The organism is Mesorhizobium sp. B1-1-7 (assembly GCF_006442705.1).
In the GTDB taxonomy this organism is placed as follows: domain Bacteria; phylum Pseudomonadota; class Alphaproteobacteria; order Rhizobiales; family Rhizobiaceae; genus Mesorhizobium; species Mesorhizobium opportunistum.
In genome coordinates this window covers 115344-171916 of record NZ_VFWQ01000002.1, presented here as the reverse complement: position 1 = coordinate 171916, position 56573 = coordinate 115344, and the positions used below count along the sequence as shown (strand labels likewise).

The window sequence follows — 56573 nt, the reverse complement described above, 5'->3', positions numbered from 1 at the left end:
AATCGCTCGATGACCCGCTGCGCGACGATCCGGTGGCATCGATCGACCAGAACTGTGTCGGCTGCGGCAATTGCGGCGAGGTCGCCGATGCGGCGGTGCTGTGCCCGTCCTTCTACCGTGCCGATGTCGTGCACAATCCGAGCCGTTGGGATCGCTTCCTCGAAGCCAGCCGCCGCGCCACCATCGGCCTGTTGCAGCGCCGCCGCGAAAGCCGGCGGCTGACCTTCGCCGATGCTTGACGCCGTGCCGCCATTCCGCGCCCGCCCGGACGCCCAGGATGACGAGCGCGTCATCAAGCTCGCCGTGCTCGCGGTCGGCGGCCAGGGCGGCGGCGTGCTCGCCGACTGGATCACCGACGTTGCCGAGCGCAATGGCTACGTCGCGCAATCAACCTCGGTCGCCGGCGTCGCCCAGCGCACCGGCGCCACCATCTACTATGTCGAAATGGCGCGTGACACCGGCCGGCTTCCGATCTTCGCGCTGTCGCCGTCGCAAGGCGATGTCGACATATTGATTGCCGCCGAATTGATGGAGGCCGGCCGCGCCATCATCCGTGGCTTCGTCACGCCAGAGCGCACCACGCTGATCGCCTCCTCGCACCGCATCGCCGCCGTGTCGGAAAAGATCGAGCCGGGCGACGGCCGGGCCTCGTCGTCCAAGGTGCACGCCACGGCGGAGGCGGCATCGAAGCGCTTCATCGCCTTCGACATGGAGAAGATCGCCGCCGACAACGGCTCGATGATCTCGGCCAGCCTGCTTGGTGCTTTGGCGGGGTCCGATGCCCTGCCGTTCACGAAGAAAAGTTACGAGCAGGCGATCGGCGCCGGTGGCCGGGGCGTGAAAGCCAGCCTTGCCGCTTTTGGCGCCGCGTTTGACCGCGCGCGTGGCGCGGCGGCGCCTGCGCCAAAGCCGTCGGAGCCGGCGATTGTCGAATCCGCCCTGGGTGCAGGGCGCGTCAGTGGTCCGCAAAGCCTGCTGCAGGGCTGGCAGGCCTTGGCCGCCCGCATTGACCTGATGCCAGTCGCCATGCGCGACATGGCGGTCCGGGGCCTGAAAAAGGTGGTCGACTACCAGGACATCGCCTACGGGCGCGAATATCTCGACCGGCTGGACAAGGCCATCGCGCTGGACGGCGCCGGACATGGCCATGCTTTGTCGATCGCGGCGGCAAAGCATCTCGCCAACGCAATGTGCTACGACGACATGATCCGCGTCGCCGATCTGAAGACGCGCTCGACGCGCGACAAACGTGTGCGCCGCGAGGTCGGCGTCAAGGCCGGCTCGATCCTGCAGGTGACCGAATATTTCCATCCGCGCATCGAGGAGTTCTGCGGCACGCTGCCGGCGGGGCTGGGCAGCTATATCGAGAACCGGCCGAAGCTTGCCGCCTTTCTCGACCGCCGCATCAACCGCGGCCGCCGCATCCGCACCGACAGCTTTGCCGGCTTTGCGGCACTGTGGTTCATCGGCGGCCTGCGCCGCTGGCGCCGTCGCCTGCTGCGCCACCAGGTGGAACTTGCCCATCTGGAACGCTGGTACGCATTGGCGCTCAGTCATATACCGGCCGACTATGCGCTGGCCGTCGAGATCCTCAATTGCCGCCGGCTGATCAAGGGCTACAGCGACACCCACGTCCGCGCCCAGTCGAAATTCGACCGCGTGCTGTCGGCGCTCGACCTGCTCAAGGGCCGGCACGATGCCGCCGACTGGATCCGCCGCCTGCGCGAGGTGGCGCTGAAGGACGAAAAGGGCGACATGCTCGACGGCGCGCTGAAGACGGTGGCGACAATGGGGCCAGATCCGGCAACTGGCACGCCCTGATTCCTGACAGACCCACCGGCCGCCGCTTCCGTTTTCAATGGCGGTGAACGCTGTTCATTTTTCTGCTTGAACAATGTTCAGGGCGTGGTAGAGTGCGATTCTGAACGATGTTCATTTGATGAGCATCAAGCGCAGTTAGGAAGTTAACCCGCTCACGACTATCACTGGGATCGAAACAGCGCCTGCAACCCGCGGGGCCCACCGGCACAGCGTCGCAGGGTTCCGCCAAATGGAAATCGCCATGAACACGCATCTGATGTTGTCCCGGCGCTTTGCGCCTCTGTTCTGGACGCAGTTCCTGTCCGCTTTCAACGACAATTTCCTCAAGAACACATTGGTGTTCCTGATCCTTTTCACGCTGGCCGCCGATCAGGCGGCTTCGCTGGTCACGCTCGCCGGGGCCGTCTTCATGGCCCCCTTCCTGTTGTTGTCAGCGCTTGGCGGCGAGATCGCCGATCGCTTCGACAAGGCGTTGATCGCGCGCCGGCTGAAATTCGCCGAGATCGCGGCGGCGGGAGTCTCCGTCGCCGGCATCGCGCTGTCGTCCATCCCGGTGCTGATGACGGCGCTGCTGATGTTCGGCATCATCTCGGCGCTGTTCGGGCCGATCAAATACGGCATCCTGCCCGACCATCTCGAGCGCAAGGAACTGCCCAAGGCCAACGCCTGGATCGAGTCGGCCACGTTTGCCGCCATCCTCGGCGGCACGATTGCCGGCGGCGTCGTCTCGGCCGATGGCATTGGCGTCATGGTGTTCGGACCGATCATGATGGCCTTGGCCGTCGGTTGCTGGTTCGTCAGCCGCTACATTCCGGCCACGGGTTCGGCTGCGCCCGATCTCGTCATCGACAAGAACATCTTCCGCTCGACCTGGCGTCAGGTCTCGGAACTGCGCACCGACAAGCGGATCTGGCGCGCCGGACTGATGACGTCGTGGTTCTGGCTGATCGGCGCCATCGTGCTTTCGATCCTGCCGACCTTGATCAAGGATTCGCTCGGCGGCAACGAAATCGCCGTCACCGCCTATCTCGCTGTCTTCGCTGTCTCGATCGCCATCGGCTCGGCCATTGCCGCATGGATGTCGCAGGGGCGCATCGTGCTCTTGCCCGCTCCTGTCGGCACGGCGCTGCTGGCGCTGTTCGGCCTGCATTTGGCCTGGACCATCTGGAGCATGCAGCCTTCGCCCAAGGCGGAAACCCTCAGCGCATTCTTCGCCGGTCCGAACACGATCCGCGTCGCGATCGACCTTGCCGGCATGGCCATCGCCAGCGCCTTCCTGGTGGTGCCGACCTTCGCCGCCGTGCAGGCCTGGTCGCCCGAAGCCCGCCGCGCCCGCGTCGTCGCAGCCGTGAGCATCGTCAATGCCGGCTTCATGACGGTGGGCGGTATCGTTGTCGCCCTGATCCAGACGAAAGTCTCCACCGGCGGCATCCTCTTCGGCCTCGCCGCGGCTAACGCCGTCGCCGCCTGGCTGATGCTGAAATATCTGCCGACCAACGCCTTCCGCGACTTCGTCTCCATCCTGTTCCGCGCCTTCCTGCGCCTGGAGATAGAGGGCATGGAAAACCTCAAGGCGGCCGGCAAGGCACCGATCCTGGCACTCAACCATGTCAGCTTCCTCGACGGTCCGCTGGCGCTGACGCTGACCGACGAGGAGCCGGTCTTCGCCATCGACTACACCATTGCCCAGGCCTGGTGGATGAAGCCGTTCATGAAGCTCGCCCGCGCCTTGCCGCTCAACCCGGCCAAGCCGATGTCGACCCGCACGCTGATCAAGATCGTGCAAGGCGGTGATCCGCTGGTCATCTTCCCCGAAGGCCGCATCACCGTCACCGGCGGGCTGATGAAGGTCTATGACGGCGCCGCCATGGTGGCGGACAAGACCGGCTCGATGGTCGTGCCGATCCGCATCGACGGGCTGGAGAAAAGCCCGTTCTCCCGGCTGACGTCGCAACATGTGCGCCGCCGCCTGTTCCCGAAGGTCAAGGTGACCATACTGGAACCGGTCAAGCTGGAAGTGGCGCCGGAGCTGAGGGGCCGCCAGCGGCGTGCCGCGGCGGGCGCTGCCCTCTATCAGGTCATGTCGGATCTCGTCTTCCGCACCCAGGATATCGACAAGACGGTGCTGGAAAAGGTCATCCTGACCGCGAATGAACGCGGCATGAAACGGCTCGCCGTGCAGGATCCGGTCACCGGCTCGCTGAGCTATGGCAAGCTGCTTACGGCCGCCGCCGTGCTTGGCGAGAAATTCGAGACCCTTTATGCCGACCAGCAGACGCTCGGCATCATGCTGCCCAACGCCAACGGCTCGTGCGCCACACTGCTTGGCGTCATGTCGGCCGGCAAGGTGCCGGCGATGATCAACTTCACCGCCGGTGCCGCCAACATCCTCTCCGCCTGCAAGGCGGCCGATGTGCGCACCGTGCTGACCTCGCGTGCCTTTGTCGAACAGGCCAAGCTTGGCGCGGTGGTCGAGGAGATGGGCCGGTCTGTCGACATCGTCTGGCTCGACGACCTGCGCGCAACCATCGGCCTCAAGGACAAGCTGCTTGGCCTGTTGCGCAAGAGCACGCCGCGGGTCGCCCGCAAGGCCACCGACCCGGCGGTGATCCTGTTCACCTCAGGCTCGGAGGGTACGCCGAAGGGCGTCGTGCTCACCCACCGCAACATCCTGGCCAATGCCGCGCAGGCGGCCTCGCGGATCGACTTCCACTCGGGCGACAAGGTGTTCAACGTCTTGCCGATCTTCCATTCCTTCGGCTTGACGGCCGGCACGGTGCTGCCGCTGATTTCGGGTGTGCCGGTCTTTTTCTACCCATCGCCGCTGCACTACCGCATCGTGCCGGAGCTGATTTATGCATCCAACGCAACGATCATCTTCGGCACCGATACGTTCCTCAGCGGCTATGCGCGCTCGGCGCACCCCTACGACTTCCGCTCGATACGTTATTGCTTTGCCGGCGCGGAACCCGTCAAGCCGTCGACCCGCATGACCTATATGGAAAAGTTCGGCGTGCGTATCCTGGAAGGTTATGGCGTCACCGAGACCGCGCCGGTGATCTCCATCAACACGCCGATGTACAACCGTTCCGGCAGCGTCGGCAAAATCATGCCCGGCATGGAGTATCGTCTCGATCCGGTGCCGGGTGTCGACGATGGCGGACGGCTGCATGTGCGCGGCCCCAACGTGATGGCGGGCTATTTGCGCGCCGAGAAGCCGGGCGTGCTCGAACCGCTGCCGGATGGCTGGCATGACACTGGCGACGTCGTCTCGGTGGACGAGGGGTTCATCACCATTCGCGGCCGCGCCAAGCGCTTCGCCAAGATCGGCGGCGAGATGATCTCGCTGGCCGCCGTCGAGGCGCTGGCGGGTGAATTGTGGAAAGGTTCGCTATCGGCCGTTGCGGCTGTGGCGGATGCGCGCAAAGGCGAAAAGCTGATCCTGATCACCGAGGCTCCCGGCGCCACACGCGCGGATCTCCTGGCCTTCGCCAAGGCGAACGGTGCCATGGATCTGATGGTGCCCGCCGAAGTACGCATCGTCCCGAAAGTGCCGGTGCTCGGTTCCGGCAAGCTCGACTTCGCCGGCGTCACCAGGCTTGTGCAGGGAGAGCCGGTCGCCAAGGTCGAGGCCGCCTGATCAAGGCGGCACGCTCGACGCTGCGCCGAAGACGGTCTAGCGAGCTTCAGCGGATTGGAGCGGCACAAGCGCATGCAGTGGCGCGGCCTGCGGGAAAAGGTGCAGCAGGCCTGAATCGACGCGCCGCCGCAGATGCGCATCCACCGCCGCCCGATCGCTGCAGCTATGGAAGCTGCCGCCGCAATGGTCGCGCAGGCGCACCAGATCGGCCATGACGGGCGACATCGGCAGGCCGGCGGCATCGAGCAGGCTGGCGCCGAGGAAGCCGACATCGAGCGGTGCCATCCCGGGCATCGGATGCTTGAGCGGATGGTTGAAGGTGGTGAGCGTGTAGAAGGTGCGGTAGGCAATCGAATCCGGCCTGGCCAGTGCGTCGCCGCCAGCGATCGCGTCGACGAACGGCTTGGTCGCCGACGACTGGTGATCGCCGAATTCGAGCACCACGGCGCCACGCTCCCCGACATCCGCCTCGCGGCCGGCGAGGAAGTCCTGGAAATCGCCGCGCGCCACCGCCATCCGGCGCAGATATTCGCTGACCTGGACATCGTCCGAGAAAGGTTCTCCGGCAACCTTCAGCTCGGGCTCCAGTCGCCCCTCATAGGGCGAGTGCGGAAACATGGTCTGGATTTCGAGGAACAGCGGCCGCCCGTCCTCCTTGCGGTGGCGGGCGATGAACGCCTCGGCCGCGTGGTAGTAGAAGTTGTCGCGCAGGTGATAGAAGGGCGCCGCGATGGCTTTGATGTCGAGGACGGTTTCGAAACCGATCGATTTCAGGAACGGCCCTTCATTGACGAAAGTGAAGTCCATCGGCGTCATCACGGCGGTTCGATAGCCGCAGCGCGCCAGCACTTCCGGCAAGGCGCCGGCAACCTTGTCCTGCAGCGTGATCGTCAAATAGGGGCTTCGCCAGCCGAAATCGGTGGCTGAAAGGCCGGTCATCAGCGACAGATTGGTGATCCAGGTGCCGCCGCCAAAGGTCTCGACCTGCATTGGATGTGGCGTGCCGGCTCCGGGGGCGAACCTCTGCAGGAATCCCGCACCATTGCCGACCTGCGGAAAGTTGCCGGGATCGGACTGGCTTTCGCTGAGCACGAAAAAGACATCGGGAAGATGAGCCCGGTCGCCGCAGTCGACCGTGTCGGCGAAAGGCGTTTGCGGCGCAACCGCCTGCAGCCGCTTCTCGAAGGCCGGCTCGGCGACCAGATTGCGCAGGTCGAGCAGCGAGACAAAGAAGGCCGACATGTGCCGGCCCTGCATATAGTAGAAATAGCGGTCCTTCGAGGCTTCGGCCGGAAAGGTCAGCGGCACCAGGACGACGAGCGCCGCCATGATCAGCACGCGCACCGATACCGGCCAGCCAATTTTCCGGTCGAACCGGAACAGCACGATCGCCGCCGCGATGCCGAGCGCCAGCGCAATGACGACCGGCACGATGAGATGGAGGTAGGAGCCGAGCAGGAAGCGATACACTTCCGCATCCCTCGACACGAAGACCGCGTCGTAGAAGTGCAGCGAAAATCCCTTCATGCGGAATTTGATCGCCGAAACCGCGGTGATGAAGGCAACGCTCATCCAGGCGAGATAGACGGAGAAGGCAAGACGCCCGCAAGCCAGCAACAGAAGCCCGGCAAGGGCCGCCACCAGCGCCAGCGAGAACGGTACCGACAGCCATTCATGCTCGGCCCGGCCGGCGGCGAAAATCCCGGCAAGGCTGACCAGGACCAGGGCCAGCGGGTGGCAGAATAGCCGAACAAGTCGTTGAAGCTGAACCACAGATTTTCCCATCGATATGCCTCAGCATGGTTTGGGAAACTCTTCGAATATTTGCGCGGGAAGAACAAATGTATAGTGAATTTAACCTTAATCCTGGGTGGCAGGGTTTCGGGAGCGGCACCCGCTTCAGGCGATGAGATCCCGCATCGGCTTCACCGCGGCGGACTCCGGAAACACCTTGTCGCCAAGTATCGCGGCGGAAAGGCCGAACTGGTCGGCGAGCAGGCCCTTCAGCACCGCCCTGACGTCGCTGGTCGGCGCCAGGTCGCGTTGCTCGAAGAGCTGAGCCGGCTTCAATCCGGGCCAGTCGGCGATGACGCGGCCGCCCTTGATCGCGCCTCCGGCCAACAGCACCACGGTGCCGGTGCCGTGGTCGGTGCCGACCGTGCCGTTGATCTGCGCCGTGCGCCCGAACTCGGTGATGGCGACGATCGCGGTGTCCTTCCAGCGTTCGCCGAGGCCCTTTTCGAATTCCTCGAAGGCGCCGTCGAGGCCACCGAGCAAAGTGGCGAGCCGGCCGGTCGCGCCGCCCTCGTTGACATGCGTGTCCCAGCCGTCGAAGGCCAGTGCCGCGACGCGCGGCCCGTCATCGGCCGCGATCAGCCTGGCGGAGCCTTGTGCCGCCTGCCGCATGCCGGCGGCGCTGTCGAGGCCGCCTTTAGGCTTCATCGCCTTCGCTCCCATCTGGTCGTCGAGCGCCATCTTGTCAGTGTCGAGCCCATTTCGCAGCGCCACCGCCAGCACCGGGTCGCGATGCTGATAGAGATCGAGAACCCGTGCCGCGAGGTCGCCGGCCGGCGCCGGCAGCGATTGCGGCGCCCAGCCGAGCACAGGGGCTGCGCCGCGGATCACCAACGGTGTCGACGGGCCGACGGCCAGACCGCCAAGCGTCGCCACACGATCGCCCGCCGGCAGGCTCTCGAGCGCCCGGTTGAGCCAGCCGGTGGCGACATGGCCGGGGCCAGCAAAGCCGCTTTCCAGCACATCCTGGCCATCGAAATGCGAGCGCTCGCGATAGCCTGTCGCTGCCGCATGCACCACCGCTGCCTGGCCGTCCTTGAACAGCCTGGCGAATACCGGCATCGCCGGATTGACCGCGAAGAAACCGTCGAGCGGCAGCGCCGCGTGCGGGCCGGCGAGCGATAAGGCGATGTCACCGTGCAGGCCGGCATAGTCCGGATCGCCCACAGGACCGACCGCCGAGAGGCCGTCGAGTGCGCCTCGCAGGACGATGACGATCAGGCGCGGGTCGCGATTGTCGGCGGCACGCGCGAAGCGGGGCAGGTAGGCCCAGGCAAACAGCGCGCCGCCGGTCATCAGCATGGCGCGGCGCGAAGGGTTGGGGACCTCACACAGCAGGCTCATGGCATCATCTCCATGGGAATTGTCCGCACCAAAACGATCTTCGCTCGCGCTATCGTCGCTGGAATTCCGACGCCATCATGAGCAGCGCCAGGCCTTGTTGCTTGGACTCGGCGCGGGCCACCGCTTGCCGCGTCTCCGGTGACGCGGAGGGACCGATGACGGCGTCGAGCATGTCGCTGGGATTGCCGATATCTCTGGCCTGCCGGGCCGCCTGCCAGGCGATATCGAGGCGGACCTTCATGCCTTCCGCCGACGCCCAGCTGGCGGTCAGGTCGGAAAACCCATTCGGTCCCGGCGGCTGCCAGAGCGGCTCGCCCAGCGCGTTGAGCCAGGCGAGCGACTGGCCGGGATCGTTCGGACCCGGGCCGGCCGCTCTTCGGATGGCGGCGACATAGTCGACTGGCGAGCGCATCTTGGCCAATGGCGTCGACCAGGCCTCCGGCATGTCGATGAGCGCCGCCGCCAACGCCCTGAGATTGCCGTCGCTCTTGGCGAAAACCTTGGCGAGGCGCGCGACCGCCGCCGCTGGCGGGTCGTCCGATATGAAATGGCGGGCGAACTTCGTGGCGATGTGCCGTGCCGTCGCCGGATGGCGGGCGATATCGTCGAGCGCGGCCTCGGCCTGGCCCATGCCGCCGGCCGGATAGGTCTTGCCGAGCAGCACCGCGTCGCCCGGCTCATGCGCATTGGCATTGAAGACGGAACTGCCGGGTTCGCCCAGCCGTCCTTCCCGTCCGGCCATCGTCCAGCCGGTCAGGATGCGGGCGAAGCTGGTGACGTCGGCTTGGGTATAGCCGCTGCCGACGCCGAGCGTATGCAGTTCCAGGGTTTCACGGGCGAGGTTCTCGTTGAGGCCGCGCTTTCGGTTCTTGCCGGCACGGGAGTCCGGGCCGATCGATTGCTGGTTGTCGAGATAGAACAGCATCGCCGGATGCCGCTCCACCGCCATCAGCATGTCGGCGAAGCGGCCGAGCACGAAGGGCCTGATCGCTTCCCGTTCGAAGGCACCGGCGCTCGCCCGCACGATGTTGTCTTTCGCCACGGAGACACAGAAATGGTTCGACCAGAAATAGACCAGGCGTTCGACAAAGCCGCCTTGCGCCCGCAGCGCCTTGTCGAAGCGCGCCTGTGCTTCGGCCCGAAACAGCGTGGCCTCGACCGGCGGTACGGGTTTGGTCGGAGCTGCGGGAGGCGGTACGGGTGGGGCAGGCATAATCGGAGCCGGCGTGGTCTGGGCGCGCATGTTCTGGGCCGGCATGTTTTGGGCGTTCGCCGTCGCCGGTTGCCCCACGGCGGCAGCCATACGCTCGCGGTCGAGCTTGCGCTGGAAATTTGCCGCCATGCTGGCCTGGATGGCTGACGTGCTGCCCGGCAGGTTCGGATAGGCTGGATCGTCAAGTGAAATCATGGCGATGTCGGGCTGCCGCAGTTCCGCCTTCAGGTAGCCGCGCGGGTCGCCGGCAATCCTGTCGCGGTCGCCGGGCCTTGCCCCTAGCCCGAAACGGTTGAACACGACGAGGACTGGATCTGGGACTGGATCTGGCGGGGAATTGGAGGCCGGGATAGCCAAGTCAGCTCTCCATTGCTTGGGTTCGCGCGCGAGGCGCGAGAGCCCGTTCGAGCCGTTTCATGCTGTTCAACTAGGGGCCGACGCGGCTGGCCGGCCCCGAGGCTCCTACCAGCGATGCCAGCGGTGCCAGTGGCGGTGCGGATGCCAGCCGTAGTAGGCCGGTCCATGCCAGTAGCGATAGCGCGGGTAGACCACCACGCGATTGGGGACGCAGCGACCCCAGGGATTGGGATGCCAGCCGGGTCCGCAACCCCAGGCGACGTGCTCGACCAGCGCGGCTGGCTGGGCAAGCGACACAATTGGCATTGCCGAGGATGCCGCAACCGTCGCGACCGTTCCGGTCACGGCAAGGGCGGCGGTGATGGCGTATTTTCTCAGTTGGTTCATGATCGTACTCCGAATGGTCCCAAAGTTGAGAATCTGCCCGCACCACGCGGGGTCGGCAGATCCCGCCCTTCGCTTCGTTAAACGGCGGCTTCGGCATTTTCCGTCGGTCGTTACGGCGATTTTTTTGGCGTGGCGGATGGTTGCTGCCCGGCGCGTCTTGTCAGCCCTTCGGCCAGCACGCTGCGCTCATCGGCGGAGCCTGCCGCCGCGAATTCGATGATGCGCTGCTCCAGCCGCGTGCGCACGGTGATGTCGGCATTGCGGGCGCGCTCCAGTGCTGCCGACAAAGCCGCGGTGTCGAGGACGGGCTGCCGCAACAGGTCCGCCGCCTCGCGCCTCGCCTGCTGGCCGTCGAGGATGATGTCGCGCGACTCGCGGCGGACTTCACGCAGTGCCTTGCGGAACAGCATGCGCTCCTGATCGGGAAGCCGGCCGCCGGCCGCTTCCAGCGAATAGCCCTGGGCCGGCTTGCCGCTTCTTATCCAGACGGCTCCGCCGGCAAGCGCGCCGGCCAGGAAGACATTCAGCACCACCGACGCGATGAGGAAATTGCGGCCTGTGCTCATAGGTCTTCCTCGATCGTGTCGTCGGGCCCGGCATCGCCGAACGCCGTCGCGTTGGCATCGAGTACATAGTGGTCGGGCTGAACCTCCGGCGTGACGACGGTCACCAGGGCCAGCCCCGCGACGGCGCCGGCAAGACCGATGCCCGCAAGTCCCATCCCCACCCACCAAAACCGCTGGCGCCGACGCCGGGTGAGATGTTGGCCGGCAGTCCGCAGGATGGCGTCGTGCAGTGCCTTGCCTGGGTGCGGGACGCTGTAGCGGTCGAGCAGGGCATCGAGCCTGCCGGCGTGCCCCGAAATAGCCTGGCCCGCCTCGCTTGAAGCGAATGCGGTCGCCGCCTCGCGTTCGGTTTGCGGCCATCGGCGCAAGTCGCTGCCATAGGCCGCGGCCAGTGCCGCGAAGCGTTTGGCGTCCATCGCCCGACTGTTCTCTTCGGTCATCTATTTTCCCCTTGCCCAAAGGTGCCGCGTGCCCCGATGGAAACCGGTGCCCGCCCGGCAAGCTGCGACAGAAGCCGCGCGTTCGTGGTCGTGCGTGTCTTGGTTATGCCTTTCTCAGTCATGCCCTTCTCAGTCATGGACACCATCCCTGGCCAGGATCATCTGCAAAGCCCGCCGGCCGCGCGAAAGCAGGCTTTCCAAGGCATCGACGCTGATCTCCAGGGTCGCGGCCGCCTCCATGTTCGACATCTCCTGATAGTAGACCAGGACGATCGCCTCGCGCTGGCGCGGCGCGATCGCCTGCAGGGCCTGCTCGACGCGAAACGCGTCTTCCCGCGGATGGGCGTCGGGAAGCGGCGCCGGGTCGGCCACGTCCGGCACATCGTCGGTCACCCATTCGCGGCGCCGGCGCAGCCGGTCGTAGCACAGGTTGAGCGTCACCCGGTGGATCCAGGTGTCGAAGCGTGCATTGCCGCGCCGCCAGCTCGATGCGTGGCGCCAGATGCGCACGAAGGTTTCCTGCGCGACATCCTCGGCCTCCGCCGCGTCGCCCAGCATGCGCGCGGCCAGCGACAGTATGCGCGGCAGCTTGCGCGCGACGAGCGTCTGCACCGCCGCGGGATCGCCAGCACCGACCCGACGAACCAACTCCTCGTCCGGATCGGCGCTCATCGGCTGGCGCGCTCCCGATATTCATCACGCTTCATGGCCTCTTGGTCATTGCTCCGGCTTGGGAGCGGATTTGTGACCTGGCCTCTCGTCGGCCGTCAGAACGCCATCGCCATTCTTGTCCAGCTTGGCGAAGCGCTTGGCGAAGAAGGCATCGAGTTCGGCGCGATCGATGAAGCCGTCATGGTTCGAATCGATGCGCGCGAAGGATTTGGCGGGATCGCCCTTGCCGTTGTGCTTGGCCTGAAAGGCTCCCCACTCTGGCTGGCTGATCTTGCCGTCGCCGTCCGTGTCGGCGGCCATGATCGCCTTCTCCCGCCGCTTCTGGAACTTGGCCAGGGTGAGGTCGGGCTTGGCCTTCGGCGCGGCGGGGGCGGCAGCCGGCGGCGTGGCGGCAGGCGGCGTGGTGGTTGGGGGCGCGTCGGCTGGGGGCTGCGTCGCCGTCTGGGCGAAGGCGGCCACGGTCAGCAGGCTCAAGGCAGCGACAAGGATCGAACTGCGTATCATGGTCGGCATCTCCGGTTGGCGCGTTGGCCACGGCCTGTGCCGAGGTCACGCTTCAACCGTTAAACGCCGCGACGGCGGAAATCCGTCGGTCGCTCTGCGCCGATCATGCCGATTGTCCGCGACATCGCGACAGCGCTGGTTCCGAGAGCCGTGGGAATGCCCCTGATCCGGCCCCTGGACAGGAATTATGTCGATTGGTCGGCGGCCACCAACTGGTCCGATTTGAAACCCGCATGTTGGGGTGTCCAGACGTCGCCTTCCTTGTTGAACCAATGGCACAGATACACGCCGGAAGCGGCACCGTCGCTGACTGTCATCTTCGGGCCTCCCGACTTCAGCTTGACGACGTCTCCGGTCTTGAAAGTGTTGGGCATTTTCGACCTCCCATGCTGACGTCTGGGAGTTTCCCACCAAACCCGAGTCGCGACAATGGCGGATGTGGGTTGCCGGCGTCTCGATCCACTGCACAGGCAGTGACGAAGGCGCTGGTTACGGCACGTGGCAGGACGACATGAGCGGAGCGTAACTGGTGCCGCTTGCGTGACTCGAACACGCGACCCCCGCATTACGAATGCGGTGCTCTACCAACTGAGCTAAAGCGGCCCGGGAGGCCGAAGCCATCCAAGATGGGCTGGGTGATAGACGCAACCGGCCGCGAATTCAAGATGCGACTTGGCAAATCATTGAGGAGCGTCCATTGCGATGAAAACCGGGTTCACGCGTCCCCAAGCGTGAAAATCGCCGCGATATTCCGATTTTGTTTGCCGGAATATCGCGAAGATGGACTTTCGACAGCCCGTCGAGGCAGAATGCGGCTGCCCGCCCGTTGATTGATTGGTCGCCTGCGGCTAACCATCACGCCAGGTTAGGCGATTTGCAGAGGGATTTCGCTTGGACGCGATCGAAAAAGCGATCCGGAACGCCTTGGAAAAGGGCAATGCCGAGGACCGCGCGTTCCGCGAGCGGGTCTACCGGTCGGCCTTTGCCGCGCTTGACCGTGCGCTCCAGGCCAATCCCGGCGTGACCGTGGAAATGGCCATCAAGCGCCGCAAGTCGATCCAGGCGACAATCACCGAAATCGAATCCGAGTTCCTGCCGGCGGTGCCGGATGTTGGCCTGGAGGTCGACGCACCGGCGGCCGAGCCCGCGCCCGGTGCGGCGCCCGCGATCGAGATCGGCGACAAGTCGCCATCGCCCGCTGCCGCCGTCGACAGCCCTGCGCAGCCCGCGTCCGACGCGCCGCGCTCGCGCGTGCTGCCGGTCGTTCCCGACATCATGCCGGACGCGACGCTCCCCGGTGCGCCGGCTATCGACATGTCCGCCCCCGCCACGTCCGGTGCCGCGACGGAAGTGGCGCCCGACCGCGACGAGCGGCGCATTCGCGGACGCCGCCTGCCGCTGACCGCCATCTTCCTCACCGTGACCGTGCTTGCGGCCGTAGGCATCGGCTTGTTTTTCGCCATGCAGACCGGCGTGTTCAAGACGGCGGCGCAGCTCGATACGGCGCCACCTGAAGCGCCGCCAACGGTCGAGGACGATGATTTCACCCCGGCCGATGGCGCCAACGCACCCGCAAAGCCGGGGTCCGCGGACCAGTCGCGCGACTGGATCAATGTTTTCTCGCCGACCGACCCGACGCATGTCGCCGCTCCCTCGGACGCCAAGGCCGAGGTGATGAAGGACGACAGCGGGCCGTTCCTGCGCATCCAGTCCGGCGCCTCCGGTTCGGCGGTTGCCTTCGACGTCGGGCAAGGCGTGCTGGAGAAACTCGCCGGCAAGCACGCCGTGTTCGACATCCTCGCCCGCGCCGAGGACGGCAAGGACACGCAGATCTCCGTCGACTGCAATTTCGGCGAGCTTGGCGACTGCGGCCGCAAGCGCTACGCGGTCGGCCAGCAGCGCAACGAATATCTGTTCGACGTGAAATTCCCCGACAAGCGTCCAGGCTCGGCCGGAACCATCGCCATCAATTCCGATTTCGACAAGCAGGGCAAGGCGGTCGATATCTACGAGATCCGCGTGTCGATCGAGCCCTGAACGGAGGCTTCTGCCGTAAAGTGATCTATCGGTCGAGCAGTGCCTGCAGCGTCTCGATTCGGTCGGCCTCGTTGGCCGGCTTGTCCCAGCGCAGCCGCGAAATGCGGGGAAAGCGCATGGCGACGCCGGATTTGTGCCGGGTCGAGCGGTTGAGCCCTTCGAAGGCGACTTCCAGCACCAGCCCATTGTCGCGGTCGGCCCGCACCGAACGCACCGGCCCGAAACGCTCGACCGTGTTGTCGCGGACATATTTGTCGATCTGCCTCAGCTCCTCGTCGGTAAAGCCGAAATAGGCCTTGCCGACCGGCACCAGTTCCTCCTCGCCCTCGGTTCCGGACCAGACGCCGAACGTGTAGTCCGAGTAGAAGCTCGACCGCTTGCCATGGCCGCGCTGGGCATACATCAGCACCGCGTCCACCGTGTGCGGGTCGCGCTTCCATTTGAACCATGGGCCTTTCGGCCGGCCGGCGACATAGGCCGAATCCCAGCGCTTGAGCATCACCCCTTCGATGATCGGGTGCGGCGGCGCCCGGCGCAGGTTCTCCAGCGCCTGCCAGTCGGTGAAGTCGACGAAGGGCGACAGATCGAAGCGGCTCGGGTCGAGCGTTCCCATGAAGGCTTCGAGGCGGGTGCGCCGTTCGCGGAAAGACAATCCGCGCAGATCCTCGCCGCCGATCTGCAGCAGGTCGTAGCAGCGCATGAAGGCCGGGTATTGCTGCTGCATCTTCGGGGTCACCGTCTTGCGGTTCAGCCGCTGCTGCAGGTCCGAAAAGGTTCCTGTCGCCTCTCTGGGATCGCCGACCAGCAGCTCGCCGTCGAGTGTCGCCGAAAAATTCATGGCGTCGGCAAGGTCGGGAAAGGCGCCGGAGACATCGTCGCCGGTGCGCGAATAGAGCCGGCGGACGCCGCCTTCGGCCACCGCCTGGACGCGGATGCCGTCCCATTTCCATTCGGCCGCATAGTCAGCCGGATCAAGCTTTTCGAGATCGCCGTCGCCGATCGGGTTCGACAGCATCACCGGGCGGAACAGCGCCAACGCGGTGTTGCGCGGTTTGTCGGCCTTGCCCTCCAGCCAGGCGAACAGCGCCGTGTAAGGCGGCGACAATCCGTGCCAGAGCTCCTCGATCTCGGCGATATCGACCTTGCCGAAATCCGCCAGCGCCTGTTTGGCGAGCCGCGCCGACACACCGATGCGCAGGCCGCCGGTGACCAGCTTGATGATGGCGAAGCGCGCCGAGATGCCGGCGCTGTCGAGCAGCCCCGCCAGTATCTTCGGGCCGTCGGAGCGGCTCGCCGCCTGCAGTTTCGCCACGACCTCGCCAAGCGTCGGCTCGCGGTTCGGGATGTGCCCCGGTGTCTGCGGCCAGACCAGCGACACCGTTTCGGCGAGATCGCCGACATAGTCATAGGAATAGCCGAACAGCACGGGGTCCATGCGTTCCGTGACCAGGGTGCGCAGCATTGCCGGCTTGATCGCCGCTATGTTGAGGTCGCCGGTGATGGCGGCCAGCGCCAGGCCGCGGTCCGGGTCCTCGACGCTGCGGAAATAGTCGGTCAGCAAGGTCAGCTTGCCATTGCGCGACGGCGTCAGCACCAGGCGGTCGAGAAGCTCGGCGAAGCGGTTCATGGTGACACTGGGCGAGCATGGCGCTTCGGCACACCCCCCTCTGTCCTGCCGGACATCTCCCCCGCAAGGGAGGAGATTGGCAGCTTCGATGCCGGCACTTTCCTTGCGCCGTTGGCGATTGGCGAAAGCGGTGGTGACATCCGATCTCCCCCCTTGCGGGGGAGATGGCCGGCAGGCCAGAGGGGGGTGTGAAGGATCGCGACGCCGGCGATTAGTTGATCAGCAACTAACATCAATCGCCCTCGTCCTCATACCCCACCAGATGCAGCGGTCTCGCGGCGATGCCTTCCAGCTCGCACCAGCGCACCAGCGCTTCCTCGCGGCCATGGGTGACCCAGATTTCCTCGGCGCCGGTCTCCTTGATGGTGGCGGTGAGCTCGTCCCAGTCGGCATGGTCCGAGATGATCAGCGGCAGCTCGACGCCACCTTGCTTGGCGCGCTGGCGGATGCGCATCCAGCCTGACGCGAAGCATGAGATCGGATCGGGAAAACGCCGCGCCCAGCGGTCGGCGAAAGCCGCCGGCGGGCCGACCACGATGGCGCCGGCAAAATCCCCCTTGCCGTCTTCCACCGTCGCCGGTTCGAGTATCCCCAGCTCGATGCCCTGGCTCTGATAATAGTCGCTGAGCTTGGCCAGCGCGCCATGGATGTAGAGCGGCTTGTCGTAGCCGGCGTCGCGCAGCAGCCGCATCACCCGCTGCGCCTTGCCCAGCGCATAGGCGCCGACCAGATGCGTGCGCTCCGGGAATTGCGCGGCCGATTTCAGCAGGCGGGCGATCTCCTCCGTATCGGGCGGATGGCGAAACACCGGCAGGCCGAAAGTCGCCTCGGTGATGAACACGTCGCAGCGGATCGGCTCGAACGGCGCGCAGGTCGCATCCTTCTGCCGCTTGTAGTCGCCGGAGGCGACGATGCGCGTGCCCTGGTGGTCTACGCATATCTGCGCCGAACCCAGCACATGGCCGGCCGGATGGAAGCTGACGTCGACGCCATTGAGGACGATCGTCTCGCCAAACCGCGCCGCTTGCGTCGTTCCGGCAAAATCCTCGCCATAGCGCAGGCCCATGATGTCGAGCGTCTGCTGCGTCGCCAGCACCGAGCGGTGGCCGGAGCGTGCATGGTCGGAATGGCCGTGCGTGATCAGTGCCCGGTTCACCGGCCGCACCGGATCGATGAAGAAATCGCCCGGCGGGCAGTAAAGGCCCTCGGGCCGGGGTTGAAGCAGGTCGCTGGCGCGCATCGCCCCAAGATATGATATAATTCCGCCACGGGAAGCCTGTTGCCGGAGACTGCTGACTCCCCGTCAAAACATGACTGGCCAGTTCAATTCGGCTCTTGTTTGCTCTACAGAGGCGATGGCTGGCGGTTCTGCCGGCGGAACCCATCATCATGAAGCCGCTTCAGACCTCGTCGGGCGATTTGAACGCTGATCGCCGTGCCGATTATGCCGAAATGCTCTTTGCCTCCGGCGATCACGCCCAGGCGGCCGAACTGCTGCTCGGCGCGCTGGAACTGGCACCGCGATGGGCGATGGGCTGGTTTCGCCTCGGTGAGATGCAGCAGACCTCCGGCCGGGCCGACCTGGCCGCGCAGGCATGGGCGACGTCGCTGAAGCTCGATCCGGCGGACCGGCAGGGCGCATCCCTCAAGCTGCAGCTGATCGGCAAGCGTCCTGCGGCCCCGGCGCCGCCGAGTGCCTTTGTCGAAACGCTGTTCGACCATTATGCCGAAACCTTCGACACGGCACTGGTCGACAAGCTCGGCTACCGGCTGCCCGAGTTTCTTGACCGACAGATTCGCAAGGCAAGGCCGGGTCGCTTCCGCCTGGCGCTCGATCTCGGCTGCGGCACCGGGCTGATGGGCGAGCGGCTGAGGCCGATCGTCGACCGGCTGGAAGGGTTCGACATTTCCGCCGCGATGCTGAGGAAGGCGCGGGCAAAAGGCATCTATGACGCGCTGGTGAAGGCGGATCTGCAGGCATTTTCCTATTCAGGTGACAAGGCCGATCTGGTGACGTCGGCCGATGTGCTCATCTATGTCGGTCGGCTCGAAGCTCTGGTGGAGACGGTCGCGGGCCTGCTTGCCGGCGGCGGCCTGTTTGCCTTCTCCGTCGAAACCATGGCGGAGGCCGGCGACTTCGCGCTGCAGCCGTCGCGGCGCTACGCCCATTCGCAAGCCTATGTCAGGCGCACGCTCGAGGCCAACGGGCTTTCGGTCCTGGCGCTGGAGTCGACGACCATCCGGCTGGACCGCCATGAGCCTGTCAAAGGGCTGGCCGTTGTGGCAGGGAAGGCTTACGCCGCCTGAGCTGCACAATCTTGGTGTGGTGATCCTGCTCTCGTGTGTGCGGCTGCGAAAAAGTCTGATTTGCGTGCGCGACTGATATTTGCGATCTGGTCGCATCAGGCGGGATATCAGGAGGAGCATTTCAGATGCGCTGGAACATGATGATCTTGGCGTCTTGCCTGGCAACGGCCGGCTGCGTGGGCAATTCGATGTCCGAGCGGCAGGACGCCAACATAGAGTCCTCCCTGCAGTATGACAGCGTGCCGTGCGATCAATTGCTGGCGCGGCGCAATGGCTTGGCGCAGCAATACAACCTTCCCACGACGGCAAAACCGACCTTTTACAACCCCGCAATGGGCTTCGGCCCGTTCACGCCCGACATGCGTTCCAAAGCCAAGCGCGACAGCGACAAGGCATCCGGCGAGATCGATGCCATGAACCGGTCGATCGAGCGCCGCGACTGCGGCAAGCCGGACAAGCAGAAGAAGTTCGCCCTGCCCAGCTAATCGCAAGCAGTAGGCCGCGGCTTCGCAAGGGTGTCATCGGATGAAACTCTCGGACCTTGGAGACCGCATATGCGTCCTGGGACCGTCCAACAGCGGCAAGTCGACCCTGGCCGACGCGATTGCCCGCAAGCGTGGCCTGGAGCCCGTTCATCTTGACCTGCTTCATCATCTGCCCGACACCGACTGGGAACCGCGTCCAAAGGCCGAATTCATCGCCTTGCATGACGCCGCGATTGCCGGCGAACGCTGGGTGATGGACGGAAATTACTCGATCTGCATGCCGCAACGCTTTCAGCGGGCGACGGGACTGATCCTGCTGGATATCTCCACGCCGGCAAGCCTGCTGCGTTATTTCAGGCGAACACTGTTCGAGAAGGAGAGGCGCGGTGCCCTGCAGGGCGGGCGCGACAGCGTCAAATGGGACATGATCCGCCATATCGCCGTGACCACGCCGAAAAACCGCGAACGCTACCAGGCGTTGTTCGAACAGACAGACCTGCCAAAGTTGCAGTTGTCTTCCATCAAGGCGATCAAGCAATGCTTCCGCAAGTGGGATCTGGCCAGATGAGGACGGTCCCCGCCTAATACCCCGCCTTGCGGTCCACCAGGTTATCGAGCTTTTCGCCGCGCTCGAAGGCGTCCATCTGGCGCAGCATGATCGGCGCCAGGTGGACCGGGTCCGAGGTTGCCGCGGCGTGCGGTGTCACGAACACCTTTGGGTGTTTCCACAGCGGACTGGTTTTCGGCAGCGGTTCGACCTCGAACACGTCGAGGCTCGCTTCCTTCAGCGTGCCGTCGTCCAGCGCCCGCGCGATGTCGGCGTCCTTCTGCAGGCGGCCGCGTCCGGCATTGATCAGCACCGAGCCGCCGAGACCGTTGCGTTTCCGCAGTTCCTTCAGCACGCCGTAGTTGATGATGCCTTGCGTGTCCGGCGTCAGCGGCAACAGCACCACCAGTATATCGGTCGCCTTGAGGAAGGGGATCAATCCGGCCTCGCCGCAATAGGTCGCCACGCCCGCCATCGGCCGGTCGGTGCGCGACCAGCCATTGACCGCGAAACCGAGCGACAAGAGCACCGAGGCCGCGGCGCGGCCGAGATTGCCGAGCCCCATGATGCCGACGGAAATGTCGCTAGCCGCCCTCTGCTGCGGCTCGTGCCAGATCTTCTTCTGCTGCTGCGAACGGTAGAGCATGCCCTGGCGATGATGATCGAGCACCCGCCAGACGACATATTCGGTCATGTGCTGGGTAAGGTTGTCGGCGACGACCCTGACGACAGGCACGTCGGGCAGGCCGGGGTCGGCGAAGACATGGTCGACGCCGGCGCCGATCGAGAAGATGGCGCGCAGATTGGGCAGCGACGACAACAGGTTGGGCCTCTGCTTCCACACCACCGCATAGGTGATCGATGGATCCTTGGCGCCGTCCGGCTCCAGCACCACCTCGCGCTCGGCCGACAACAGGTCGCGCCAGCGCTGTGGATGAAAGCCGGTAACGGCAAGCAGGATGCGGCCTTTTTCCATCGCGGTCTTTCAGTCTCTCTCTATGCAGTCACTGGCTGACAATCCCGACCGGAGCGGTCTCTATCTTGAAGGCCGCCGCGATCAGCGCCCGAGTATAGTCGGTTTGCGGATTTCCAAAAATCTGTTCGGAAGGGCCGGCTTCGACGATCTGGCCGTTGCGCATGACGATGACGTCGTTGGCCAGCGCCCGGATGACCTTGAGGTCGTGGCTGATGAAGAGATAGGCGAGGTCGTGCTTGGCCTGCAGGCTGCGCAGCAGGTCGACGACCTGCGCCTGCACGCTCATGTCGAGCGCCGATGTCGGCTCGTCCAGCATGACGAAGCGCGGGTTGAGCACCATGGCGCGCGCGATGGCGACGCGCTGGCGCTGGCCGCCGGAGAATTCGTGCGGATAGCGGTTGCGGGTCGCCGGATCGAGCCCGACCTCCTTCAGCACGGCGGCCACCTTGTCGTCACGCTCGTCGGGCGACAGCTTCGGCTCGTGGATCTTCAGGCCTTCCTCGATGATCTCGGCGATCGACATGCGCGGGCTGAGGGAACCGAACGGATCCTGGAAGACGATCTGCAATTCGCGCCTGAGCGGCCGCATGGCGTTGAAGGTGAGCTGATTGATGTCGCGCCCGTTGAACTGGATGGTTCCCGTCGACGAGATCATGCGCGCCAGCGCCAGGCCGAGCGTCGTCTTGCCGGAGCCGGATTCACCGACCACGCCCAACGTCTGGCCGGCGCGCACGGTGACATCGATGCCGTCGACCGCCTTCACATGGTCGACGGTGCGCCGGAAGAAGCCTTGCTTGATCGGGAACCAGACCTTGATGTCCTTGCCGGTCATGACCGGCTTGGCGTCGGCATTGGCGGCCGGCGGCTTGCCCTTCGGCTCGGCGGCCAGAAGGTGACGCGTATAGGGGTGCTGCGGGTTGGCGAAGATGTCCTTGGTCGGTCCGGTCTCGACGATCTTGCCCTTGGTCATCACGCAGACCCGGTCGGCGATCTTGCGCACGATGCCGAGATCATGGGTGATGAACAGCATCGACATGCCCTTGCGGCTCTTCAGGCCGGCGAGCAGTTCGAGGATCTGCGCCTGCACGGTGACGTCGAGCGCCGTCGTCGGCTCGTCGGCGATCAGCAGTTCCGGCTCGTTGGCCAGCGCCATGGCGATCATGACGCGCTGGCGCTGGCCGCCCGACAGCTGGTGCGGGTAGGCGTCGAGCCGCTTCTGCGGATCGCGGATGCCGACCTCGTTGAGCAGGGCCAGCGTGCGCGCCTTGGCCGGACGGTCGGCCATGCCCTGGTGCAGCTTCAGGATCTCGACGATCTGCTGCTCGATCGTGTGCAGCGGATTGAGCGAGGTCATCGGCTCCTGGAAGATCATGGTGATCTTGTTGCCGCGCACCTGGCGCAACTGTTTCTCGTTCATGGCCAGGAGGTCGGTGCCCTGGAACAGGATCTTTCCCGAGGGATGGCTGGCGCTGGGATAGGGCAGCAGCTTCAGCACCGACAGCGCCGACACCGACTTGCCGGAGCCGGATTCGCCTACCAGCGCCACCGTCTCGCCCTTGGCGATGTCGAACGAGATGTGGTCGACCGCCATCGACTGGCCGCCGCCCTGGCCGAAGGCGACGCTGAGGTCCTGGACGCGGAGCAAGGGGGCTTCGCTCATCTGAACGTCTTGCGCGGATCGAAGGCGTCGCGCGTCGCCTCGCCGACGAAGACCAGCAGCGACAGCATCAGCGAGATGACGACGAAGCCGGAAATGCCGAGCCACGGCGCATTGAGGTTGCGCTGCGCCTGCTTGAGCAGTTCGCCCAGCGACGCCGAGCCCGGCGGCAGGCCGAAGCCGAGGTAGTCGAGCGAGGTCAGCGTCGAGATCGAGCCTGAGAGCAGGAACGGCAGGAAGGTCAGTGTCGCCACCATGGCGTTGGGCAGCAAATGCCGGAACATGATGGTGCGGTTGGGCACGCCGAGCGCGCGAGCCGCGTTGACATATTCGAAGTTGCGGGCGCGGAGGAATTCGGCCCGCACCACGCCGACCAGCGCCACCCAGGAAAACAGCAGCATCAGCCCGAGCAGGATGAAGAAGCCCGGCGGCAGGATGGCGGCGACGATGAGCAGGAGATAGAGCACCGGGATAGCCGACCAGATTTCGATGAAGCGCTGGAACAGGAGATCCGTCCAGCCGCCGAAATAGCCCTGCAAGGCGCCGGCGCCGACACCGATCAGAGCCGAGCCGGCGGTCAGGATCAGGCCGAACAGCACCGAGATGCGAAAGCCGTAGATAACCCGTGCCAGCACGTCGCGCGCCTGGTCGTCGGTGCCCAGCCAGTTCCAGTTGCCGACGATGCAGGCCGGATCGGCAGCGCCCTGCGGATACTGGTTGCAGCGCGTCTTGGCGTCATATTCCCATGACGGCTTGGCGGGTGCCGCTTCGGGAATGGCGTTGTTGACGGTCTGGTAGGAGTAGCGCACCGGCGGCCAGATCATCCAGCCATGGGCGTTGATCTCGTCCTGGATGACCGGGTCGCGGTAGTCGGTGACGGCATAGAAGCCGCCGAACTTTTCCTCGGGATAGGCGACCAGCACCGGAAACAGGATCTCGCCCTTGTAGGAGGCGACGATCGGCTTGTCGTTGGCGATGAATTCGGAAAACAGCGACAGCACGAACAGGACGAGGAATATCCACAGCGACCAGTAGCCGCGCTTGTTGGCCTTGAAATTCTGCAGGCGGCGCTTGTTGAGCGGCGACAGAAAAGGCCGTGGCATCCGCTCCGGCACCACGCCGGCGGTAACGCTTGCCTCCGACATCAGACGTCTCTCCGCTCGAAATCGATGCGCGGATCGACCCAGGTGTAGATGAGGTCGGACAGCAATCCGATGAACAGCCCCAGCAGCGAGAAGATGTAGAGGTTGGCGAACACCACCGGATAGTCGCGCTCGACCACCGACCGGAAGCCGAGCAGGCCGAGGCCGTCGAGCGAGAAGATGTTCTCGATCAGGAGCGAGCCGGTGAAGAAGGCCGAGATGAAGGCGCCGGGGAAGCCGGCAATGACGATCAGCATGGCGTTGCGGAAGACGTGGCCGTAGAGCACCTGCCGTTCCGAAAGGCCCTTGGCGCGTGCGGTCACCACATACTGCTTGCGGATTTCTTCCAGGAACGAGTTCTTGGTCAGCAGCGTCGTCGTGGCGAAAGCCGACAGCACCAGCGCCGTCAGCGGCAGGGTCATGTGCCAGAAATAGTCGACGATCTTGCCCCACCAGGACAACTGGTCCCAATTGTCCGAGGTCAGGCCGCGCAACGGGAACCAATCCCAGAACGAGCCGCCCGCAAACAGCACCATCAGCATGATGCCGAACAGGAAGCCTGGAATGGCATAGCCGACGATGACGACACCGCTGGTCCAGATGTCGAAAGGTGTGCCGTCCTTCACCGCCTTGCGGATGCCGAGCGGGATCGAGATCATGTAGGACAGGAGCGTGATCCAGAGCCCGATCGAGATCGACACTGGCATTTTTTCCAGGATCAGGTCGAGCACCGAGATGTCGCGGAAGTAGCTGTTGCCGAAATCGAAGCGGGCATAATTCCACAGCATCATGCCGAAGCGCTCGAGCGGCGGCTTGTCGAAGCCGAACTGCTTCTCCAGCTTCTTGATGAATTCCGGATCGAGCCCCTGCGCGCCGCGATATTTCGAGCTGACGTCGCCGGCGACGTCGAGGTTGGAGCCGCCCGCATCGCCGCCACCGCCGCCGAGGCGGTCGCTGCCGCCCTGGTTGGTCAGCTTGGCGATGACCTGCTCGACCGGGCCGCCAGGTGCGAACTGGATGACGGCGAAGGAGATTGCCATGATGCCGAACAGCGTCGGGATCATCAAAAGGATGCGGCGCAGGATATAGGCGCCCATCAGGCTTCCTGCCCTCGTTGGATCTCAGCCTTTGCCAATTTTCGTCGCCTTGCCCTTATCGACCCACCACAGCGCCTCGACCGGAAAGCCGAAATCGGGCTTCTGCTCGGGAAAGCCGAACATATCCCAATAGGCGCTTCGGTGATTCGCCAGAAACCAACTTGGAATCCAATCGCACCGCGCGCGCAAGACCCGGTCGAGCGCGCGCATCGCCACGTTCAGGTCTTCGCGGTTCTTCGCAGCCCCTACCATGTCGATCAATGCGTCGATCGCCGGGTTCGAAATGCCCGGCAGGTTACGAGATCCTGGGAGGTTGGCGGTGCGGGAATGGAAGAAGGCTTCGATGTCGTCTCGGGTCGGCGTTGCGCTGAACGAGAAGGCGGCCGACAGCAGATCGAAATCGAACGTTGCCTGTCTGGACTGGTATTGCGCCGAATCCACCAGCCGGATCGTGGCGTCGATGCCCACCGCCTTCATGTTGGCGACCCAGGGCGAATAGACCTGAACGAAGGTGTCGTCATCGACCATGAACTCGGCCGAAAGCCTGCCGCCCTTGTCGTTGACGACGAAATCGCCCGATCGTTTCCAGCCCGCCGCGTTGAGCAGCTTCACGGCCTGGCCAAGCAGCTTGCGGTCGCGGCCGGAACCGTCGGATGCAGGCTGGACTACGGCCTCGCCGAAGACCTCGGCTGGAAGCTGGCCACGCAGCGGCTCCAGCAGGGCCAGTTCTTGCGGCGATGGCGGTCCTTCGGCGCGAAAGTCCGATTTCTCGAAGCAGGATTGCGAACGCTCGTAGGAACCGTAGAAGAAGTTACGCCGCGTCCACTCGAAGTCGAAGCAGAGCGCGATCGCCTGGCGCACGCGCGCGTCGCGAAACTGGGCGCGTCGCTGGTTGACCGCGGTTCCCTGCATCGTCGGTCGCTTCTCGGCCGGGAATTCGTGTTTGACCACCTTGCCGGCGGTCAGTGCTGGAAAATCGTAGGCGGTCGCCCAGACGCGTGAGGTGAACTCCTCGCGATAGGTGATTTCGCCCTTCTTGAAAGCTTCGAAGCCGGCCGTGCGGTTCTGGTAGAACTCGATGCGGATGCGGTCGAAATTGTTCTGGCCGCGATTGACGGGCAGGTCGCGGCCCCAATAGTCGGGCACGCGGTCATATTCGATCCATGCGCCGGCCGAAAAGCGCCCGACCTTGTAGGCGCCGGAGCCGAGCGGTGGACTCAACTGCGAAGAGTCGAAAGGATTGGCCGTGTAGAAGGCTTTCGACAGGATCGGGAATTCCACGACGTTGAGGACGGTGCGGGCCGATTGCTTGCCGGAAAAGGTAAGTCGCAAGGCGTGGTCGTCGACGGCGGTGGCTTCGACCATGTGCGTCAGCGACAACGACAGGTCGGGGTGCCCTTTTTCCTTGTAGAGCTTGAAGGTGAAGGCCGCGTCCTGCGCAGTCAACGGCGATCCGTCATGGAAACGCGCTTCGGGGCGAAGCGAGAAGGTGAAACTGTTGCGGTCATCCGACAGCGTTACGCCGTCGGCGACCTGGCCATAGACCGCGTCGGGCTCGTCGAGGGCGCGCACCATCAGCCCGTCGAAACACATCTCCATGCGTGGTGGCGCATCGCCCTTGTCGGCGAACGAGTTCAATGTGTTGAAAGTCTGCGTATCCTGGTTATAGCCCCAGTTGGGTGGCGAGAAATTGAAAATCCCGCCGGCCGGCGCATCGACATTGACATAGTCGAAACGGGTGAAATCCGCTTTATATTTGAGGTCGCCGAAGGCGGAGAGCCCATGCAGCTTCACGCCGGTCGCAATATCGGCGAAAGCCTTGCCGGGCAACAGGGCGGCGGCAGCGGCGGCGGTGCCCAGGGCGAGAAAATCACGGCGGGGCAGCACCGCCATCAATTGCTGCTCCTGTATTTGGCGGCCAAGGCCTTTTCCTTGTCGAGGTCGATCCACCAGGAATTCTGGTCGGCGCCGATATAGGACGGCTGCTTGGCCGGAATGCCGAATTTGTTCCAGTAAGCCAGCCAGACCACGGCTCGATAGTATTGCGGCACCACGTAGTAGTTCCACAACAGTACCCGGTCGAGTGCATGGGTGGCCGCAACCAGATCGTCGCGGTCGGTGGCGAAGATGATGCCGTCGACCAGGGCATCGACGACCGGGTTCTTGATGCCGGCGTAGTTGCGCGAACCAGGTCTGTCGGCAGCCATGGAACTCCAGAAGTCACGCTGCTCGTTGCCGGGCGATTCGGACTGGCCGAGCTGCCCGATAATGACGTCATAGTCGAAATTGTTGACGCGGTTGATGTACTGCGTCTGATCGATCAGACGCAGCGTGGCGTCGACCCCGATTTTGCGCAGATTCGCGATATAGGGGCTGGCGATGACCTGATCGGTGTCGTTCCAGCCGAGGATTTCAAACTTGAACGGTTCGCCGGTCTTGGCGTTGACCATCTTGCCGCCCTTGATGACCCAGCCCGCCTTGGCGAAGAGATCGACAGCCTGTTTGAGATATTTTCGCTCCGCCTGAGGTGAATCGTAGACCGGCAGCTTGAATTCCTGGGTGAACAGTTCAGGCGGCAGCTTGTCACGATACTTTTCCAGAATCTCCAATTCCTTGCCTTGCGGCAAGCCGCTTGAGGCCAGTTCCGTGCCTTGGAAATAGCTGCTGGTGCGAGTGTTGAAACCGTAGAACAGCGTGCGGTTCATCGTCTCGAAGTCGAACGGGTAGGTCAGAGCTGCGCGCACCAGACGGTCCGCGAACAGCGGTCGCCTCTGGTTCAGCATGAAGGCCTGCATCGGCTCGGGCGAGGTGGTCTTGAATTCCTTTTTGATGACGTCGCCAGCCTTGATGGCTGGGAAATCATAGAATGTCTTCCAGCGCTTCGAACTGTTTTCCGGCTTGATGTCATCAAGTCCGCCCTTGGTGAAGGCTTGCCATGCCGCATTGTCGTCGAGAATGTAGGTGAAGCGCTGTGTGTCGAAGTTCTCGCGGCCGATCTTCACCGGCAGCTTGGCCGCCCAATAGTCCGGCACGCGCTGCCAGACGATTTCCGACCCAGGCTTGAAGCTGACGATCTTGTAGGCGGCCGAGCCGAGCGGGATTTCCAGTGTCGGCTTGGTGACGTCGCGCTTCTTGCCATTGGCATCCGTACCTTCCCACCAGTGCTTCGGCAGCACGGCGAGATCGCCGAGGATCTTCGGCAGTTCCCGGTTGCCCTTCTGACTGAAGTGGAACTCGACCTCGCGGTCGGAGATCGCCACCGCATCGGTGACGTTCTCGAAATAGCGGCTGTATTGCGGGCTGTTCGCCTTCAGCACCTGGAACGACCAGATCACGTCGTCGACCGTGATCGGCTGGCCGTCATGCCATTTTGCGCGCGGGTCGAGCCGGTATGTCGCCGAGGAATAGTCATCGGGATATTTGTAGGCATCGGCGATCAGCGGGTGGCTGACGCTGCCTTCGTCGGTCGCCTGCTCCATCAGCGTGTCGTAGAGCAGGCCGCCGCCGAAGCCGACGAGGCCCGCCGCTGGCGATCCCTGCACGATGTAGGGGTTGAAGCTGTCGAACGTGCCGAGCACCACCGAGTTCAGCGTGCCGCCCTTGGGCGCGTTCGGGTTGACGTAGTCGTAGTGCTGGAAATTGTCGCCGTATTTGGATTGGCCGATCAGCGATGAGGTGGTGCGCCATTCGTCGGCACGCGTCGTCTGCAATCCCGCCGTCAGCAGGGCAGCCGCCAGCAACGATTTGAGAAGCGTTCGGCCAACCGTCATGCACTGTCCTCTTCGCACTGCCTGCATCATCGCGCTGCCCGTCTTCGCACTGCCCGTCTTCGCACTGCCCGTCTTCGCACTGCTCGTCTTCGTACGGCTTGTCCCAGACCAATCTAGATGATTTGGCGCTGGTGAAAACCGCCATGCGCGGCTTTGTCGCCGCACATGCCGTTTTCCTAACGAAAAAGCCGGGCTGAACCCGGCTTTTTCAAGATCGTCGCGATGATATCTGGTTATTTGGCGGGTGCAGCCGGGGCAGGCGCCGCGGGCGCCGCCGGCTTGGCCGGTGCGGCGCCGTCAGCGGGCTTTGCCGGAGCGGCTCCATCGGCGGGCTTGGCCGGTGCGCCGGCATCGGCGGCGGCACCGGGTGCCGGCAGCGGCTTGGGATTGTCCGACAGCGTGCGCAGATAGGCGATGACATTGGCGCGGTCCTCGTCCTTGGGCAGGCCGGCGAAGCCCATGGCCGTGCCCTTCACGAATTTCTTCGGCGAGGTGATGAAGTGGTTGATGTTGTCGTAGGTCCACTTCTCGGTGCCGCCCTTGGAAAATTCCTTCATGCCGGCCGAATAGGCAAAGCCTTCATGTTCGGCAACCGGACGGTCGACGAGGTCCCACAGATCGGGGCCGACCTTGTTGGGGCCGCCCTTTTCACCGGAATGGCAAGCCTGGCATTTCTTGAATACGGCGGCACCTTGCTCGACATTGGCGGTCGCCAACAGGTCGGCGATCGGCTTGGCCGCGGCGGCCGGCGCGGCCGGGCCGCCTTCGGCTGGCTCGGCGGCCTCGATGGCGAAGCCGGGCTTTTCCGGCGCCGGCGAGGCAAACAGCGCATCGGACACAATGCCGACCGAGAAAACGACGAAAACGGTTCCGAGCAATCCGGCGAGCAGCTTGTTGACTTCTTTGGAATCCATACGCCCCTTGCTCCCTTTTCCGGCGGACTGATCCGTCCACTCCGTCCGTCGGTATCGAGACCCACCCTCCAGGGCCGGTCAAATCGGGCGGAAACTAGGTCTTTTGCTCGGGCGTTGCAACACCTATAAGGGCGCTTCCAGTGAGACCTTTTGCCACTTTTCCCCTCCTCTTTCCGAACGCCTTGCCATCGCGATGTCCACCTTGATCCTGATCCCGGCCCGCATGGCCTCGACCCGCCTGCCGGGCAAGCCGCTGGCCGACATCGCCGGCGCTCCGATGATCGTCCATGTCGCCCGCCGCGCCGCCGAAGCCGGCCTGGGCCGGGTGGTGGTGGCGACCGACACGCAAAGCGTGGCCGAGGCCGTGCGCGCGCACGGTTTCGAGGCGGTGATGACACGGATCGATCATGAATCGGGCTCCGATCGCATCCACGAGGCGCTGCTCGCGCTCGATCCCGGGCGCAAGGTCGAAACCATCGTCAATGTCCAGGGCGACCTGCCGACCATCGATCCCGGCATCATTGCGGCTTCGCTCAGACCGTTCGAGGACAGGGCCGTGGATATCGCCACGCTCGGCGTCGAGATCGTTCGCGACGAGGAAAAGACCAATCCGAACGTCGTCAAGATCGTCGGGTCGCCGCTGTCGGCTACCAGGCTCAAGGCACTGTATTTCACCCGCGCCACAGCACCTTGGGGCGAGGGCGCGCTCTATCACCATGTCGGCCTCTACGCCTATCGCCGTGCTGCACTCGAGCGCTTCGTCGCGCTGAAGCCGTCGCCGCTCGAGCGCCGCGAGCGGCTGGAGCAGTTGCGGGCGCTGGAAGCCGGCATGCGCATCGACGCAGAGATCGTCCAGTCGCTGCCGCTCGGCGTCGACACGCTGGAAGACCTCGAACGCGCCAGAACCATCCTTGTAAATTGAACTATCCTCGCAAATTCAACGATCCCCTTCGAACTGAGACATTTTTGAATCGAGACTTGGCCCATGCCTGAAAAGACCAACAGAATATCCTTCCAAGGCGAGCCGGGGGCCAATTCCGACACCGCCTGCCGCAATGTCTTCCCCTCGATGGAGCCGTTGCCGTGTCCGACCTTCGAGGATGCGTTCAACGCGGTCGAGACCGGCAAGGCCGATCTCGCCATGATCCCGATCGAGAACACCATCGCCGGGCGTGTCGCCGACATCCATCATCTGCTGCCGGAATCGAAGCTGCACATTGTCGGCGAATATTTCCTGCCCATCCATTTCCAGCTGATGGTGTTGCCCGGCGTCAAGCGCGACGAGATCAAGACCGTGCACAGCCACATCCATGCGCTTGGCCAGTGCCGCAAATACGTCCGCAAGAACGGCTGGAAGGCGATCGTCGCAGGTGACACGGCGGGTGCGGCCAAGATGGTCTCCGAGGTCAAGGACCGCACCATGGCTGCCTTGTCGCCGGCGCTTGCCGCGACGCTCTACGGGCTCGACATCATCGAGGAGAATGTCGAGGACACCGATTCCAACGTCACCCGTTTCGTCGTCCTGACCAAGAACAAGCAATGGGCCGAGCGCTCGTCACCCGACGTCAAGATGATGACGACCTTCATCTTCCGCGTCCGCAACGTGCCGGCCGCGCTTTACAAGGCGATGGGCGGCTTCGCCACCAACGGCATCAACATGACCAAGCTGGAGAGCTACCAGCTCGGTGCGTTCACGGCGACGCTGTTTTACGCCGACATCGAGGGCCATCCCGACGATCCGCTGGTCAAGCTGGCGCTGGAAGAACTCCGCTTCTTCTCGCGGGAAGTGCGCATCCTGGGCGTCTACCCGGCCAGTGAGTCGCGTGAGCAGTGGAAGGTGGCGGACTGAACTACCAGCCCAGCGGCACGTAATCGATCTCGAGAAATTTCTCGACCTCCGGCACCCAGCGGTCGCGCACGAAGGCGACATGGTCGGGATGGTCGTTGTATCTCGTATAGGCGGCTTGGTCGGCGAACTCCATCGAGAAGCCGAACTGGTAGTCGTTCTTGGGGCTGACCTGCCGCAACTGCTCGAAATGCGTGACGCCCCGGATCGCCGTGAGGATTTTCCTGGCGTCGACGAGGAACCGCTTCTCCTCCAGCGAGTGTGGCTGATGTTTCAGCGTGAAGACCACTGTGTGACGGATCATTTGCCTCTCCTGCAATGACTTTCGGTATTCGTTATTCGCTGTCCACCCAGGCTCGGATCAGGTGATGCGCAATGGCGCCTTTCGGCGGCGTGACCAGATTGCCGGGGTGTTCCCGGGCCAGCATCAGGCGCACCTCGTCGCGGCCGAACCAGCGGCAGTCTTCCAGCTCGTTGAGGTCGGCCTGGATGTCCTCGTTGAGCGGCTCGCCGAAGCAGCCGATCATCAGCGAATAGGGAAACGGCCAGGGCTGGCTGGCATGATAGACGACGCGGCCGAGCCGGATGCCGGCTTCCTCCAAGGTCTCGCGACGCACCGCCGCCTCGATCGTCTCGCCCGGCTCGATGAAGCCGGCCAGTGCGGAATACATGCCCGGCGCGAAATGGGCGCCGCGCCCAAGCAGGCATTTCTCCCGGGTCGCCGTCAGCATGATCGCCACCGGGTCGGTGCGCGGAAAATGCTCGGTGCCGCAATTCGGGCAATGCCGCTTGTAGCCGCCGGCCCGCATTTCCGATTGCGTGCCGCATTTGCTGCAGAAGCGATGGCTGGCATGCCAAGCGAGCAGGGCGGCGCCCTGCGCCATCGCGCCGGCGGCCGCTTCGTCGATCAGCCCTTGCATGTAGACCGAGCGGTAGTCGATCGCCTTGACGGTTTCTGGCAGCTGTTCGGGATCGACGCCGGCCAGCACGGCGACAACCGGCCCCTGTTCGGAGAAGCCGAGCAAAACGCCTCGGTCGAAGGCAGGCTTGAAAGGCTCGCTCTCGGTGAGCCCGAACCAGGGATCGAGGCTGCCGCCTTCCCTGAGCTTCAGATGAAGCCGACCGCCATTCATCAGGAGCAGCCGCGTCGTCGGATCGGCAAGCGCCTTGTCGACCGAATCGTCGGCGCGGTTTTCGGATTGGCGGTCGATCGTGTTGCCGGCGAAGCCGACGAATTGGCTCGGCTCGCGCAAGGGCGCGTCAAACAGGCTGAAGCTCATAGGGACTCTGATGCTTTGGGATGACATGTCTTGGGATGAACACAGGGGAACGCTTATAGCGCCGCCCTTATCGTTTCGGCAAACCGGCGCAGCTCGGAACGCTGGTAGGGCTCGCGCAGGCCGTGCCCCCATACCGGACCTGGCCAGCCGGCATCGCCTTCGGAACGGGCGACAATATGGATATGCAGCTGGCGCACGATGTTGCCGAGCGCGCCGGTGTTGATCTTGGTGCAGCCGGTCACTTTCTTCAGCGCCTGCGCCACCATATTGGTCTCGAAGGTCAGCATTGCCTGGTCGAGCGGGGTCATGTCATGGATTTCCTCCGCGCCAGGCCGCTGCGGCACCAGCAGCAACCATGGCCAGCGGCGATCGTTCATCACCCGCAATTCGCACAGCCCAAGCCACATCAACTGCTCGCTGTCCGCCTCCAGCCGGGCATCCAGCGTGAATCCGGCCTTGAGGCCCGGCAACATCGGCGTTTCCCTTACTTTGCTTTTCTTGGTTTCCTCAAACCATGAACGCTAGAGCGGCTGCATCGGGGCTGCAAGCGAATCTCTTGGGGATGATCTCGATTCGCTTGCGCACTTGCATTTCGTCGCGCAATTGCCGATATGGACAGCGGGAGGTTGGTGGTGGACGATCCACTCGCCAACCGGGTCAGGTCCGGAAGGAAGCAGCCCTAACGAGCCCGGAACGGGTCATTGTTCCAGCCTCCCACCTCATCGGCCCTCCTCGTGACATTGACGACGCATTGCAGCGCGGGCGAGACTATGCGCAGGAATCGGCCGCCTTCGGGCGCAGCCTTTTGGAGCTTTACGGGCGAATGAGCGAAGCGGGAAATGAAAAGGCCGCTGCCTATCGCGTGCTGGCGCGCAAGTACCGTCCCTCGAACTTCTCCGAGCTCGTCGGCCAGGAGCCGATGGTGCGCACCCTCACCAACGCCTTTTCCACCGGCCGCATCGCCCAGGCGTGGATGCTGACAGGCGTGCGCGGTGTCGGCAAGACCACCACCGCGCGCATTCTGGCGCGGGCGCTCAATTACAAGACCGCCACCGTTGATCAGCCCTCGGTCGACCTTGCCGTGCTCGGCGAGCATTGCCAGGCGATCATGGAAGGCCGCCATGTCGACGTCATCGAGATGGACGCCGCCTCGCACACCGGCATCGACGACATAAGGGACATCATCGAACGCGTGCGCTATGCGCCGGTCTCGGCCCGCTACAAGGTCTACATCATCGACGAAGTGCACATGCTGTCGACACAGGCCTTCAACGGCCTTTTGAAGACGCTGGAGGAACCACCTCCGCACGTGAAATTCATCTTCGCCACCACCGAAATCCGCAAAGTTCCGATCACCGTCCTGTCGCGCTGCCAGCGTTTTGACCTGAGGCGCATCGATGCCGGCGCGCTGGTCGCGCATCTCTCCTCGATTGCCGGCAAGGAAGGCATTTCGGTCGACGACGACGCGCTGGCGATGATCGCCCGCGCCGCCGAGGGTTCGGCCCGCGATTCGCTCTCCATCCTCGACCAGGCGATCGCCCATGGCGCCGGCTCCGTCAGCGCCGAAGCGGTACGGGCCATGCTGGGCCTCGCCGATCGCGCCCGCATCGTCGATCTGTTCGAACATGTGATGAAAGGCGATGTGGCGGCGGTCCTGGCCGAATTCCGCGCGCAATACGACACCGGCGCCGATCCGGCCGCCGTGCTGACCGATCTTGCCGAGTTCAACCATCTGGTCACCCGGTTGCGGTTCGTGCCGACCGCCATGGACGACGCCTCGCTGTCGCAGGACGAGCGGCAGCGTGGCGCCGACTTCGCCCGGGCGCTGTCGGTCAGGGTGCTGTCGCGGACATGGCAGATGCTGCTCAAGGGCATTCCCGAGGTGCAGTCCTCCAACCGGCCGGTCAGCGCCGCCGAAATGGTGCTGATCCGGCTGGCCCATGCCGCCGACCTGCCGACACTGGACGAGGCGCTGCGATCGCTCGAGGGCGCTTCTCCGGTTCAAAATGGCGCGCCGCGCCCGAATGGGGTGCCCGCGGGTCCCGGCAATGGCGGCGGCGCCAGCGCGGTCGCGCAGACCCGCATGCCATCCGGGCAGGGCGGCGCACAGACCATGCGGCTGGTCGAGGCCACCCCTGCGCCGGTCGCCTTCGTAGCACCTCCGCCGCCGGCGCCGGAGGCGCAGCCGGTACCGCTGAAATCGCTCGCCGACATCGTTGCGCTTGCCGATGCGCAGCGCGACATCGCCTTCAAGGTGCTGGTCAAGCGCTGCATTCGCCTCGTGCGCATCGAGCCCGGCCGTATCGACGTCAGCCTGACCGACGATGCGCCCAAGATGCTGCTCAACGACCTGACGATGAAATTGCGCGCCTGGACCGGCCGCAACTGGCTCGTCTCGTTGTCGAAGGAAGAGGGCGGACAGACGCTGGCCGAAATGGAATCGACCAGGCGCGAGAACGCTTTCCTCGATGCCAAGAGCGATCCGGCCGTGGCTGCCATATTGGCGCGCTTTCCCGGTGCCAAGATCATCGACGTGCGCATTCCCGACGCGCCGGAAGCGGACGCGGACCAAGCCGAAGTGCCGGTCGAACCGCCGGCGGATGACGACGACGCCTGACAAACCAAGAACCCCGACCAACCAAGAACAAGGATCGGACCATGAAAGATCTTCTCGGCCTGATGGGCAAGGCAAAGGAAATGCAGGCCAAGTTCCAGGCCATGCAGGACGAGATTGCCACGGTCGAAGCCGCCGGCCAGTCCGGCGGCGGCCTGGTAAGCGTCACCCTGACCGGGAAATTCGAGATGAAGTCGCTGAAGATCGATCCGTCGCTGTTCAAGGAGGACGATGTCGAAGTCCTCGAGGACCTGCTGCTCGCCGCGCACAATGACGCCAGGGTCAAGGTCGAGCAGATCATGCAGGAAAAGACCAAGGCGCTGACCGCCGGCCTGCCGATTCCGCCGGGAATGAAACTGCCGTTCTAGGTCCGGCGGCCGCAGCTCCATGACCGATGAGCCGTCCGAAAGACTGATCGAGCAGCGTATCCGCAACAGGATCTACGAGATCCTGGAAATCCTCGCCGATTGCGACGCGGGCGTCGATCTCGTCGGCATCAAGGGCTACTTCTATCTGTTCGAGGACTTCGTCCACCGCCCGTCGATCGAGGCCGGCACGTCGGCGCTTTCCAGGGAGGAGCGCGCGGTCGTGCTGGAGATCGCCGAATTCCTCGAGGCGGCCTCCGAAACAAATCCCGACTTCACCAAGGCCGAATTCATCCACAGCGACTGGCCGGGAAGGATCGCGCCGGCGGCCAGGAACGCTCGTAGGCTCTTCCTCGCACGCGGCCTGTTTTCTGAGAAAGTCGAGGAACTCGAGCCCGGCCAGCCGGCCGTGGCGGCGGCAGGACGATAGAGCGGTTCAGGAAGAGCGTGATTCGGATTTCCCCTTCCGAATTGCGGCGAAACAGAGAGAAAGCGGTCATCGGTTTTGTGAAACGATGGCTCGATCTATCTGAAAAGCCAAGAAATTGTGCTAATTATGCAACAGTACCCTGCTAATAACGTTTTGGCCATCATTTTGCCCGAAAGTGTCTCATTCTTGCCGCAGCCTGGGGCGGGCATCGAAGTGAAGTGAGAGGGTTACCTGTTGATTGTCACGCGATGGAAGGCGCCGCTGTTGCTCGGCGTCGTTACCTCTCCGCTGTTCTTGGCTGCATGCAGCCAGACCACGTCGCACGGCATGTCCGTTGCCAGCCTGACTGACGCCATCACGCCGAGTTTCCTCAGTTCGCGCGCCTACAGCCACACGCCGAAGGACAGGGAATGCCTGGAAAGGGCGATGTTCTTCGAATCCAACCGCTCGAGCCGCGACGGCATGATCGCCGTCGGCACCGTGGTGATGAACCGGCTGCGCTCCGGCAACCATGGCAGCACCATTTGCCAGGTGGTGGGCGAGCCTGGACAGTTCGCGCCCGGCGTCATGACAAGGCAGATGAATTCGCGCGCAATGCCCGATGTCGAGGAAGCCGCCGACGCCGTGCTCAAGGGCGAGCGCAAGGCCAAGCTCAAGAACACCATGTATTTCCACACGGCGGGGCTGCGCTTCCCCTACAAGAACATGCACTACACCATGGTTGCCGGCGGGAACGCCTTCTACGAGAAACGTGGCCGCAACTGGCAGCCGCTGCCCGATGAGCCGATGGTTGCCTCGGTGGAGACAGAAAAGCCGGCCGTCCCGGTCACGATGGTTGCCTCGGCGGAGCCGGTTCGCTCGGACAGGAAGCTTGTTCGCAACGCCCCGGCACAGCAGCAGGCCCCAACACAACGGGCCCCAATACAACAGGCCTATGTGACTGCGGCAGTCGAACCGGCGCGCCCGTTCAAGATGGCCACTGCCCCTGACCAGCAGACCTACGTGACTGCGGCCGCGGCACCCTCGGCGAAGTCTGCCCGCGTCGCATCGAAGCCGGTGGCAGTTGCCATGCAGGAGCCGATGGAAGAACCGGATGCCGCCCGTTTCGGCGGAACCTTGAACAAAAAAATCATCAGTTCGGTCCAGGGCGAACCGCAAGAGGCGTCCATGGGATTCCAGTCGACGCCCGAAAACACCGACGCCATTGGCGCGATGATCGTCAGCCAGGGCCGCCCGCTCGAAACCAATTGATCCGCGTCGCATGGCAGCATGGGGCGTCATGCGCTGCCGCGGGATGTTCCAAAGCGCTCTGAAAAATCCTAGATCAGAGCGATGTCGAAACGAATCGCCGGTCCCGAGATCGAACGCCTGATCCAACTCCTGGCCAAGGTGCCGGGTCTTGGCCCCCGTTCGGCCAGGCGTGCGGCTCTCCATCTGATCAAGAAGAAGGAGCAGCTCCTGTCGCCGCTCGCCGCCGCCATGGGCGAAGCCGCCGACAAGGTGCGCATCTGTTCCACTTGCGGCAATGTCGACACCTCGGACCCTTGCATGATCTGCACCGATCCGCGCCGCGACGCCACCACCTTGATCGTCGTCGAGGACGTCTCGGATCTCTGGGCGCTGGAGCGGGCGGCGGCGATGAACGTGCGCTATCACGTGCTCGGCGGCACACTGTCGCCGCTCGACGGCGTCGGCCCCGACCAGCTCAACATCCGCTCCTTGATCGACCGCGTCGCCGGCGGCGAGGTCAAGGAAATCATCCTTGCCGTCAACGCCACGGTCGAGGGCCAGACCACAGCGCACTACCTCACCGACCAACTGTCCGGCTTCGACATCAAGGTGACGCGCCTTGCGCATGGCGTGCCGGTCGGCGGCGAACTCGACTATCTCGACGAAGGCACGCTGGCGGCTGCGCTTAGGTCGCGGACGGCGTTTTGACGGGGGGTGGTTCTGAAATGACAGCACCCTACGGCGCCCCCCTCTGTCCTGCCGGACATCTCCCCCTCAAGGGGGGAGATCGGCCGTCATCACGACCTTCGCTAATCTCCAACGTTGCAAGGAGAGAGCTGGAGCTGAAGCTGCCGATCTCCCCCCTTGAGGGGGAGATGTCCGGCAGGACAGAGGGGGGCCTCGTAGAGCGCACGCCTCACAAATCAATCATCGCCACCTTTGTATTAGTACTGGCCTCGATTTTTCTCACCCTTCCCGCCTCCGCCGCCAAGATCGACGACCAGTTCCGCGCCTGGCTGCAGAACGACCTCTGGCCGCAAGCCAAGGCCCAAGGCATCTCGAAAAACACCTTCGACGCCGCCTTCGACGGCATCAAACCCAATCTGAAGCTGCCCGACCTTGTCATGCCAGGCGAGAAGCCGAAGACGCCGCAGAAGCAGCATCAGGCCGAATTCGGTTCGCCCGGTGCCTATTTCGCCGAGAAGACCATTGGCGCGGTCACAGCGGGCGGACGCGCGCGCGAAACCGCCAACGCCAAGACGATTGCCGCGATCGAAAAACGCTATGGCGTGCCCGGCGAGATTCTGCTGGCGATCTGGGGCCGCGAGACCGGCTTCGGTGCGGCGAAGATGCCTTACGACGCCTTCGAGGTGCTCGGCACCAAGGCGTTCATGTCGACCAAGAAGGATTTCTTCCGCACCGAGCTTTTGGCCGCGCTCGAAATCGTCGAGCGCGGGCTCGCCCCGGTCGGCGCGATGAAATCGTCCTGGGCCGGCGCACTTGGCCAGCCGCAATTCATGCCGACCTCGTTCCTCAAGCATGCCGTGGATTTCGACGGCGACGGACGCGTCGACATCTGGAACTCGACGCCGGACGTGCTTGCTTCGATCGCCAACTATCTCGTCCATTATGGCTGGGTGAAGGGCCGTGGCTGGGGTTTCGAGGTGACCGTGCCCGAGACGGTCTCCTGTTCGCTGGAAGGCCCCGACCAGGGCAAGAAGATCTCGCAATGGGCAGCGCTGGGCATCAAGCGTGTCGGCGGAAAGCCGTTTCCGGCGAGCGAGCTGAAGGCCGAGGGCTTCCTGCTCATGCCGGCCGGCCGCAGCGGGCCTGCGTTCATCGCCACGCCCAATTTCTACGTGCTGAAGGAATACAACACCAGCGACCTCTACGCGCTGTTCATCGGCCATGGCGCCGACCGTATCGCCCACGGCGACTCCAATTTTTCCGGCGCCTGGGGTCCGGTCGGCGATCTCCACCGCTCCGACATAGCCGCACTGCAGCGGACCCTGGAGGCCAAGGGCTATGACGTCGGCAGCGCCGACGGCCTGCCCGGCTTCAAGACCCGCCGTTCGATCGGCAAATGGCAGGCCAAGAACGGGCAGGCCTCGACCTGCTTTCCCGACGCCGGCCTGGTTACCGCGCTGAAATAGCGCCGAAATTGGCAGATTTTTCTCGACACGCGGGCCCGATTGGACTGTGTATGCGTCGCCATGCCGCCTGCCATTCTGGTCCAATGAACCGTCGCATAAATGCGCGTTGCCCGCCACGAAGTCGCCGGATATGGTGTTGACCAACTGGACAAAAACCACGACGGTAAGTGGGCAGAGGGCCATGGCCGGCCCCGAAAAAGAATACTGCAACCCTGAGCCGGGAACTCAGGTCAACAAAACAGGGAACAATCACCATGATGATGGAAAAGTTTGCTCTACGCTCCCGCATCTTGCTCGCGGGTGCCGCCATGTCCGCGCTGCTTCTGGCCGGCGCGCCGGCAGGTGCGGTCACGCCCGCAGATACGCTGGTCGAAGGTTTCGCGATCGATGACATCATCTCCATGGATCCGGGCGAGGCGTTCGAGCTGTCGACCGCCGAGGTCACCGGCAACACCTACGATCTGCTGGTCCGTCTCGATCTCAGCGACACCTCCAAGGTCAAGCCCGATCTCGCTGAGAGCTGGACCGTTTCGGACGATGGTCTTACCTACACATTCAAGCTCAAGCCCGGCCTGAAGTTCGCCTCCGGCAACCCGATCACCGCGGCCGATGTCGCCTATTCGTTCGAGCGCGCCGTCAAGCTGGACAAGAGCCCGGCCTTCATCATCGACCAGTTCGGCATCAGCGGCGACAACGTCACCGAAAAGGCCAAGGCGGTCGACGACACCACCTTCCAGTTCACCGTCGACAAGGCTTATGCGCCAAGCTTCGTGCTGAACTGCCTCTCGGCAACCGTCGCTTCGGTGGTCGATGCCAAGCTGGTCAAGGAACATGTCGCCGCGGTCACGCCGAGCGCCGACTACAAATGGGACAACGACTTCGGCAATGCCTGGCTGAAGACAGGCTATGCCGGCTCCGGTGCCTTCAAGCTGCGCGAATGGCGCGCCAACGAAGCCGTCGTCATGGAGCGCAACGACAATTACTACGGCGAGAAGGCCAAGCTCGCCCGCGTCATCTACCGCAACATGAAGGAAAGCTCGGCCCAGCGCCTGGCGCTCGAAGCCGGCGACATCGACGTCGCCCGCAATCTCGAGCCGAACGACCTCGACGCGATCGCCAAGAACGCCGACCTCACCACCACCAGCGCGCCGAAAGGAACGGTCTATTACATCAGCCTCAACCAGAAGAACCCGAATCTGGCCAAACCAGAGGTTCGCCAGGCCTTCAAATATCTCGTCGACTACGACGCTTTGAGCTCGACCATCCTCAAGGGCATCGGCGAAATCCACCAGACCTTCCTGCCCAAGGGCGTGCTCGGCGAACTGGACGAGAACCCGTTCAAGCTCGACGTCGCCAAGGCCAAGGAGTTGCTGGCCAAGGCAGGCCTGCCCGACGGCTTCAGCGTCACCATGGACGTACGCACCGGCCAGCCGACGACCGGCATGGCGGAATCGATCCAGCAGACGCTCGGCCAGGCCGGCATCAAGTTGGAAATCATCCCCGGTGACGGCAAGCAGACGCTGACCAAGTACCGCGCCCGCAACCACGACATCTATATCGGCCAGTGGGGCCAGGACTATTTCGACCCGAACTCCAACGCCCAGACCTTTGCCTCGAACCCGGACAATTCGGATGCGGGCAAGTCCAAGACATTGGCCTGGCGCAACGCCTGGGACATTCCGGATCTGACCAAGCAGACGGAAGCGGCCCTGCTGGAGAAGGATTCGGGCAAGCGCGCCGATATGTACAAGGATCTGGAGAAGAAGATCCTCGACACCAGCCCCTTCGTCGTCATCCACCAGCAGCTGGAAGTGGCTGGCCTGCGCAAGAACCTCAAGGGCTTTGCGCTCGGTCCGAGCTTCGACACCAACTTCGTCGGGCCGGTTTCCAAGGAATAACGCCGGCGGACGCGCAGCATGAGCGCAGTTGAAAACGAGGGCGGGCGCGGCGGCGCCCGCGCCTATGCACTTGCGTCGTCGCTCGGCCGCTTCCTGGTCATCGCGGTGACGACCTATCTTGGTCTGCTCGCGGTGACCTTCTTCATTGGCCGCGTCATCCCGATCGACCCGGTGCTGGCGGTGCTCGGTGACCGGGCGCCGGCCAATGTCGTCGAACGCACGCGCCGCGAGATGGGTCTCGACCTGCCATTGATCGAGCAATTCTACATCTATGTGAAACACGCGTTGAGTGGCGATTTCGGCACTTCGGTGCTGACCACCAATCCGGTCATGACCGACATCCGTCGTGCGCTTCCGGCAACGACCGAACTGGCGACGCTCGGAACGTTGATCGGCGCGCTGCTTGGCGTACCGCTCGGCGTGCTGGCAGCGGTCAGGCGAGGCAGCCTCATCGACCAGATCGTTCGCGTCATCGGCCTGATCGGCTACTCCGTGCCGATCTTCTGGCTCGGCCTGCTCGGGCTCGTCCTGTTCTACGCCAAGCTGCAATGGGTGGCTTTTCCGGCCCGGCTCGACGTCGTCTACGAATACACCTTCACGCCGATCACCGGCTTCTACCTTCTCGATTCGGCGATGCAGGGGCAGTGGGATGTCTTTTACGACGCCTTCCGGCACATCATCCTGCCGGCCTCGCTGCTCGGCTACTTTTCGCTCGCTTATATCAGCCGCATGACGCGCTCGTTCATGCTCAACGAACTCGCCCAGGAATACATCGTCGCCGCGCGCGCCAAGGGCCTGTCGGAAACGCGCATCATCTGGGGCCATGCGCTGCGCAACGCCGCCGTGCCGATGGTGACAGTGATCGCGCTCTCCTATGCCGGACTGCTCGAAGGCTCGGTGCTGACCGAGACCGTCTTCTCCTGGCCGGGCATCGGCCTCTACATCACCAATTCACTCCAGAATGCCGATATGAACGCCGTGCTCGGCGGCACCATCGTCATCGGCTCGGTGTTCATAGCCATCAACCTCCTGTCCGACCTGCTCTACCGCGTCCTCGATCCGAGGACGAAGGTTCAATGAGCAAAGGTATCCCACTTTCGGGCTCGGTTGCGGCCAACCACCCCCACTCCGGCCCTTCGGGCCACCTCTCCCCCTGCCGGGGGGAGAGGAAAACCCGGACGTACGCTCGGGGCATTTCCTCTCCCCCGTCGAACGGGGGAGAGGTGGTCTGCGAAGCAGACCGGAGTGGGGGTCGACACCTTCAAGAGGCATCGACATGACCGCCTCCGACGTTCGCCCCCTCTCCCGGCGCGACTGGCTGCTCAGCGAGCGGCCGGCATCGCGCATGCAGGCAAGGCTCGGCCGCGCCTATGTCGCCTGGCGGCGGTTTTCCGCCAACCGGCTGGCCTTCGTCGGCCTGCTCATCATCATCGCCTTGCTGGTTATTGCCGCCCTTGCCGGCGTGCTGGCTCCCTATTCGCCAACCTTCGGCGATCTCAAGAACGCGCGGCTGCTGGCGCCGAGCGCCGAGCACTGGTTCGGCACCGACGATCTCGGCCGCGATATTCTTTCGCGCATCCTCTACGGCTCGCGCTGGACACTCTATGTGGTCATCCTGGTTGCCATCATCGCGGCGCCCATCGGTCTTCTGGTCGGCACCGTCGCCGGCTATGCCGGCGGCTGGACCGATGCCATCCTGATGCGCATCACCGACATCTTCCTCGCCTTTCCCAAGCTGGTCCTGGCGCTTGCCTTCGTCGCCGCGCTTGGCCCCGGCATCGAGAACGCGGTGCTTGCCATCGCCATCACCTCCTGGCCGCCTTACGCGCGCATCGCCCGCGCCGAAACGCTCACCGTTCGCAATTCCGACTACATCAAGGCGGTGCAGCTGATGGGGGCTTCGCCCTTCCGCATCGTGCTGCGTCACATCATGCCGCTCTGCATCTCCTCCCTGATCGTCAGGGTGACGCTCGACATGGCCGGCATCATCCTGACCGCCGCCGGCCTCGGCTTCCTCGGCCTCGGTGCGCAGCCGCCATTGCCCGAATGGGGCACCATGATCGCGTCTGGCCGTCGCTTCATCCTTGACCAATGGTGGGTGGCCGGTGCGCCGGGCTTCGCCATCCTCATCGTCAGCCTTGGCTTCAACCTGCTCGGCGATGGCCTGCGCGACGCGCTCGATCCCCGGAGCGGTGACCAATGAGTGGCGACCAATGAGCGGTGATCAATGAGCAGGGAGACGAAGACGCTGCTTGAGGTCGACGATCTGCACGTCACCTTTCCGACCCGCACCGGCCTGATCGAGGCGGTGCGCGGCGTCTCGTTCTCGCTTGGCCGCGAGCGTCTCGGCATCGTCGGCGAGTCGGGCTCGGGAAAATCGCAGACCGGCCGCGCCATCATGGGGCTGACGCCGCCGCAGGCAAGGATATCGGCGAACAAGCTGGCGTTCGACGGCATCGATCTGCTCGACATCTCGCCGCGCGAACGCCGCGCGCTGCGGGGCAACCGCATCGCCATGATCCTGCAGGATCCGAAATATTCGCTCGACCCGGTGATGAGCATCGGCCGCCAGATCGTCGAGACGCTGCGCACGCATGAGAAGGTCTCCAAGGCCGAGGCACGCGAGCGCGCGCTGGCCATGCTGGAGGCGGTGCAGATCCGCGACTCCAAGCGGGTGTTCGACCTGCATCCGCACGAAGTCTCCGGCGGAATGGGCCAGCGCGCCATGATCGCCATGATGCTGATCGCCGGGCCGGAGATGATGATCGCCGACGAACCGACCTCGGCGCTCGACGTCACAGTGCAGCTCGATGTGCTCGGCATCCTCGACCGGCTGGTCAGCGAGCGCGGCATGGGCCTGATCTTCATCTCGCACGATCTGCGCCTGGTCTCGTCCTTCTGCGACCGCGTCATCGTCATGTATGCCGGCAAGGTGGTCGAGCAGCTCAAGGCCTCCGAACTCGGCCAGGCCCAGCATCCCTACACGCGCGGCCTGCTCAACTGCATGCCCAAGATCGGCGCCGACCGTCACCCGCTGCCGGTGCTCGACCGCAAGCCGGAGTGGGCGGCATGACATCAGCGATCGCGGTCGACGGGCTGGAAGTGATCTTCGACCGCTTTCGCGCGCTGAAGGGCGTCAGCCTCGACGTGCAGCCGGGCGAATCCTTCGGTCTTGTCGGCGAATCCGGCTCCGGCAAATCGACGCTGCTCAGGGCGATCGCAGGCCTTGCGCCGGTCGCTTCCGGCAGCATCGCCGTCAACGGCAAGACGCTTGGCACGCGCCGCGACAAGGCCTTCTACCGCGAGGTGCAGATGGTCTTCCAGGATCCATATGGCTCGCTGCACCCGCGCCAGACCGTCGACCGCCTGCTGCAGGAGCCGCTGGCGATCCATGGCTTTTCCGACGGCGAAAAACGGATCCAGCGGGCGCTCGACGAGGTCGGCCTCGGCAACGGTTTCCGCTTCCGCTATTCGCATCAATTGTCCGGCGGCCAGCGCCAGCGCGTGGCGATCGCGCGCGCTCTCATCCTCGAACCCTCGATCCTGCTCTTGGACGAGCCGACCTCGGCGCTCGATGCCTCGGTGCAGGCGGAAGTGCTCAACTTGCTGGAAGAGGTCCGCCGGCGGCGCAAGCTGACCTTCCTGATGGTCAGCCACGACCTCGCCATCATCACCCATATGTGCGAGCGGCTGATGGTGATGCAGAGCGGTGAGGCGGTGGAGAATCTGACCGCAAGCGACCTTGTCGAGCGCCATGTCACCAAGGATTATACGCGCAATCTGCTGAGGGCGAGCGAGGGGTTCGTGAGAACCGTTTGAATTCGTTCTTCTGTGCACAGATCGACGGTCTTGGGGGATTCCATGGAGCAATGGAGATTTGAAGACCCACCCAACGTGGCGGTGCTATCGGACCGAGGCATATTTAAAAGTGGCGATTGGATCGCATACGTTGTGCATGAAGCTGGTGACGACGATAGCTACAGCGATGAAGGTGGCAGCTGGCAATTCCACAGCAGCGACACTCGAGATTGGAACGAACGCGAGATAATGCTCGTCAGCTTGCAAAATGTTTTGCGGCGGGATGAAAGCATCCTGGAATTGGTCGATTTGCCAAAGGGCTGGCATGCTTGGCGCAGTTCCAAATCGTCGCCGTGGCAGCGCGCCAAATCACTTCCTGTACCCTCCAACGACAATGAATGATCCGGTTACGTCCTAGGCCGGAGTTTGCACTGGTTCGCCGATATCCGGAACGGGTGGCTCATCCCGGGCTTTCGGCTCCTTGATCCGGAACCACGTCACGTAGAGTGCCGGCAGGAACAGCAGCGTGATCGCCGTACCCGCGATGATGCCGCCCATCATCGCATAGGCCATCGGCCCCCAGAAGACTTCGCGTGCGATCGGGATCAGCGCCAGGCTGGCTGCCGCCGCCGTCAACGCGATCGGCCGCATGCGGTGTTCGGTCGCCTCGATGACGGCCGCCCAACGGTCCTTGCCCTCGCGGACAAGATCCTCGATCTGCACGATCAGGATCACCGAGTTCCGGATCAGGATGCCGATCAGCGCCAGCACGCCCAGGATGGCGACGAAGCCGAGCGGGGCGCCGCTCGGCACCAGGGCCGCCACCACGCCGATCAGTCCGAGCGGCGCCACCGCCACCACCAGGAACAGGCGCTGGAAGCTTTGCAATTGCACCATCAGGATGGTCGCCATCACGAACAGCATCAACGGCACGACGGCGGCGATCGGACCTTGGCTTTTGGCGCTCTCCTCGACCGAACCGGCGGTTTCGACCGAATAGCCTGGCGGCAGCTTGGCAATGAAGGCATCGACCGATGGCTTGAGTTCGTTGACCACCGTGGCCGGCAGCACATCGCCGACGAGGCCGGCGCGCACGGTGATCGTCGGAATGCGGTCGCGTCGCCAGACGGTCGGCTGTTCGAGGTCGTAGCGGAAATTGGCCACCGCCGCGAGCGGGATGGCCTCGCCGCTGCTGGTCGGCAGCTGCATGTTCTGCAGCGTCCCGATCGAGCCGCGCTCGGCATCGCGTGAGCGCGCCACGACATTGATCAGATAGGTGGCGTCGCGCACCTGCGTGATGGTTGCGCCGCCGACCGTGCTGTTGAGCGCGCTGGCGATGTCGGAGGAGGTGATGCCGAGCTGGCGTGCCTTGTCCTGCAGCACGTCGACCCTCAGCACGCGTTGCGGCTCGTTCCAGTCGAAGGTCGACGCGGCGAGCCTCGGATTGGCCGAGATGACGCCGGCGAATTGCTGCGCCAGCTCGCGCACCGTCTGGATGTCGGGTCCGCCGACGCGGTATTGCACCGGGCGGCCGACCGGCGGGCCGAGTTCGAGCAGCTTGACGAAGGCGTCGGTGCCGACGAACTCCTCGCGCAGCAGCTTTTCCAGCGCCGGCTTCACCCGGTTGCGCGCCTCGATGCTCTTGGTGACGATCACGGTCTGGCCGAAATAGGGGTTGGCCGGCTGCACGTCATAGGCCAGCACGAAGCGCACCGCGCCCTGGCCGATATAGGACGAGAAATGATCGATGTCGGGATTGCCGACCAGCGCCCGCTGCTCGAAGCGCTCCATCTGGTCGCGTGTATCCGCGATCGACGAATTCTGCGGCAGGTTCCAGTCGACGATCAGCTCTGGTCGGTCCGACGGCGGAAAGAACTGCTGCTGCACCAGGCCGAAGCCGGCGATCGAGCCGGCAAACAACAGCACGGTGGCGATGATGGTCAGCCAGTGATGGCGCACCGAGCCGACAAGCACCCGCCGGAACAGCGAGGTGAAGCGGCCCGGCTGGTCGTGATGCTTGGTCTTCATCGTCGCCGGCAGGATGGTGACGCCAAGTAGTGGAGCAAACAGCACCGCCACGATCCATGACACCAGAAGCGACACGGCGATCACCACGAACAGCGTGAAGGTGTATTCGCCGGCGGCGCTGTTGTTGAGGCCGATCGGGATGAAGCCGGCGACGGTCACCAGCGTGCCGGTCAGCATCGGGAAGGCGGTCGAGGTGTAGACATAGGTCGCCGCCTTGCGCAGATTGTCGCCGACCTCCAGCCGCGCCACCATCATCTCGACGGCGATCATCGCGTCGTCGACCAGGAGCCCGAGCGCGATGATCAGCGCGCCCAATGAAATACGCTGCAGCGAAATGCCGAGATAGGCCATGACCGTGAAGGTGATGGCCAGCACCAGCGGGATCGACAGCGCCACCACGAAGCCGGCGCGCATGCCGAGGCTGATGAACGACACCGCGAGCACGATGGCCACCGCCTCGAACAGCGCGCGGGTGAAGCCGGAGACGGCCTCCTCGACGATGACCGGCTGGTCGGCGACCAGATGCACGCCGACGCCGACCGGCAGGTCGGCCAGCACCTTGTTCATCTCCTTGTGCAGCGCTTCGCCGAATTCGAGCAGATTGGCGTTGGGCTTCATGCCGATGGCGAGACCGATGGCATCCTGGCCGTTGAAGCGGAACAGTGCTGTTGGTGGATCGGCGTAGCCGCGCGTGATCGTCGCCACGTCGCTTAGCCGGAAGAAGCGGTCGTTGACGCGCAGATTGATGGCGCGAAGGCTGTCCTCGGAGGTGAACTGGCCGCCGACGCGCACGCTGATGCGCTCCGGTCCGGACTGGATGACGCCGGACGGCGTGATCGCGTTTTGAGCCTGCAGGCTTGCCACGATCGCCTGCTGGTTGAGGCCGAGTGCCGCGATCTGGCGGGTCGAGAATTCGAGATAGATCGCCTCGTCCTGCGCGCCGACCAGATCGACCTTGCCGGCATTGGGCACGGTGAGGATCTTGGTGCGGGCGTCCTCGACATAGTCGCGCAGCTGGCGCGGCGTCAGTCCGTCCGACGTGAAGGCGTAGATATTGCCGTAGACATCGCCGAAGCGGTCGTTGAAGAACGGTCCCTGCACGCCTTGCGGAAACTGCGCCGCGATGTCGTTGACCATGTTGCGCACCTGAATCCAGTTCGGCACGACATCGCGTGCCTTGGTGGTGTCCTTCAGGTTGACGAAGATGACGGTCTGGCCGGCGGTGGTGACGGACTTGGTGTAGTCCAGGCTGTCGAGTTCCTCGAGTTTCTTCTCGATACGGTCGGTCACCTGCTGCACGGTCTCCTTGACCGAGGCGCCCGGCCAGTTGGCCTGGATGATCATCGTCTTGATGGTGAAGTTGGGGTCTTCCTCACGGCCGAGGTTGAGGTACGAGAACACGCCGGCCACCACGAAGACCAGCATGAAATACCAGACCATGGAGCGGTGGCTGAGCGCCCAGTCGGAGAGATTGAAGCCCTTCATCAGACGCCGCCCTCCGGCACTTTGACCTTCTGGCCTTCGCTCAGGCTGTGGACGCCCGCGGTGACCACGCGCATGCCGGCCTCAAGCCCCTCGGCGACGATGAAGGTGGCGGCACCCTTCGCGGCCACCTTGATTTCCTTCGCGCTCACGCTCGATGTCTGTGGGTCGACGATCCACACCTTGTCGGCACCGTCCTTTTCGAGCAGCGCCGACAGGGGCAGTTCGATCGTCGGCGTCACCTTGGTCATGCGCGTCGCCCTCACCGTCGAGCCGAGCCGGAAGGCTTGCGGCGGATCGGTGAGCGTCAGCTTGACGCGCCGGGTGCGGGTCGAGCCCTCGGACTGCGGCGCGATCTCGCGCAGCTTGGCCTCGGTCTGGATCGTCGGCAGCGATTGCAGGATAATCTGGAACGGCGTGCCGGCCGCGAGATCGCCGGTCAATTGGTCGGGAATGTCGACCACCGCCTCGCGCAGGTCCGAGCGCGCCACGGTGACGACCGTCTGGCCTGGCGAGACCGTCTGGCCGACCTCGGCGCCGACGGCCGTGACGACGCCGTCGAAGTCCGAGAACAGCCTGGCATAGCCAAGCTGTTCCTGCGATTTGGCAAGCGAAGCCTTCGCCCGCTCCACATTGGCCTCGGCCGCTTTGCGTGCCTGCTGCGCGGCATCGAAGACAGCTTGCGTGGTGTTGGCCGCGGCAAGCAGCTGGCGCTGGCGCTCCTCGCTGGCGGCTGCGTTGGCAAACTGCGCCTCGGCGTTGGAGAGTTCCGCCTTGGCCGCCTGGACAGCGAGCTCCAGCGCGGTCGGATCGAGCGTGGCGATCGTCGTGCCCTTGCTGACGATGTCGCCGACCTTGACATCGCGCGAGACAACCCGGCCAAGCAAACGGAAAGCAAGGTCGGCGCTGACCTGCGGCTCGACCGAGCCGGCAAAGCCGAAAATCTGCGTGGTGCGCGGCTCGACCACCACCGACAGCACCGGCCGGATGATCTCGGGCGGCTTTTCATCGGACTTCGAGCAGGACGCGAGCGCGCCCAACATGAACAGGCCGAGCAGGATGGATGGCAGCCGGCTCATTGGCCTGCTCCGGATATCTCTACGGTCCGTCCAGGGCTAAGCAACTGTCCGCCCGCGGTGACGACGCTTTGGCCCTCGTTCAGTCCCTTGGCGATCGCCACCGTGCCGGAACCGAACGCCAGCACCTCGACCGGCGCCATCGTCACCGCCTTGGTCGAGGGGTCGACGATCCAGACCGCCGGCTTGCCGGCGCTGGACGTCAGCGCCTGCCAGGGCAGCAAAATAGCCTTCGCCTGTTTGGCGCTGACCGAACCGATGACGGCTGCCCCCAGCGGCATTCCGGCGGGCGTGTCGGGAATGCCGACCTTGACCCGGACCGAACCGGAGGCCGGATCAACCGCCGGCGAAATTTCGCGCACCTTGCCCGTCGCCCTGACCTGTGGATCGGACAACAATGTGATCGTCACCGCAGGCGATGCCGGTGTCCTGGCGACCAGCGTCTCCTGCACGTTGAACACCGCGTCGCGGTCACCGTCCTCGGCGACGGTGAAGACGGTTTGCGCCGCTTGCACCACCTGGCCGGTTTCGACCTGGCGGGCGGTGATCACGCCGGCGGCTCCTGCCTTGATCTCGGTGAAGGACAGGTTTTGCTGGGCGTTGGCGAACGCGCTCCGCGCGGCATCGACGCTGCCTTGCGCCACCTTCTGCGCCTGGTCGGCCGCGTCATAGTCGCGCCGCGTGGTGAAGCCCTGGGCCAGCAGTGTCTTCTGCCGCTCGAAGGCGGCGGCGGACTGGGTCAGCTGCGCCTGCGCGGCATCGAGATCGGCCTGTGCCGAACGCAGATCGGATTCCTGCTCCTGCGGATCGATACGGGCAAGCACCGTGCCCTGGTCGACATGCTGGCCGACATCGACGAGCCGCTCGGCCACGCGACCGCCGACCCGGAACGACAGATTGTTCAACGTGCGCGCGGCGATCACGCCGGTCAGCGAGGTTCTCGGCGCATAGTCGGCCATCGCCACTGTCTCGGTGCGCACCATGATGGGCAGTTTTTTGGCCGCCGCCTCCTGCTTTTGGCAGCCGGCCAGCAGCAGCACCGTCGTGCAGGCGAAGATCGTCGAAGCGGCTGTAAAAGACAAAAGGCGGGGAGCTTGGGCCGATGGCGGCGAGACGGACGATGTCGCGTTCCTGCTCATGGGCTCCCCCAGCCGCGGGCCGCTCGCTGAGCGCGATACCTCCCGGACATCGGGAGGATAATCGATCCCCGGAAAAAGGAAACCGCTCTCGTACGCGTATCGCACGGCTGGTCAAGGTTGGGGATCCGCCTGCCGCAGGCCCAATCGCCCGCCGGTGGTGCCGACTTGAGGAAAACATGAAATAAGGTCAGAAGACGGTATCAAAACGAGAACGGGCGCCGGCCCGATGAGGGACATCATGAAGAATTCAGCCATTTCCGAACGCAAGAACCAGTCGATCTCGCGCGGCGTCGGCATGACCACGCAAATCTATGCCGACCGGGCTGAAAACTCGGAGATCTGGGATGTCGAAGGCCGCCGCTACATCGATTTCTCCTCGGGCATCGCCGTCGTCAACACCGGCCACCGCCACCCAAGGGTGATCGAGGCGGTCAAGGCGCAGCTCGATCGCTTCACCCACACGTGCCACCAGGTGGTGCCCTATGAGAGCTATGTGCGGCTGGCCGAACGGCTGAACGCCATGCTGCCCGGCAAGTTCGAGAAGAAGACCATTTTCGTGACCACCGGCGCCGAGGCGGTCGAGAACGCCATCAAGATCGCCCGCAACGCCACCGGCCGTCCGGCGGTCATCGCTTTCTCCGGCGGCTTTCATGGCCGCACCTTCATGGGCATGGCGCTGACCGGCAAGGTCGTGCCCTACAAGGTCGGCTTCGGCGCCATGCCGGGCGACGTCTACCATGCGCCGTTCCCGGTGCCGCTGCACGGCGTTTCCACAGCCGATTCGCTGGCCGCGCTGGATCGTTTGTTCAAGGCCGATGTCGATCCGGCCCGCGTTGCCGCCATCATCGTCGAGCCGGTGCAGGGCGAGGGCGGTTTCTACGAAGCGCCGCGCGAGTTCCTGACCGCGCTGCGCAAGCTGTGCGACCAGCATGGCATGCTGCTGATCGCCGACGAAGTCCAAACCGGCTTTGCCCGCACCGGCAAGATGTTCGCGATGGATCATCATGAGGTGGCGGCCGACATCACCACCATGGCCAAGAGCCTGGCCGGCGGCTTCCCGCTGTCGGCGGTTACCGGCCGCGCCGAGATCATGGATGCGCCCGGCCCCGGCGGGCTCGGCGGCACCTATGGCGGCAGCCCGATCGGCGTTGCCGCCGCACACGCGGTTCTCGACGTGATCGATGACGAAAAGCTGTGCGACCGCGCCAACACACTGGGCGCGCGGCTGAAGCAGCGCCTGCAGTCGATCCGTGACGACGTTCCCGAGATCGTCGATATAAGGGGCCTCGGCTTCATGAACGCGGTCGAGTTCAACGACGTCAAGAAGGGCTTGCCGTCGGCCGAGATCGCCAACGCGATCCGGCTGAAGGCGCTCGACAAGGGCCTGATCCTGCTGACCTGCGGCGTCCACGGCAACGTCATCCGCTTCCTGGCGCCGATCACCATCCAGGACGAAGTCATGAACGAAGCGCTCGACATCTTGGAAAGCTCGATCCGCGAAGTCTGCGCCGCCTGAACTGAAGCGCTCCTCTTCTCCCCGTCACTATACGGGGAGTTGAGGAGCGATCCGCGAAGCGGGCGAAAAGCCAATTGCTTGGCTTTTCTGACGACGAACGCCGGCAGGCGGATGAGGGGCGGCGCAGACGTTCTAAACTGACGCCTATCGCCATACCGCCTCGTCTCGACCGGCAGATTCCTTATTGGCCCTGCGCTCTTTTTCGCAGTGCTGCGAAATAGCCATCATCAACCGGGGCGCCCGGCTCGGATGACGCGCCCTCAAGGAGGAGACGTCGAAGCAGTTGACGGTCTTGATAGCGGCGGATCAACTCTCGGACATATTCGCTGCTCACGACGTCTCTCCGACTGGTGATTGCTCGAACAAATTCTTCAAACTAGCCGACAGCCTTCGCCGGTTCGACGGCTTGAAACGCAGCTAGCGCCGCTTTCAGCCCATCCGGTCCCGCCGCCACCGTTTCCGGCGTCGGTGAGAAACCCGCACCGAGCATCTTGCGGCCAAGCATGTGGTCGCCGGGGCGGTTGACCGATTCGATGCCGAGCAGCCGATCCCCGGCATAGTGGTAGATCGAGAACTTGTTGTCGGGCAGGTCGCCCAGCAGGACATGGCTGTTGCCGCCGGCTGTCAGCCCGACCATCTGCAATTTCATGTCGCCAATGTCGGACCAGAACCACGGCACCGCGCAATAGGCATCGGCATGGCCGGTGATGGTGCGCGCCGCGAGCCGCGCCTGGTCGGTGGCGTTCTGCACGGATTCCAGCCGCACGTCGCCGCCGGTGAACCAGTGCCGGTAGGAGGCGGCATCGCCGATGGCCAGGATTTCCGGCACCGGGCTGCGCATCTGCTGATCGACGCGGATGCCGTTGGCGATGGCAAGGCCGGCGTCCTGCGCCAGTTCGACATTCGGCACGGCGCCGATGCCGACGATGACCATGCGCGCCGGCAGCCTTTCGCCTGATAAGGTGATCGCGGCCGCGACATGGCCGTTTTCACCTTCGAGCTTTGCAATCGAGGTGCCGGTGAGGATGCGCACACCTGTCGCTTCCAACCTTTGGCGGACATGGCTCGCCACCACCGGTGCAACCGCGCGGCCGAGCAGCCGGTCGACTGCCTCCACCACTGTCACCGTGCGGCCGGCCGCACGCAGCGTCGCGGCGATCTCCAATCCGATGAAACCGCCACCGAGGATGACGACGTCGTCGCTCCTTGCACTCAATTCCCGGATCAGCCGCGCATCGGAAAGCGAGCGCAGCGACAAAACGCCGGAAAGATCCGCGCCTGGCAGCGGCAGCAGGCGCGGGCGCGATCCGGTCGCCAGGATCAGATGGTCGAAGGCAAGTGCGCCGCCGCCGGCGATCTCCAGGCTGCGACGGCCGGCATCGATGCGCTCGATCCGGATGCCGGGCCGGTAGTCGATGGCGTTACCGGTGTAGAAGGCTTCGCCACGCAAGGGTTGCGGCTTGGCTTCGGCATCCTTGATGAAGGTCTTCGACAGCGGCGGCTTGTGATAGGGCAGTTCGTTCTCATCACCGATGAGGATCACCGGCCCGTCATAGCCGTCCTCGCGCAGGCTTGCCGCCGCTTGCACGCCTGCATGACCCGCACCGACAATGACCACGCCGTTCTTCATCGCATTCCAATCCCGGTTCGATTCTAGGATGTCTCGCCAAGCGGCAATTGTCTGACGCCGCCGCAAGAGCGTGTCTGCGGGTCGCACCCGGAATGGCGGCTGTCAATCGTGCAGTTCTCTGGCCTGCAGTTCTGGGCAAGGACGGTGCAGCAAGGTCATAAAGTTGACCATTGTAGTTTAGAATAGTTCTAAACTATTGTTTCGATTGGCTTTTCCTGTCGATTTTCGTTGACTTCCATCGGCGTGGAAGCTTTATGGAAACCTGCGCGCTAGCGCATCCCCTGATGTTTGGGCCTTGAACCCGTTCGATTGGAGGCATTTTTGGTGTCTTTCTTCCGCGAACCGCGCGATGGCGCGGCAAGTCTTGTGCCCTATGGCATCGATGTGGCCTGGCGCGGGTTGCCGCGCGCGCCATTCATGAAATTCCCGAGAAACTGGAGAGCGATAATGACAGCACGATATGGCGGCAGGCTTGCGGCGATGGGTGCCACGGCCTTGCTGACAGCAGCGGTGTTCGTGCTGCCCGCCAAGGCGCAAACCGATGCTAAAGCGGTCATCACGACTTATTCCGACATCGCGCTCGCCAAATACGAGGATTCGCTGACCACGGCGCAAGCCCTCGACAAGGCGGTCGACGCGCTGCTCGCCAACCCGTCGGCGGATACGCTCAACGCCGCTCGCGACGCCTGGAAGGCATCGCGCGTTCCCTACCAGCAGACTGAGGTCTACCGTTTCGGCAACAAGATCGTCGACGACTGGGAGGGCAAGGTGAATTCCTGGCCGCTGGACGAAGGCCTGATCGACTATGTCGCCAAGAGCTACGGCACCGAGTCCGATGCGAATTCGCTCTATACGGCCAATGTGATCGCCAACAAGGAAATCGAGATCAACGGCAAGAAGGTCGATGCCTCGAAGCTTTCGCCGGAATTCCTCTCCGGTACGCTGCAGGAGGCTGGCGGCGTCGAGGCCAACGTCGCCACCGGCTATCACGCCATCGAGTTCCTGCTCTGGGGCCAGGACCTGCATGGCACCGGCCCGGGTGCCGGCGAGCGTCCCTATACCGACTATGACCTCAAGAACTGCACCGGCGGCAATTGCGACCGCCGTGCCGAATATCTGAAGTCCGCCAGCACACTCCTGGTTTCGGACCTGCAGGAAATGGTCGACGACTGGAAGGCGGACGGCGCGGCACGCAAGGCCCTGGCCGACGGCGAGCCGAACACCGCCATCTCGAAGATCTTCACCGGGATGGGCTCGCTGTCCTACGGCGAACTGGCCGGCGAGCGCATGAAGCTCGGCCTCTTGCTGCACGATCCGGAAGAGGAGCACGACTGCTTCTCCGACAACACCTACAACTCGCATCTCAACGACGCCATAGGCATCCGCGCCGCCTATCTCGCCAGCTATACCAGGCTCGACGGCACTGTCGTCTCGGGGCCTTCGGTGCACGACATGGTGAAGACTGCCGATCCGGCGATCGACAAGGAACTGTCTGACAAACTCGACGTCACCGTCGCCAAGATGGAGGCGATCAAGGCGCGGGCCGAGGCCGGCGAGGCCTATGACCAGCAGATCGCCGAGGGCAACACCGAAGGCAATGCGACCGTGCAGGCCGCGATCGACGCCTTGATCGACCAGACCAAGTCGATCGAGCGCGCCGTCGGTTCCCTGAAGCTCAACGCCATCGCCTTCGAGGGCTCCGACAGCCTTGACGCACCCGACAAGGTGTTCAAGTAAGCGCCGAACTGGAGCCTGGTCCGGAGCCCGATAATCGGCTTCGGAGTGGGCTCCGGAAGCGAAACAAGCCACACGGCGCGGAAGGCGCCGTTAGCCATCCGAGCACTGTAAATGCTGATCTGCCATTGCAACATCATCACCGAGAAAGAGATCGAGCAGACGATCATCGATCTGCTGGACCAGGATCCCTGGCAACTTATCGTGCCGGCAAAGGTCTACCACACCATGCAGAAGCGCGGTCGTTGTTGCGGCTGCTTCCCAAATGTGGTCGAAACGATCATTCGGGTCACCGAGAATTACCACACCCGCTCGGAGGCGAGTGGCGTGGACATCGTTTCACACCTGGACCGCGTCAGGGGCCTGCGCGTCCAATATGGGAGCAGAATCCATGAAAGGCGAACCGCAGGTCATCGAGCGGCTTAACGAAGCTCTGTTCTTGGAACTCGGAGCGGTCAATCAGTATTGGGTGCATTTCCGTCTGCTCGAAGACTGGGGGTATGCCAAGCTGGCCAAGAAGGAGCGGGCGGAATCGATCGAGGAGATGCACCACGCCGACAAGCTCGTCGCCCGCATCATCTTCCTCGAAGGCCATCCGAACCTGCAGTCCGTGGCGCCGTTGCGCATCGGGCAGAACGTCAAGGAAGTGCTCGAATCCGACCTTGCCGGCGAATATGACGCACGCACCGCCTACAAGCGCTCGCGTGAAATCTGCAACGAGGCCGGCGACTATGTGTCGATGAAGCTGTTCGAGCAATTGCTGGCCGACGAGGAGGGGCATATCGACTTCCTGGAGACGCAGCTCGATCTGCTGGCCTCGATCGGCGAGGAAAAATACGGCCAGCTCAACGCCGCATCGGCGGACGACGCGGAGTAAGGATATGCGGGAATGCGGCGCCCCTTAGAATTCTTGCGCCGCTTGCGGCGGGCGGAAAGCTCGCCGCCCCTTCGGAAGACGCCAGCCGGTTCGACGGGTCGGCGCTGCGCCATTCTCGTGCTGGCGCTGACCTCGTCGGCGCTGGCCGGCGACCTTCAACCCGCCGGCCTCGCCACCACG

The 56573-nt window shown here is 64.1% G+C and carries 51 protein-coding genes, 1 tRNA gene, 1 other RNA gene and 1 pseudogene (2 of these 54 cut by a window edge); 27 read left to right on the top strand and 27 right to left on the bottom strand.

The window, feature by feature from the left end; all coding sequences use genetic code 11:
• The 3 genes from FJ978_RS03395 to FJ978_RS03385 all read left to right on the top strand — a co-directional run.
• A protein-coding gene (locus tag FJ978_RS03395) for an indolepyruvate ferredoxin oxidoreductase subunit alpha (protein WP_140570223.1) crosses the window boundary here: on the top strand, positions 1–239 show its end. 1915 nt of this gene lie to the left of the window's left edge; 239 of the gene's 2154 nt are visible here — the last part of the coding sequence; its start codon lies beyond the left edge, outside the window; it ends in the stop codon at positions 237–239.
• Positions 232–1821, top strand: coding sequence for an indolepyruvate oxidoreductase subunit beta family protein (locus FJ978_RS03390; protein ID WP_140570220.1), 1590 nt, complete (start codon positions 232–234; stop codon positions 1819–1821). Before FJ978_RS03395 ends, FJ978_RS03390 begins: the two co-directional genes overlap by 8 nt.
• 241 nt (positions 1822–2062) lie before the next feature.
• Positions 2063–5461: an acyl-[ACP]--phospholipid O-acyltransferase gene (locus FJ978_RS03385; RefSeq protein ID WP_140570217.1), complete on the top strand. Its 3399-nt coding sequence runs from the start codon at positions 2063–2065 to the stop codon at positions 5459–5461.
• A gap of 36 nt (positions 5462–5497) precedes the next feature.
• On the opposite strand, the gene FJ978_RS03380 is transcribed toward FJ978_RS03385, so the two are convergent.
• From FJ978_RS03380 to FJ978_RS03335, 10 genes are all read right to left on the bottom strand, one after another.
• Positions 5498–7234, bottom strand: coding sequence for a sulfatase-like hydrolase/transferase (locus FJ978_RS03380; RefSeq protein ID WP_246678037.1), 1737 nt, complete (start codon positions 7232–7234; stop codon positions 5498–5500).
• A 126-nt stretch (positions 7235–7360) separates the two neighbouring features.
• The gene (locus FJ978_RS03375; protein ID WP_013891333.1) at positions 7361–8599 is read right to left on the bottom strand and encodes a DUF1501 domain-containing protein; all 1239 of its coding nucleotides are present in this window, start codon (positions 8597–8599) and stop codon (positions 7361–7363) included.
• 49 nt (positions 8600–8648) lie between these two features.
• Entirely contained in the window at positions 8649–10169 is a 1521-nt protein-coding gene (locus FJ978_RS03370) for a DUF1800 family protein (protein WP_013891332.1), read from the bottom strand.
• Between the two features lie 105 nt (positions 10170–10274).
• Entirely contained in the window at positions 10275–10556 is a 282-nt protein-coding gene (locus FJ978_RS03365; protein WP_013891331.1) for a hypothetical protein, read from the bottom strand.
• A gap of 110 nt (positions 10557–10666) precedes the next feature.
• The gene (locus tag FJ978_RS03360; protein WP_013891330.1) at positions 10667–11122 is read right to left on the bottom strand and encodes a periplasmic heavy metal sensor; all 456 of its coding nucleotides are present in this window, start codon (positions 11120–11122) and stop codon (positions 10667–10669) included.
• Positions 11119–11562 (bottom strand): hypothetical protein, encoded by a 444-nt coding sequence (locus FJ978_RS03355; protein WP_013891329.1) that lies wholly within the window; start codon positions 11560–11562, stop codon positions 11119–11121. Before FJ978_RS03355 ends, FJ978_RS03360 begins: the two co-directional genes overlap by 4 nt.
• 129 nt (positions 11563–11691) lie before the next feature.
• Positions 11692–12234, bottom strand: a complete 543-nt coding sequence (locus FJ978_RS03350; RefSeq protein WP_013891327.1) for an RNA polymerase sigma factor — start codon at positions 12232–12234, stop codon at positions 11692–11694.
• A gap of 45 nt (positions 12235–12279) precedes the next feature.
• Positions 12280–12738: an acid-shock protein gene (locus tag FJ978_RS03345; protein WP_013891326.1), complete on the bottom strand. Its 459-nt coding sequence runs from the start codon at positions 12736–12738 to the stop codon at positions 12280–12282.
• Between the two features lie 185 nt (positions 12739–12923).
• Entirely contained in the window at positions 12924–13112 is a 189-nt protein-coding gene (locus tag FJ978_RS03340; protein ID WP_013891325.1) for a DUF2158 domain-containing protein, read from the bottom strand.
• A gap of 153 nt (positions 13113–13265) precedes the next feature.
• A tRNA-Thr gene (locus FJ978_RS03335) sits at positions 13266–13341 on the bottom strand.
• 288 nt (positions 13342–13629) lie between these two features.
• Between FJ978_RS03335 and FJ978_RS03330 the strand changes: the two genes are divergently transcribed.
• Positions 13630–14775, top strand: a complete 1146-nt coding sequence (locus FJ978_RS03330) for a hypothetical protein (protein WP_013891324.1) — start codon at positions 13630–13632, stop codon at positions 14773–14775.
• 25 nt (positions 14776–14800) lie between these two features.
• On the opposite strand, the gene FJ978_RS03325 is transcribed toward FJ978_RS03330, so the two are convergent.
• Positions 14801–16402: a cisplatin damage response ATP-dependent DNA ligase gene (locus FJ978_RS03325; protein ID WP_140570210.1), complete on the bottom strand. Its 1602-nt coding sequence runs from the start codon at positions 16400–16402 to the stop codon at positions 14801–14803.
• 232 nt (positions 16403–16634) lie between these two features.
• A complete protein-coding gene (locus FJ978_RS03315; protein WP_140570201.1) occupies positions 16635–17642 on the bottom strand; it encodes a ligase-associated DNA damage response exonuclease in 1008 nt (335 codons plus the stop codon).
• Between the two features lie 149 nt (positions 17643–17791).
• On the opposite strand from FJ978_RS03315, the gene FJ978_RS03310 reads away from it, so the two are divergent.
• The 3 genes from FJ978_RS03310 (at position 17792) to FJ978_RS03300 (ending at position 19762) form a co-directional block, all read left to right on the top strand.
• Positions 17792–18709, top strand: coding sequence for a methyltransferase domain-containing protein (locus FJ978_RS03310; protein ID WP_140570198.1), 918 nt, complete (start codon positions 17792–17794; stop codon positions 18707–18709).
• Between the two features lie 125 nt (positions 18710–18834).
• Positions 18835–19194: a hypothetical protein gene (locus FJ978_RS03305; RefSeq protein ID WP_013891320.1), complete on the top strand. Its 360-nt coding sequence runs from the start codon at positions 18835–18837 to the stop codon at positions 19192–19194.
• Positions 19195–19234: 40 nt separating this feature from the next.
• Complete coding sequence (locus tag FJ978_RS03300; RefSeq protein WP_140570194.1) at positions 19235–19762, top strand: AAA family ATPase; 528 nt, start codon at positions 19235–19237, stop codon at positions 19760–19762.
• Between the two features lie 13 nt (positions 19763–19775).
• On the opposite strand, the gene FJ978_RS03295 is transcribed toward FJ978_RS03300, so the two are convergent.
• The 7 genes from FJ978_RS03295 to FJ978_RS03265 all read right to left on the bottom strand — a co-directional run bounded on the left by FJ978_RS03295 (position 19776) and on the right by FJ978_RS03265 (position 29297).
• On the bottom strand, positions 19776–20717 hold the full coding sequence (locus FJ978_RS03295; RefSeq protein WP_013891318.1) for a glyoxylate/hydroxypyruvate reductase A: 942 nt from the start codon (positions 20715–20717) through the stop codon (positions 19776–19778).
• Positions 20718–20745: 28 nt separating this feature from the next.
• Positions 20746–22377 carry an ABC transporter ATP-binding protein gene (locus FJ978_RS03290; RefSeq protein WP_140570189.1) on the bottom strand — a complete coding sequence of 544 codons (1632 nt, stop codon included), beginning with the start codon at positions 22375–22377 and terminating at the stop codon, positions 20746–20748.
• Positions 22374–23519 carry an ABC transporter permease gene (locus FJ978_RS03285; protein ID WP_140570185.1) on the bottom strand — a complete coding sequence of 382 codons (1146 nt, stop codon included), beginning with the start codon at positions 23517–23519 and terminating at the stop codon, positions 22374–22376. Before FJ978_RS03285 ends, FJ978_RS03290 begins: the two co-directional genes overlap by 4 nt.
• Entirely contained in the window at positions 23519–24613 is a 1095-nt protein-coding gene (locus tag FJ978_RS03280; protein ID WP_023767018.1) for a microcin C ABC transporter permease YejB, read from the bottom strand. The genes FJ978_RS03285 and FJ978_RS03280 overlap by 1 nt, the downstream gene beginning before the upstream one ends.
• 24 nt (positions 24614–24637) lie before the next feature.
• A complete protein-coding gene (locus FJ978_RS03275) occupies positions 24638–26506 on the bottom strand; it encodes an extracellular solute-binding protein (RefSeq protein WP_140570181.1) in 1869 nt (622 codons plus the stop codon).
• On the bottom strand, positions 26506–28383 hold the full coding sequence (locus FJ978_RS03270; RefSeq protein WP_140570177.1) for an extracellular solute-binding protein: 1878 nt from the start codon (positions 28381–28383) through the stop codon (positions 26506–26508). The genes FJ978_RS03275 and FJ978_RS03270 overlap by 1 nt, the downstream gene beginning before the upstream one ends.
• 233 nt (positions 28384–28616) lie before the next feature.
• Positions 28617–29297, bottom strand: coding sequence for a cytochrome c family protein (locus FJ978_RS03265; RefSeq protein ID WP_140570173.1), 681 nt, complete (start codon positions 29295–29297; stop codon positions 28617–28619).
• Between the two features lie 193 nt (positions 29298–29490).
• Here FJ978_RS03265 and FJ978_RS03260 point away from each other — a divergent pair, with 193 nt between their 5' ends.
• Together FJ978_RS03260 and FJ978_RS03255 are read left to right on the top strand one after the other, a co-directional pair.
• Positions 29491–30219 carry a 3-deoxy-manno-octulosonate cytidylyltransferase gene (locus FJ978_RS03260; RefSeq protein WP_140570169.1) on the top strand — a complete coding sequence of 243 codons (729 nt, stop codon included), beginning with the start codon at positions 29491–29493 and terminating at the stop codon, positions 30217–30219.
• A gap of 63 nt (positions 30220–30282) precedes the next feature.
• On the top strand, positions 30283–31146 hold the full coding sequence (locus FJ978_RS03255) for a prephenate dehydratase (protein ID WP_140570165.1): 864 nt from the start codon (positions 30283–30285) through the stop codon (positions 31144–31146).
• Position 31147: 1 nt separating this feature from the next.
• On the opposite strand, the gene FJ978_RS03250 is transcribed toward FJ978_RS03255, so the two are convergent.
• From FJ978_RS03250 to FJ978_RS03240, 3 genes are read right to left on the bottom strand one after another with little or no spacing between them, the layout of a single operon-like run.
• A complete protein-coding gene (locus FJ978_RS03250; RefSeq protein WP_013891309.1) occupies positions 31148–31447 on the bottom strand; it encodes a Dabb family protein in 300 nt (99 codons plus the stop codon).
• A 31-nt stretch (positions 31448–31478) separates the two neighbouring features.
• On the bottom strand, positions 31479–32423 hold the full coding sequence (gene nudC, locus FJ978_RS03245) for an NAD(+) diphosphatase (protein ID WP_013891308.1): 945 nt from the start codon (positions 32421–32423) through the stop codon (positions 31479–31481).
• 53 nt (positions 32424–32476) lie between these two features.
• The gene (locus tag FJ978_RS03240) at positions 32477–32896 is read right to left on the bottom strand and encodes an HIT family protein (protein WP_013891307.1); all 420 of its coding nucleotides are present in this window, start codon (positions 32894–32896) and stop codon (positions 32477–32479) included.
• A 148-nt stretch (positions 32897–33044) separates the two neighbouring features.
• On the opposite strand from FJ978_RS03240, the gene ffs reads away from it, so the two are divergent.
• The 13 genes from ffs (at position 33045) to FJ978_RS03175 (ending at position 45313) form a co-directional block, all read left to right on the top strand.
• Positions 33045–33141, top strand: an RNA gene (ffs, locus tag FJ978_RS03235) — signal recognition particle sRNA small type.
• 105 nt (positions 33142–33246) lie between these two features.
• On the top strand, positions 33247–35040 hold the full coding sequence (locus tag FJ978_RS03230) for a DNA polymerase III subunit gamma/tau (RefSeq protein WP_140570162.1): 1794 nt from the start codon (positions 33247–33249) through the stop codon (positions 35038–35040).
• A 41-nt stretch (positions 35041–35081) separates the two neighbouring features.
• Complete coding sequence (locus FJ978_RS03225; RefSeq protein WP_013891305.1) at positions 35082–35405, top strand: YbaB/EbfC family nucleoid-associated protein; 324 nt, start codon at positions 35082–35084, stop codon at positions 35403–35405.
• Positions 35406–35424: 19 nt separating this feature from the next.
• Positions 35425–35832, top strand: coding sequence for a hypothetical protein (locus FJ978_RS03220; RefSeq protein WP_013891304.1), 408 nt, complete (start codon positions 35425–35427; stop codon positions 35830–35832).
• Positions 35833–36066: 234 nt separating this feature from the next.
• Complete coding sequence (locus tag FJ978_RS03215; protein WP_140570159.1) at positions 36067–37083, top strand: cell wall hydrolase; 1017 nt, start codon at positions 36067–36069, stop codon at positions 37081–37083.
• Positions 37084–37164: 81 nt separating this feature from the next.
• Positions 37165–37770, top strand: coding sequence for a recombination mediator RecR (gene recR, locus FJ978_RS03210; protein ID WP_013891302.1), 606 nt, complete (start codon positions 37165–37167; stop codon positions 37768–37770).
• 167 nt (positions 37771–37937) lie between these two features.
• On the top strand, positions 37938–39215 hold the full coding sequence (locus FJ978_RS03205; protein ID WP_140570157.1) for a lytic murein transglycosylase: 1278 nt from the start codon (positions 37938–37940) through the stop codon (positions 39213–39215).
• A gap of 254 nt (positions 39216–39469) precedes the next feature.
• Positions 39470–41113: an ABC transporter substrate-binding protein gene (locus FJ978_RS03200; protein ID WP_140570154.1), complete on the top strand. Its 1644-nt coding sequence runs from the start codon at positions 39470–39472 to the stop codon at positions 41111–41113.
• 18 nt (positions 41114–41131) lie between these two features.
• Positions 41132–42193 (top strand): ABC transporter permease, encoded by a 1062-nt coding sequence (locus FJ978_RS03195; protein WP_013891299.1) that lies wholly within the window; start codon positions 41132–41134, stop codon positions 42191–42193.
• 196 nt (positions 42194–42389) lie between these two features.
• Positions 42390–43316, top strand: a complete 927-nt coding sequence (gene nikC / locus FJ978_RS03190) for a nickel transporter permease (protein ID WP_013891298.1) — start codon at positions 42390–42392, stop codon at positions 43314–43316.
• A gap of 24 nt (positions 43317–43340) precedes the next feature.
• On the top strand, positions 43341–44186 hold the full coding sequence (locus FJ978_RS03185; protein ID WP_140570151.1) for an ABC transporter ATP-binding protein: 846 nt from the start codon (positions 43341–43343) through the stop codon (positions 44184–44186).
• Positions 44183–44932: an ABC transporter ATP-binding protein gene (locus tag FJ978_RS03180; protein ID WP_013891296.1), complete on the top strand. Its 750-nt coding sequence runs from the start codon at positions 44183–44185 to the stop codon at positions 44930–44932. The genes FJ978_RS03185 and FJ978_RS03180 overlap by 4 nt, the downstream gene beginning before the upstream one ends.
• 42 nt (positions 44933–44974) lie before the next feature.
• On the top strand, positions 44975–45313 hold the full coding sequence (locus tag FJ978_RS03175; RefSeq protein ID WP_140570149.1) for a hypothetical protein: 339 nt from the start codon (positions 44975–44977) through the stop codon (positions 45311–45313).
• A 12-nt stretch (positions 45314–45325) separates the two neighbouring features.
• Here FJ978_RS03175 and FJ978_RS03170 read toward each other — a convergent pair whose 3' ends face one another.
• From FJ978_RS03170 to FJ978_RS03160, 3 genes are read right to left on the bottom strand one after another with little or no spacing between them, the layout of a single operon-like run.
• Positions 45326–48424: an efflux RND transporter permease subunit gene (locus tag FJ978_RS03170; protein ID WP_140570146.1), complete on the bottom strand. Its 3099-nt coding sequence runs from the start codon at positions 48422–48424 to the stop codon at positions 45326–45328.
• On the bottom strand, positions 48424–49500 hold the full coding sequence (locus FJ978_RS03165; protein WP_140570143.1) for an efflux RND transporter periplasmic adaptor subunit: 1077 nt from the start codon (positions 49498–49500) through the stop codon (positions 48424–48426). Before FJ978_RS03165 ends, FJ978_RS03170 begins: the two co-directional genes overlap by 1 nt.
• Positions 49497–50636 (bottom strand): efflux RND transporter periplasmic adaptor subunit, encoded by a 1140-nt coding sequence (locus FJ978_RS03160; RefSeq protein WP_140570140.1) that lies wholly within the window; start codon positions 50634–50636, stop codon positions 49497–49499. The genes FJ978_RS03165 and FJ978_RS03160 overlap by 4 nt, the downstream gene beginning before the upstream one ends.
• 238 nt (positions 50637–50874) lie before the next feature.
• On the opposite strand from FJ978_RS03160, the gene FJ978_RS03155 reads away from it, so the two are divergent.
• Complete coding sequence (locus tag FJ978_RS03155) at positions 50875–52152, top strand: 4-aminobutyrate--2-oxoglutarate transaminase (RefSeq protein ID WP_140570137.1); 1278 nt, start codon at positions 50875–50877, stop codon at positions 52150–52152.
• Positions 52153–52333: 181 nt separating this feature from the next.
• Here FJ978_RS03155 and FJ978_RS33075 read toward each other — a convergent pair.
• Together FJ978_RS33075 and FJ978_RS03145 are read right to left on the bottom strand one after the other, a co-directional pair.
• Positions 52334–52483, bottom strand: a pseudogene (locus tag FJ978_RS33075) (type II toxin-antitoxin system ParD family antitoxin); the annotation flags it as partial.
• A gap of 45 nt (positions 52484–52528) precedes the next feature.
• Positions 52529–53782: an FAD-dependent oxidoreductase gene (locus FJ978_RS03145; RefSeq protein ID WP_140570133.1), complete on the bottom strand. Its 1254-nt coding sequence runs from the start codon at positions 53780–53782 to the stop codon at positions 52529–52531.
• Positions 53783–54229: 447 nt separating this feature from the next.
• Between FJ978_RS03145 and FJ978_RS03140 the strand changes: the two genes are divergently transcribed.
• The 4 genes from FJ978_RS03140 to FJ978_RS03125 all read left to right on the top strand — a co-directional run.
• The gene (locus FJ978_RS03140; protein ID WP_140570130.1) at positions 54230–55519 is read left to right on the top strand and encodes an imelysin family protein; all 1290 of its coding nucleotides are present in this window, start codon (positions 54230–54232) and stop codon (positions 55517–55519) included.
• Between the two features lie 111 nt (positions 55520–55630).
• Positions 55631–55942: a hypothetical protein gene (locus FJ978_RS03135; protein ID WP_013891288.1), complete on the top strand. Its 312-nt coding sequence runs from the start codon at positions 55631–55633 to the stop codon at positions 55940–55942.
• Positions 55908–56393, top strand: coding sequence for a bacterioferritin (gene bfr, locus FJ978_RS03130; RefSeq protein ID WP_013891287.1), 486 nt, complete (start codon positions 55908–55910; stop codon positions 56391–56393). Before FJ978_RS03135 ends, bfr begins: the two co-directional genes overlap by 35 nt.
• Positions 56394–56405: 12 nt before the next feature.
• Positions 56406–56573, top strand: partial view of a di-heme oxidoredictase family protein gene (locus FJ978_RS03125; RefSeq protein WP_140570126.1) — the start only. 1434 nt of this gene lie beyond the right edge of the window; 168 of the gene's 1602 nt are visible here — the first part of the coding sequence; the start codon lies at positions 56406–56408; its stop codon lies beyond the right edge, outside the window.

What these genes read in the sequence shown, in the direction of transcription:
- FJ978_RS03205 (WP_140570157.1), top strand. Translation starts at nt 37,938, where the DNA reads ATGTCCGGCAGGACAGAGGGGGGCCTCGTAGAGCGCACGCCTCACAAA.
- FJ978_RS03345 (WP_013891326.1), bottom strand. Translation starts at nt 12,738, where the DNA reads ATGATACGCAGTTCGATCCTTGTCGCTGCCTTGAGCCTGCTGACCGTG.
- FJ978_RS03295 (WP_013891318.1), bottom strand. Translation starts at nt 20,717, where the DNA reads ATGGAAAAAGGCCGCATCCTGCTTGCCGTTACCGGCTTTCATCCACAG.
- nudC (WP_013891308.1), bottom strand. Translation starts at nt 32,423, where the DNA reads ATGAGCTTCAGCCTGTTTGACGCGCCCTTGCGCGAGCCGAGCCAATTC.
- FJ978_RS03185 (WP_140570151.1), top strand. Translation starts at nt 43,341, where the DNA reads ATGAGCAGGGAGACGAAGACGCTGCTTGAGGTCGACGATCTGCACGTC.
- bfr (WP_013891287.1), top strand. Translation starts at nt 55,908, where the DNA reads ATGAAAGGCGAACCGCAGGTCATCGAGCGGCTTAACGAAGCTCTGTTC.
- FJ978_RS03355 (WP_013891329.1), bottom strand. Translation starts at nt 11,562, where the DNA reads ATGACCGAAGAGAACAGTCGGGCGATGGACGCCAAACGCTTCGCGGCA.
- FJ978_RS03275 (WP_140570181.1), bottom strand. Translation starts at nt 26,506, where the DNA reads ATGGCGGTGCTGCCCCGCCGTGATTTTCTCGCCCTGGGCACCGCCGCC.
- FJ978_RS03365 (WP_013891331.1), bottom strand. Translation starts at nt 10,556, where the DNA reads ATGAACCAACTGAGAAAATACGCCATCACCGCCGCCCTTGCCGTGACC.
- recR (WP_013891302.1), top strand. Translation starts at nt 37,165, where the DNA reads ATGTCGAAACGAATCGCCGGTCCCGAGATCGAACGCCTGATCCAACTC.
- FJ978_RS03170 (WP_140570146.1), bottom strand. Translation starts at nt 48,424, where the DNA reads ATGAAGGGCTTCAATCTCTCCGACTGGGCGCTCAGCCACCGCTCCATG.
- FJ978_RS03315 (WP_140570201.1), bottom strand. Translation starts at nt 17,642, where the DNA reads ATGCGCGCCAGCGACCTGCTTCAACCCCGGCCCGAGGGCCTTTACTGC.
- FJ978_RS03155 (WP_140570137.1), top strand. Translation starts at nt 50,875, where the DNA reads ATGAAGAATTCAGCCATTTCCGAACGCAAGAACCAGTCGATCTCGCGC.
- FJ978_RS03390 (WP_140570220.1), top strand. Translation starts at nt 232, where the DNA reads ATGCTTGACGCCGTGCCGCCATTCCGCGCCCGCCCGGACGCCCAGGAT.
- FJ978_RS03285 (WP_140570185.1), bottom strand. Translation starts at nt 23,519, where the DNA reads ATGTCGGAGGCAAGCGTTACCGCCGGCGTGGTGCCGGAGCGGATGCCA.
- FJ978_RS03260 (WP_140570169.1), top strand. Translation starts at nt 29,491, where the DNA reads ATGTCCACCTTGATCCTGATCCCGGCCCGCATGGCCTCGACCCGCCTG.
- FJ978_RS03230 (WP_140570162.1), top strand. Translation starts at nt 33,247, where the DNA reads ATGAGCGAAGCGGGAAATGAAAAGGCCGCTGCCTATCGCGTGCTGGCG.
- FJ978_RS03140 (WP_140570130.1), top strand. Translation starts at nt 54,230, where the DNA reads ATGACAGCACGATATGGCGGCAGGCTTGCGGCGATGGGTGCCACGGCC.
- FJ978_RS03145 (WP_140570133.1), bottom strand. Translation starts at nt 53,782, where the DNA reads ATGAAGAACGGCGTGGTCATTGTCGGTGCGGGTCATGCAGGCGTGCAA.
- FJ978_RS03270 (WP_140570177.1), bottom strand. Translation starts at nt 28,383, where the DNA reads ATGACGGTTGGCCGAACGCTTCTCAAATCGTTGCTGGCGGCTGCCCTG.
- FJ978_RS03175 (WP_140570149.1), top strand. Translation starts at nt 44,975, where the DNA reads ATGGAGCAATGGAGATTTGAAGACCCACCCAACGTGGCGGTGCTATCG.
- FJ978_RS03280 (WP_023767018.1), bottom strand. Translation starts at nt 24,613, where the DNA reads ATGGGCGCCTATATCCTGCGCCGCATCCTTTTGATGATCCCGACGCTG.
- FJ978_RS03360 (WP_013891330.1), bottom strand. Translation starts at nt 11,122, where the DNA reads ATGAGCACAGGCCGCAATTTCCTCATCGCGTCGGTGGTGCTGAATGTC.
- FJ978_RS03255 (WP_140570165.1), top strand. Translation starts at nt 30,283, where the DNA reads ATGCCTGAAAAGACCAACAGAATATCCTTCCAAGGCGAGCCGGGGGCC.
- FJ978_RS03385 (WP_140570217.1), top strand. Translation starts at nt 2,063, where the DNA reads ATGAACACGCATCTGATGTTGTCCCGGCGCTTTGCGCCTCTGTTCTGG.
- FJ978_RS03200 (WP_140570154.1), top strand. Translation starts at nt 39,470, where the DNA reads ATGATGATGGAAAAGTTTGCTCTACGCTCCCGCATCTTGCTCGCGGGT.
- FJ978_RS03375 (WP_013891333.1), bottom strand. Translation starts at nt 8,599, where the DNA reads ATGAGCCTGCTGTGTGAGGTCCCCAACCCTTCGCGCCGCGCCATGCTG.
- FJ978_RS03180 (WP_013891296.1), top strand. Translation starts at nt 44,183, where the DNA reads ATGACATCAGCGATCGCGGTCGACGGGCTGGAAGTGATCTTCGACCGC.
- FJ978_RS03325 (WP_140570210.1), bottom strand. Translation starts at nt 16,402, where the DNA reads ATGAACCGCTTCGCCGAGCTTCTCGACCGCCTGGTGCTGACGCCGTCG.
- FJ978_RS03310 (WP_140570198.1), top strand. Translation starts at nt 17,792, where the DNA reads ATGAAGCCGCTTCAGACCTCGTCGGGCGATTTGAACGCTGATCGCCGT.
- FJ978_RS03165 (WP_140570143.1), bottom strand. Translation starts at nt 49,500, where the DNA reads ATGAGCCGGCTGCCATCCATCCTGCTCGGCCTGTTCATGTTGGGCGCG.
- FJ978_RS03300 (WP_140570194.1), top strand. Translation starts at nt 19,235, where the DNA reads ATGAAACTCTCGGACCTTGGAGACCGCATATGCGTCCTGGGACCGTCC.
- FJ978_RS03225 (WP_013891305.1), top strand. Translation starts at nt 35,082, where the DNA reads ATGAAAGATCTTCTCGGCCTGATGGGCAAGGCAAAGGAAATGCAGGCC.
- FJ978_RS03240 (WP_013891307.1), bottom strand. Translation starts at nt 32,896, where the DNA reads ATGTTGCCGGGCCTCAAGGCCGGATTCACGCTGGATGCCCGGCTGGAG.
- FJ978_RS03290 (WP_140570189.1), bottom strand. Translation starts at nt 22,377, where the DNA reads ATGAGCGAAGCCCCCTTGCTCCGCGTCCAGGACCTCAGCGTCGCCTTC.
- FJ978_RS03160 (WP_140570140.1), bottom strand. Translation starts at nt 50,636, where the DNA reads ATGAGCAGGAACGCGACATCGTCCGTCTCGCCGCCATCGGCCCAAGCT.
- FJ978_RS03350 (WP_013891327.1), bottom strand. Translation starts at nt 12,234, where the DNA reads ATGAGCGCCGATCCGGACGAGGAGTTGGTTCGTCGGGTCGGTGCTGGC.
- FJ978_RS03305 (WP_013891320.1), top strand. Translation starts at nt 18,835, where the DNA reads ATGCGCTGGAACATGATGATCTTGGCGTCTTGCCTGGCAACGGCCGGC.
- FJ978_RS03135 (WP_013891288.1), top strand. Translation starts at nt 55,631, where the DNA reads ATGCTGATCTGCCATTGCAACATCATCACCGAGAAAGAGATCGAGCAG.
- FJ978_RS03195 (WP_013891299.1), top strand. Translation starts at nt 41,132, where the DNA reads ATGAGCGCAGTTGAAAACGAGGGCGGGCGCGGCGGCGCCCGCGCCTAT.
- nikC (WP_013891298.1), top strand. Translation starts at nt 42,390, where the DNA reads ATGACCGCCTCCGACGTTCGCCCCCTCTCCCGGCGCGACTGGCTGCTC.
- FJ978_RS03340 (WP_013891325.1), bottom strand. Translation starts at nt 13,112, where the DNA reads ATGCCCAACACTTTCAAGACCGGAGACGTCGTCAAGCTGAAGTCGGGA.
- FJ978_RS03265 (WP_140570173.1), bottom strand. Translation starts at nt 29,297, where the DNA reads ATGGATTCCAAAGAAGTCAACAAGCTGCTCGCCGGATTGCTCGGAACC.
- FJ978_RS03220 (WP_013891304.1), top strand. Translation starts at nt 35,425, where the DNA reads ATGACCGATGAGCCGTCCGAAAGACTGATCGAGCAGCGTATCCGCAAC.
- FJ978_RS03250 (WP_013891309.1), bottom strand. Translation starts at nt 31,447, where the DNA reads ATGATCCGTCACACAGTGGTCTTCACGCTGAAACATCAGCCACACTCG.